The following is a 56,862-nucleotide window of genomic DNA, read 5'->3' as shown; positions in this document are numbered from 1 at the left end:
GATGACCGCGTTGGCGGCGGAGAGGATCGTCTGCGTGGAGCGGTAGTTCTGCTCCAGCAGGATCGTCGTCGCGTCCTTGTAGTCCTCTTCGAACTGGAGGATGTTGCGGATGGTCGCGCCGCGGAAGGCGTAGATCGACTGGTCGGCGTCACCCACCACGCAGAGCTCGGCCGGCGGCAGGTCCGGGTAGCCGGTGCCGACGAGCTCGCGCACCAGCGTGTACTGGGCGTGGTTGGTGTCCTGGTACTCGTCGACCAGGACGTGCCGGAAGCGCCGCCGGTAGTGCTCGGCGACGTCCGGGAACGCCTGGAGCAGGTGGACCGTGGTCATGATGATGTCGTCGAAGTCGAGGGCGTTGGCCTCGCGCAGCCGGCCCTGGTACATCGCGTACGCCTGGGCGAGGGTCTTCTCGAAACCGTCGGCCGCCTGGCCGGCGAAGGCGTCCTCGTCGATGAGCTCGTTCTTGAGGTTCGAGATCTTGGCGTTGAAGGACTTGGGCGGGAACTTCTTCGGGTCCAGGTCCAGGTCGCGGCAGACGAGCGCCATCAGGCGCTTCGAGTCGGCCGCGTCGTAGATCGAGAACGACGAGGTGAAGCCGAGGCGCTTGGACTCGCGGCGCAGGATGCGCACGCACGCGCTGTGGAAGGTGGACACCCACATGGCGTTGGCGCGGGGGCCGACCAGGCCCTCGACGCGCTCCTTCATCTCACCGGCGGCCTTGTTGGTGAAGGTGATCGCCAGGATCTGGCCCGGGTGGACGCCCCGCGCGGCCAGCAGGTGGCCGATGCGGTGGGTCAGCACCCGGGTCTTGCCGGAGCCGGCGCCGGCCACGATGAGCAGCGGGGAGCCCGCGTGCACCACGGCCGCGGCCTGCTGCTCGTTGAGCCCGTCCAGGAGCCTCGCGGGGTCGATGACGGGCTTGGGGGCGCCGTCCCGGTAGTACGCGTCCCGGGTCATGGGCACGTCGAAGCGGCCCCCGAAGAGATCGTCCGCGCCCGGTTCCGGGGCGGCGTGGTCCTCGGGCGGCGGAGGGACCTCGTCGGAGGGGGAGAGGTCCGCCAGGAAGCTGTCGTCAAAGAGGCTGCTCATCGCTTTCCGAGTCTAGGGGTCGGGACGGACACCCGGTCCCGGCCGCGGGAAATCGGCCGCTCCCGCCCTTGTGGCCCCCCTCACCCCGGGCTCGCTCCGGGCTCGCTCCGGGCTCGCTCCCGGGCTCACTCCGAGCTCCCGTGAGGACGAGGTGCAGCAGGCCGGGGAAGCGCAGCTCCAGGTCGTCCCGGCGCAGCGTGAGGGAGAGCTTGCGCCCCTGCGGGCGCTGGCAGATCACACCGCCCTCGCGGAGCGTCTTGAGGTGGTGGGTGACGCTCGACCGGGGCAGGTCGGGCACCACCTCGCCGCAGGACGTCTCCCCACCGGAGGCGAGCCTGCGGACGATCTCCAGCCGGACGGGGTGGCCGAGGGCGGCGAGGACCTCGGCGAGTCCGAGGTCCTCGGCGCGGGGGTGGGTCAGCTCAGCAGCGGCCATGCCCTCACTGTACGCGGATCTCGTACGGACCTTGCCGGACCATTCGAAGATCTCGTACAGTCACCACCACCGCGACCATACGAAATATTCGAACGGTCACGTCCATCCGTCACCGTGCCTGTGAGGACCTCCCATGCCCGACACCGCCGCTGCCCGGCCGTTCGACGACGCCGCGCTCGCCGCCTCCCTCGACGGCGGCTTCACCAGCCACCACGCCGACGTCGACGGCACCCGCCTCCACTACGTCGAGGGCGGCAGCGGCGAGCCGCTCGTCCTGCTCGGCGGCTGGCCGCAGACGTGGTGGCAGTGGCGCAAGGTGCTGCCCGCCCTGGCCGCCCGCTACCGCGTGATCGCCGTCGACCTGCGCGGCATGGGCGGCTCCGGCAAGCCCGCGACCGGATACGACAAGAAGACCCTGGCCCGCGACATCCACGCGCTGCTCGGCCGGCTCGGGGTCGGCCCCGCCCACCTCGCCGGCCACGACATCGGCGCGATGGTGGCCTACGCGTACGCCGCCAACCACCCCGAGGCGACCCGCAAGATCGCCCTTCTGGACGTGTCCCACCCCGACGAGAGCTGGGCCCGGCAGACCCTGCTCCCCCGGCAGGGCGAGCCGCACAAGTGGTGGTTCGCCTTCAACCAGGTCCACGGGCTCCCCGAGCAGCTGCTCGCCGGCCGTTTCCACCTGCTGCTGGACTGGCTGTTCGAGAACGCCACCGCCGACCCGGCCGCGGTCGACGCCCACGCCCGCGAGGTGTACGCCCGCGCCTACGACGCACCGGAGGCCGTACGCGCCGCCAACGACTGGTACCGGACCTTCACCCGGGACATCGCCGACCTGGCCACGTACGCCCCGGTGGCCGCGCCGATCCTGGCCCTCGGCGGCGAGTACAGCAACTACGAGAGCCTGGTGACCGCCGTCCCGGCCCTGGGCACCGACACCCGCGTGGTCCGCGTCGACGGCAGCGGGCACTACCTGCCGGAGGAGCGGCCCGAGGTGGTCGTCGAGGAGCTGACCCGCTTCCTGGGCTGACCTGGAGCCCCCGTACGCTCGCTGCCATGGACGTACTCATCAGTGTCTTCGTGGGCCTGCACATCATCGGTATCGCCGCCCTGCTGGGCGGGTTCCTGACCCAGATGAAGGCGATGAGCGCCGGCACCGCCCGCTTCGTCCCCGCGATGCTGCACGGCGCGCTGACGATGCTCGTCACCGGCGTCCTGCTGGTCGGCTTCCGCGAGATGGACGGCGGCCACGTCAACAACATCAAGATCGGCGTGAAGCTCGCCGTGCTCTTCGTGATCCTCGCGCTCGTCTACGTGAAGCGGGACGAGGAGCACGTGGACAAGGCACTGTTCGGCGCGGTCGGCGGACTGACCGTGGTCAATATCTTCATCGCCGTCCTCTGGCACTGATCCGAACCCGCCACATCCGGTCGGGTCGGGGCACTTGCGATCATCTCGTCATCCCGCCGTTACCTTCCGGTCTAGCGTCCTCCTCCAAGCACCGAGCTCCCGAGCGAGGAAGGACGTGAGGCCCGCGTGGCCAGTCACCGAAAGCCCAGGCAGCGCCCGCTCTCCCGCGGCACCGTACGGACCGCCGCCACGCTCGCCCTCGCGGGCGCTGCCACCGCCACCGCCTTCGAAGGCACCTCGCAGGCCGACCCCCAGCAGACACCCTCGCAGGTGAAGGCCGAGGTGGACCGGCTCTACGAGGAGGCCGAGGAGGCGACCGAGCGGTACAACGGGGCGAAGGAGAAGGCCGAGGAGGCCCAGCGCTCGCTCGACGGGCTGCGCGACGAGACCGCCCGCAAGACCGACCAGCTCAACACCGCCCGCCGGGCGCTCGGCTCGCTGGCCGCAGGCCAGTACCGCAGTGGCGGCCTGGGACCCGCCATGCAGCTGGCACTGGCCGCGGACCCGCAGGACTACCTGGACCGGGCCTCGTTCCTCACCCGGACCGGCGACCGCAGCGCCGCCGGGATCTCCTCGGTACGGCGCCGGCTGGAGGAGGTCGGGCAGCTCAAGGACCAGGCGGCCGGCCGGCTCGCCGACCTGCGGGCCCGCGAGGGCGAACTCGCCGCGGCCAAGGCCACCGTCGAGGGAAAGCTCACCGCCGCCAAGCAGCTGCTGGCCAAGCTCACCGCCGAGGAGCGCGCCTCGTACGAGGCGCAGTCCGCCCCGGGCGCGGCCGTCCCGGGCGCGGCCCCGGCCGGTCCGGCCGCCACGGCTCCGGCGCCTGCGGACGGCTCGCGCGCGGCCCGCGCGGTGGCCTTCGCGTACGGGGCGATCGGCAAACCGTACGTCTGGGGCGCGACGGGACCGGGCTCGTTCGACTGCTCCGGCCTCACCCAGGCGGCCTGGCGCTCGGCCGGGGTGTCCCTCCCCCGCACCACCTACACCCAGATCAACGCGGGACAGCGCGTCTCCCGCGACCAGCTGGCCCCCGGCGACCTGGTGTTCTTCTACTCCGGGGTGACCCACGTCGGCCTGTACATCGGCAACGGCCAGATGATCCACGCCCCGCGGCCCGGTTCGACGGTCCGGGTGGCCCCGGTCGACTCCATGCCCTGGGCCGGCGCCTCCCGCCCGGCGTGACGGTACGGGTGGGGTGAGCGGCCCTACGGCGTCTTGATCTGCGTGCTCAGCCAGCCGAAGGTCTGCGGGATCTGCTTCGACCACGAGTCGAGGTTGTGCCCGCCGGTGACCTTCTCCGCGTGCACCGTGGTCGGGTTCTGTGCAATGGCCTTGAGATCCGTGCCGGACAGGTAGCCGTCCTGCTCGGCGCCCGACATCCACAGCGCCACCGCCGGCGGCGCGGGCGCGGCCTTGAGCAGGGCCTTCAGGTTGTGGGTGCGCCGCATCTCCGGGTCCTGGGCGACCAGCGAGGTGGGCTCCTGGCCGGGGTCGTTGTAGCCGGACAGGGAGACGGCCGCGCTGTAGCGGTCGGGGTGCAGGATCGCCAGCTTCGCCGCGCAGTACGCGCCCGCCGAGTACCCGGCGACGCCCCAGGTACGGGCCTCGTCCGACGCCCGGAAGTTGTCGGTGACCATCTTGCGGACGTCGACGCTGAACCAGCTGTCGGCGTTGACCTTCCCGGCGATGTTCGCGCAGCCGGTGTCGCCGTTGCCCAGCAGCATCGCGCGCGGCGAGACCAGGATGAACGGCTGCACCTTGCCGCTCTTCATCAGCGGCTCCAGCACCTCGGCCGCCTTGAGCCCCTGGAACCAGGACTTGCCCGTCCCGGGTATGCCCGGGATCAGCTCGACCACCGGGAACTTCTTGTCCTTGTACGCCGGCTCGTCGTACTGGGGCGGGAGCCACACCATGACGTCGCCCTTGACCCCGGAGATCTTGCCGTTGAGCTCGGTCTTCTTGACGCGGCCGCCGAGGCCCTCGACCGGCTGGAAGTCCTGGTGGACCTTCGGCTCCGCCTTGACCTCCGTGGCCTTCCTGCCGCCGAGCCCGTCCGGGCCGAGGTCGGGGGCGGCGGTCACGTACTTGCCCGTGCCGAGCAGATCACCCCAGGAGTTGTAGAAGGTCTCCTGCCGGTTCACCCCGATGAACACCAGGGCCACGGCGGTGACCTGGGCGAACAGCACCATCAGGGCCCGGGTCGAGACCCGTACGACGACGGGGCCGCGCACCTTGCTCCACACGGCCAGCGGAAGGACGACGGCGATCGCCGTAAGGACGATCGCCGTCGCGAAGAGGGGGATCCCGGTCAAGCTCATCACGCCACCCAAGAGGGCCGCGCCGTACGCAAGGGTTCCCGCCGGTGGCTGCGGCGTAAATCACAGGCCAAAAGGATCGCCGTCCGAAGACTCCCGGAACCGGAGACCGCGGAACCGGAGACCCACGGAACCTGAGACCGCGGAACTGGAGACCCACGGAACCGGAGACCGCCGGATCCGGAGGCCGCCGGATCCGGAGGCCGCCGACCGGGGTCCCGGGCAGGGGCCCGGCTCAGACGAGGCGGCGCGCCGTCGCCCAGCGGGTCAGCTCGTGCCGGTTGGAGAGCTGGAGCTTCCTGAGGACCGCCGAGACGTGCGACTCGACGGTCTTCACCGAGATGAAGAGCTGCTTGGCGATCTCCTTGTACGCGTACCCCCGCGCGATCAGCCGCAGCACCTCGCGCTCGCGCTGTGTCAGGCGGTCCAGGTCCTCGTCGACCGGCGGCGCGTCCGTCGAGGCGAAGGCGTCCAGGACGAACCCCGCCAGACGCGGCGAGAACACCGCGTCGCCCTCCTGCACCCGGAAGATCGAGTCCACCAGGTCGGTCCCGGTGATGGTCTTGGTGACGTACCCGCGCGCGCCGCCCCGGATGACCCCGATGACGTCCTCCGCCGCGTCCGACACCGACAGGGCCAGGAACCGCACCTGGTCCTCGGACGCCGCCATCAGCGGGGCGCAGCGCCGCAGCACCTCGACCCCGCCGCCGCCGGGCAGGTGCACGTCGAGCAGGACCACCTCGGGCCGGGTCGCGGTGATGACGGTGACGGCCTGGTCGACGTCGGCCGCCTCGCCGACGACCTCGACCCCGGTCCGGGCGGTCTCGCCGATCTCGGCCTGCACGCCCGTACGGAACATCCGGTGGTCGTCGACGAGGACCACCCGGACGTGCCTGGCCATTCCCCCGACGCCGGTCTCTTCGGTCATGCTGCGTTCGCCGCCCTCTCCATCTCCAGCTCGACTTCCGTGCCGCCGTCGGGCGCGGACCGCAGTCGTGCGGTCCCGCCGTTGCGCTGCATCCGGCCGATGATCGATTCTCGTACGCCCATGCGGTCGTCCGGTACCGCGTCGACGTCGAAGCCCGGTCCCCGGTCCCGTACGGACACGAACACCTGCCGCCCCTCCACCTCGGCGTACACCTGCACCGGTCCGCCCTCGCCACCGTACTTGGCGGCGTTGACCATCGCCTCGCGCGCGGCCTGCATCTGTGCGGCCAGCCTCTCGTCGAGCGGGCAGTCGCCGACGACGACGACCTCGATCGGTACGCCGTGGTGGTCCTCGACCTCGGCCGCCGTCTTCTTGACGGCCTCCGCGAGGGTGGCGGGCTCCTCGGCCTCGTCCTTGCCGGTGCCCTCCGGCTTGTACAGCCAGTTCCGCAGCTCGCGCTCCTGCGCGCGGGCGAGGCGGCGCACCTCGCCGACGTCCTCCGCGTTGCGCTGGATCAGGGTGAGGGTGTGCAGCACCGAGTCGTGCACGTGGGCGGCGACCTCGGCGCGTTCCTGGGCGCGGATGCGCATCAGGCGTTCCTCGGAGAGGTCCTGGGTCATGCGGATCAGCCAGGGTCCGGCCAGCAGGGCGATGCCGACGAGCACGGCGAGGGCCGCGGTCAGGACGTTGCCGAGCTGCGCCGCGGAGCCGCGGACGACGATGAAGACGGTCAGGCCCACGCCGACCAGGGCGACGCCGGCGAACCCGCGGGCCATCTGGAGCAGCCGGGCGTTGCGGCCGCCTGCGGCGCCCCAGTGGGCGCGGCGGGCGTTGTCGGCCTGCCGCCAGACGAGGACCACACCGGCGCCGACCAGCAGCGTCGGCCACACGTACCGGCCGGAGGTGCCGCCGAGCTGGACCTTGGAGATGAAGATCCCGGCGCCGATGCACAGGGCGATGAGCGCGGTGATCTGCCCCTTGTCGGGTTTGCGCAGGCGGCGCGTGCCGTCGGGGAGGGTCTCGAAGAAGGAGCGGTGGCCGGTGCGGCCGCCGACTCCCAGCGGCACGAAGACCCAGAACGCGGCGTAGAGCAGGACGCCCAGTCCGTCGCCCCACATGAACAGGCCGAGGAAGGCGAGCCGGACCCAGACGACGGGCAGCCCGAGGTGCCCGGCGAGACCGCGCGCGACACCGCCGAGCATCCGGCCGTCGGCGCTGCGGTAGAGCCTGCGCGGGGCCGGTTCGTCGGCGTCTGCCGTGTGCGGGGTACGGGGGGCGGCGGAAACGGGCATGTCACTGATGGTCACACGGGCGCGGCGGGTGCGGCATCAGGGCATCCCCCCAGTTCCGTCGGGGGGATATCAGGGTTGTGCCAGGGTCGGGCCCGGTGCCGCACGGGGCGGCGGGTTGTCACCATGGACGCATGACCAAGCACGACTCCCCGCCGTCTCCGGCCGGTTCCGGTGCCGGCGCGGCACCGCCGCCGGGCGACCGCACCGCGGACCGGCCCGCAGACCGGCCCGCCGACCGCGCCGACCGGCCGCCGCTGCGCCGCAGCAGGCGCGACAAGGTCCTCGCGGGCGTGTGCGGGGGTCTCGGCCGGTACTTCGACCTGGACCCGGTGATCTTCCGGATCGTGCTCGGCGTCCTCGCGATCACCGGCGGTGTCGGGCTGATCTTCTACGGCTTCGCCTGGCTGCTGCTGCCGGTGGAGGGCGAGGACGACAGCGAGGCGAAGAAGCTGCTGACCGGCCGGGTCGAGGGCGCCACCCTGGCCGCGGTGTTCGCGGCCCTGGTGGGCTGCGCGCTGTTCCTGTCGATGCTGGACAACGGCGGGCTGGCCGTGTTCTCCGTCCTGGTCATCCTGGCCCTCGGCGCGGCCTCGCACTGGTCGCAGCGCCGCCGCAGCACCGCCGCCCCCGAGGCCGAGCCGCAGGCGGCGCACCGCCCCGGGCCGCCGGAGACCCAGGCCCCGCCCGCGCCGGGCAGCCCGTCGTGGTGGCGGGACCCGCTGGTGAAGGACGGCACCACCGGCCCCGTCGGGGCCACCGGATACCTCTGGGGGCCGGATGACTCCGCGGACGCCCACGCCGCCCGGAACATCGCGGGGGGTCGCGGCGCGGCGGTGCCGGAGCGGGCGGGGGCCGCGCCGGTCCCCCGCGGTGGCATCGGCGGCCGGGTGTTCGTCCTGGCCCTGCTGGCCGGGGGGATCGCCACCGCCTCGGTCTGGCAGGGCAGCACCCTCTCGTACGCCCTGCAGATCGGGCTGGCCTCGGCGCTGGCCGTCTTCGGTCTGGGCCTCGCCGTCAGCTCCGTCAAGGGGCGGACGGGGTTCGGGACCGTCCTGCTCGCGATGATCACCGCCGGGCTGCTGGCCGGCGCCTCCGCCCTGCCCCGCGAGATCGGCACCGACTGGAAGGCCGTGGAGTGGCGGCCGGCCGCCGTGGCCGACGTGAAGCCCGTGTACACGGCGGGCACCGGGCTGGCGACGCTCGACCTGAGCCGGCTGGACGTGCCCAAGGGCAGCACCCTCTCGGTCCGGGCCGGCGTGAAGGCGGGCCGGCTGAAGGTGATCGTGCCCCGCGAGGTCACGGCGCAGGCGGACGTGTCGGTGAAGCTGGGTGACATCAGGCTGCCCGGGGACACCAGTCAGGACGTACGGATCAAGAGCGGCGGCGAAACCCAGCAGGCGACGCTGAAGCCGTCCGCCGGCACCGAGGCCGGGGGGACGATCGAGCTGCACCTGAACGCGGGTGTGGGACAGGTGGAGGTGGCCCGTGCGGCGTCATGAGTTCCAGCCCGGACGGCTGCTGGCCGGCCTGGTCCTGGTGGCCGCGGGCGTGCTGTACCTGCTCGACGCGACCGGGAAGGCCGACCTGCCGTGGTTCCTGGTCATCCCGATGACCATGGGCGGGCTCTGCCTGGCCGCGCTGGTGGGGGTGGTGACCTACGCCGTCCGCCGGGACCGGCGCGACCGGATCAGCGAGTCCAGCGACAGGTAGGGCGCACCGGCCAGGATCATCGGGATCCAGGCCATCAGGTAGATCAGGTCGTTGCCGTAGTAGTACGGGGACACCTGCCAGGACACCGTGAGCCACAGGCTGAGCGAGATCAGCGCTCCGCCGGTGGCCGCGATCCGGGTCAGCAGCCCGGCCAGGACGCCCAGGCCCACGAGGAGTTCCCCGAGGGCGAGCACCACGGCGAAGCCGACGGGCGACAGCAGGGCCCAGTCCACCAGGGCGGGGATCGCGGAGGTGTCGCGCACGCCGTGCATCAGTTCACCGATGGAGCCGGGGCCGGAGGCGGACAGGAACGCGGAGTCGGTCAGTTTGTCCAGGCCCGCGTAGACGAAGGTCACGCCGAGGAAGATCCGCAGCGGCAGCAGTGCGTACCGGGCGGCCTGGTCCCGCAGTCCGGGCGGGGCGGCTGAAGGGACATCAGTTCGGGTCACGCCCCCATGTGTACCCCGTTCACTCGGCCACGTCGATGGTGCAGCGGTTGGATTCCACTCCTGCGGCGGTGACCACCTGGACCTCGATGCGCCCGGGTTCCACTTCCGCCGGGACCGGCACCGTCAGGACCGAGTCCGAGGGGTTGGTGAACCCGCCCGCGACGGGCACCAGCGGCACGTGGACGTGCACCGCCCCGACGCGTACGACCAGCCGGGCGAGCATCTCCGGCGTCTGCGCCCCCGGCGGCACGAAGCCCACGCCGCGGATCTCGATGTCGTCGCCGGGCCGGATCGCCGCGTCGAGGTCGCCGGGCTCCCGTCTGCGGACCACGGACAGCACCAGCGGGCGGGTCACCTCCGCGTACTTCGCCGCCAGGTACACCGCCGCCGACAGGGCCACCAGCATGGCCAGCGCCCACGGCAGCCGCGGCAGCCGGTCCGGGAAGCGGGCCATCGACACCGCCGCGAAGGCCAGCACCACCGTGGAGACCAGGACGTACTGGGCGTCCGGGAAGCTCCCGCGGCCCGCGTCGTCCGTCAGCAGGTCCACCCCGCGCGGCCGGTCCGCCGGCAGTTTCTGCAGCCGCTGGCCCATGATCCGTACGGTGACCACGCGGCGCACCAGCACCGCCACGGCCGAGGTCAGGGCGGCCACCGCCAGCAGCGGCAGCGCCCGTCCCAGCGCCAGCCCCGCGTACAGGGCCTGGCGCTCCGGGCCGGGCCGGGAGGCCGCCAGCCGCAGCGCCGGCAGCAGCGCGGCGAACGCCGTCAGCACCACCCACGCGCACGGCACCGCCTTCGAGGTGGACAGCCGGTTGTCCTCCCCGACCAGCGGGGCGAGCAGCCCGCCGCGCACCGACTGGGCACGGGCGGCGACCGTGAGCAGCCCGGCCAGGACCACCGCGGCGAGCAGCCCGGCGGTGCGCGCCGTGGACCAGCCGGTGCCGAGCGCGGTACCGACCTGGACCAGCAGCAGCACCCCGGCGGCGATCCACACGGCGAGCACGGCCCGTCGCGAGAACAGGTACAGCCAGGAGTTGCCGGCCTCCCGGCTCCGGTCGGCGACCGTGCGCGCGGACAGGGTCAGTTCGTCGGAGACCCACTGCCGGGACGCTCCGGCGGAGCGGGCCACCGCGGCCGGCAGCCCCTGGCCGGCGGCGAACTCGTCGCGCTTCTCGGTGAACGCGGCGACCGCGCGGCGGTGCCCCTCCTGGGCGCCGTGCGGGCAGTCGTCGCAGGTGCAGGCGCCGCCGTGGGTGCTTCGGGACATCTGTTGGACAGCCACGTGCGTGCCGCCTCTCTGAACTACGGTGCAATGCCAGCGAATTGTGCACCACTGCGGCAGTGCTCCGGATTGCGCCCGATGTCAGAGCAGGTGATTAACCGTTCATGATGTTGACGTCACCCGCCCGGCCCAGTCCCGTCAGGGGGCAACGGTCTGCCACAGGGGCTGGTAGCTGACCCAGGCGGCGAGGTCGGTGCCGAAACGCTCCCGCGCGGCGAGCGCGCTGCGGTGCTCGATCGGCACCGGCTTCCCGGCGGCCCGGGCGATCAGCTGCACCTGCGCGGCGCGTTCCGCCGCGATGAACCACCAGGCCGCCGCGTCCACGGAGTCCCCGACCGTCAGCAGCCCGCGGTTGCGCAGGACGAGCGCCTTGTACGGGCCGAGGGCGCGGGCGATCCGGCCGGCGTCCGCCGCCCCGGCGAAGCCGTCCAGGAGCGCGTGGTCCTCGTAGAAGGCGCAGGCCTCCTCGGTGAGCGGGGCGAGCAGTTCGCCGAGCGCGGCCAGCGCCCTGCCGTACGGGGCGTGCGTGTGCACCACCGCCACCGCGTCGGGGCGGGCGCGGTGCACGGCCGCGTGCACGGCGAAGGCCAGCTCGTTGACCCGGCGCGCGCCCCGGCGCACACGCCCGTCCCCGTCGACGAGCAGCAGGTCGTCGGCGCCGAGTGCGGACAGGGCCAGCCCGAACGGATTCACCCAGTGGCAGTCGGCGAACTCCGGGTCCCGCACCGTGATGTGCCCGGCGACCCCGTCCTCGTACCCGAGGCGGCCGAACAGCCGCAGCGCCCCGGCGAGCCGCGCCTTGCGGTACGCGCGCTCCTCCGCCGGGCCGGTGTGGACGGGCGGCAGCGCGAACCGCAGCCGGTCCACCGGTACGGGCGCGGGTGCGGGCGTGCGCGCGGGCCCTGGTGCGGGCACGGGCGCGGGTCCGGGCGTGCGCGCGGGCACCGGTGCGGGTCCGGGCGCGGGCTGATCCGGCATGACCGCCTCCTTCGGGTCGCGGCGCAAGGTACCGGCGGGGGCGCGAAGTGGCCATACACGCGGCGAAGCCGCCGCTCCCCTGCGGGAACGGCGGCTTCGTCACGGGCGGCGGGTGGGGACTACTCCCACTCGATGGTGCCCGGGGGCTTGCTCGTGCAGTCGAGGACGACGCGGTTCACGTCGGGGACCTCGTTGGTGATGCGGGTGGAGATCCGCGCGAGCACCTCGTACGGCATGCGCGTCCAGTCCGCGGTCATGGCGTCCTCGGAGGAGACGGGGCGCAGCACGATCGGGTGGCCGTAGGTGCGGCCGTCGCCCTGGACGCCGACGCTGCGGACGTCCGCGAGCAGGACGACCGGGCACTGCCAGATCTCGCGGTCGAGGCCGGCCGCGGTCAGCTCGTGGCGGGCGATGGCGTCGGCCTCGCGGAGCAGGTCCAGGCGCTCCTTGGTGACCTCGCCGACGATGCGGATGCCGAGGCCCGGGCCGGGGAAGGGCTGGCGCTGGACGATCTCGTCGGGCAGGCCGAGCTCCTGGCCGACCATCCGGACCTCGTCCTTGAACAGCTGGCGCAGCGGCTCGACGAGCTCGAACTCGATGTCGTCGGGGAGGCCGCCCACGTTGTGGTGGGACTTGATGTTGGCGGTGCCGGTGCCGCCGCCGGACTCGACGACGTCCGGGTACAGGGTGCCCTGCACGAGGAAGGCGACCGCGGGGCCGTCCTCCTGGAGGATCTCCAGCTGGGCCTGCTCGAAGACGCGGATGAACTCGCGGCCGATGATCTTCCGCTTGGTCTCCGGGTCGGAGACGCCGGCGAGCGCGTTCAGGAAGCGCTCCTGGGCGTCGACGACCTTCAGCTGCACGCCGGTGGCGGCGACGAAGTCCTTCTCGACCTGCTCGGTCTCGCCCTTGCGCATCAGGCCGTGGTCGACGTACACGCAGGTGAGCTGGGAGCCGATGGCCTTCTGGACGAGGGCCGCGGCGACCGCGGAGTCCACGCCGCCGGAGAGGCCGCAGATGGCGCGCTTGTCGCCGACCTGCGCGCGGATGGCCGCGACCTGCTCCTCGACGATGTTGCCGGTGGTCCAGGTGGGCTCCAGGCCGGCGCCGCGGTAGAGGAAGTGCTCCAGCACCTGCTGGCCGTGCGTGGAGTGCATGACCTCGGGGTGGTACTGCACGCCGTACAGCTTCTTCTCGTCGTTCTCGAAGGCCGCGACCGGGACGACGTTCGTCGACGCGGTGACGGTGAAGCCCTCGGGCGCGGCGGAGCAGGCGTCACCGTGGGACATCCACACCGACTGGTTCGCGGGGGTGCCCTCGAAGAGCGTGGAGCCGGCCTTGGAGACGGCGAGCGGCGTACGGCCGTACTCGCGGGCGCCGGTGTTGTCGACGGTGCCGCCGAGGGTGACCGCCATCAGCTGGAAGCCGTAGCACATGCCGAAGACGGGGATCCCGGCCTCGAAGAGGCCGCGGGCGTCGTCCAGGCGCGGGGCGCCCTCTTCGTAGACGGACGACGGGCCGCCGGAGAGGATGATCGCCTTGGGGTCCTTGGCGAGCATCTCGGCCACGGGCATCGTGCTGGGCACGATCTCGCTGTAGACCCGTGCCTCGCGGACGCGGCGGGCGATGAGCTGGGCGTACTGGGCGCCGAAGTCGACGACGAGAACCGTGTCCGGGGCGCTGTCGTGGGCGGCGGAGGGTACTTCTGGCACGGGACGGCCTTCCGGCGGAAGAGGTGGCTGTTTTGTCGATTCTACCGGTGGCGCCGGGCCCCGGTTTGTCGCACCATCCGAGGCCCGCGTCACCCTCACGCCCCGCGACCCGTCGGTCACCACGCCTCGGCTCGCGCGCGGCCCGGCTCGCGCGCGGCCCGGCTCGCGCGCACGGCCCGGCCGTCTCACGATCCGGGCCGGGTTGGCCCGGGAGGCGGCGTGCGGCCATAATCCACACCATGCGCAAGCAGCTGAGCTTCCTCTTTACCTATGGCACCGGCCGGTCCGGTCGCCATGGGTCCTCGTGATGCTCGCCTGAGCCGCTGACTTCCCAGAGCGCCCCGGTCCGACAGGACCGGGGCGCTCTGGCGTTTCCGCTCCTGCCGGCACGACCCACAGGAGTAAGAACATGACCGTGACCACCACCCCCGCGCAGCTGATCGCCGAGTCCCGTGAGCGCATCGACGCCATCGACGACCGGATCATCGGCCTGATCCAGGAGCGGATGGCCGTCTCCACCGTCATCCAGGAGGCCCGGATCGCCTCGGGCGGCCGCCGCGTGCACCTCTCGCGCGAGATGGAGGTGCTCGCGCACTGGAGCGACGCACTGGGGAAGCCCGGGACCACCCTCGCCATGACCGTGCTGGAGCTGTGCCGCGGCCGCGTCTGACGCCCGTTCGTCACTCGTCCGGGCCCGTGACCGGCCCCGGCGGTCTTCGTTGGTGTGGATGGCCGCGTCAGCCAGGCGCGGGACCGCAGCACCACGCGTGGCTCCGCGGGAGCGATGAGACGCACGGCCCTCCGGAACGTGCGTCGTGGGACCTCGCTCCTTCGCGTGACCGGACGGCAGGGGACAGCAGCCCGGTCACCCAGAAAGGACGGCCGGCCAGGGGGACGCCCCCGGCCGGCCGTTCTTCGCTCCGTACGGCTACGCGTGCCTGCCAGAGCGGCGGCGCGCCCCGGCGTACAGCGCACCGCCGACGGCCACGGCGCCCAGCGCGCCCAGCGCGATCGGGCCGACCGAGCTGCCGGTCGAAGCGAGGTTGCCGCTCGCGCCGCCGGCGGCGGAGACGGACGGGGACGCGCTCGCCGAGACCGACGCCGAGACCGAGGCGGACGGGGACGGCGAGGTGGAGGCCGAGGCGGACGGGCTCGCGCTCGCGCCGGCCTTGACGTCGACCGTGAACGCGGCCGTGTTGTTGCCCGCGACCGGGTCGATGGCGTGGAGCCTGGTGCCGGCCGCGGCCGGCTCACCGACGGTGACGGAGCCCTTGGCGCCCGCGACCGCCTTCTCGATCTTCAGGCCGAACGTGTGGGTGTACGGGGCACTCACGTCCGCGAGGGTCCCGCCGTCGCAGAAGTAGCGCGGCGCGCCCAGCTGCTCCCTGCGGTCGCTGCCGTCCGCGTTGACCGCGCGGCAGCCGCGCGGCACGTCGGTGACCCGGACACCGGCCGGCATCACGATGTCGGTGCGGGCCGCGCTCTGGCCCGACCGCACGTAGTCGATCACGGCCGGGCCCTTGTTGCGGAAGCCGAGCTCGGCCGTGACCGTGTCGCCCTCCTTGCCGGCGGGCGAGGCGGTGACCGCCTCGAAGTCGGCCGTGGCGGCCTTGGCGGTGACGTCGAACGCGCGCTGGTTGTCGTCCGGGTTCAGGTCGGTGTTCCCGGTCCGGGCCGCGCCGGGGACCAGGTGGGAGTCCGTGACCGGTACGGCTGCCGGCGCCTTGACCAGCATCAGCCTCTTGCCGGTGGCCGTCTTGGCGGCGGGGGCGCCCTGGGCCGGCGCCGGGTCGGGGACGACCCCGTAGCGCAGCGAGTCCCGGTAGGCCCGCTCGGTCGTCCTGAGGTGCAGCGGGGAGTCGGGCGACAGCTGGTACGACTCGCCCGGCAGGAACTCGCCCTCGACGAGGCACACCGTGGTGGCGCCCGCGCCGCCGCGGTCCTGGCGGGTGCAGTTGTCGTACGTCTCCACCGGCTCCAGGCCGGCCGTGGCGTCCAGCTCCAGCGCCACCGACCTGGCGGGCAGGGTGCCCCGGTTCGCGAAGGCGAGCGGAAGGTCCTGCTGCTCTCCGGCGGTCACCTCCGCCTTGGGCCTGACCTCGCCCACGTGCAGGTCGGGGCCCCCGACGGTGACCTTGGTGGTGACGGGCGTGACGCTCGCCCCGGCCACCGCGCCCTTGACCGTGATCTCACCGCTCGTGCCGTTCTTGCCGCCCTGGGCGGCGGAGACGAGCAGGTCGAGGCCGTTGCCGCCGGGCACGGCGGACAGGCCCTGCTGCTTGCAGACGATCGCGGTGGCGCTGGTCGTGCAGTTCGGCCGCGGCTTGGCCGGGTCGAGCCGCACCGACGCCAGTCCGGCCACCTTGGTCAGGTCGACGGTGACGGTGAACTCGCCGGGGAAGCCGGTGCCGGTGCCGGCACCGGTGCCGGTGCGGTCGAGGTCGTAGCGGAGGCTCCGCTCCTTCGAGGTGCCCGATTCCGGGTAGGGCTGGAGCACCTGGGCGGAGGGCCCGCTGAGGGGAATTGCGGGTTCCGCGGCGAGCGCGGGGGCGGCTGCGCCGAGGCTCAGCGTCGCCAACCCCGCAGCCGCCATAAGGGAGATGCGCTTGTCCATGAAGATCGAGACCACTGAAGCAGGGTCACAGTTGCCCCCTTGAAGGGGTGACGGGCGTCACATGCAACCATCCGGACTGATCGCCTGTCACTTAGGTACACGACGGCGGGTTCTGCGCTCGGAGGGGGAGCGCAGAACCCGCCGCCGGTCCACGTCCGACGCGGTCACGGCTTCCTCGGAACCTCCGGCACCGGCAGCAGCAGCGGCAGCCGCAGTGCGCCGAACGCCTCCTCCGGGACCGCCGGACGAGCCGGTTCCACCGCTGCCAGGCGTACGTAGGCCGCGCCCTGCTCCGGCCGCGGGTCCCGCTCGCCCTTGTTCGGCCAGTACGACATCGCCCGCTCGGCCTGCGCCGTGATCGTCAGCGACGGGTTCACCCCGAGGTTCGCGGAGACCGCCGAGCCGTCGACCACCGAGATGCCCGGGTGCCCGTACAGCCGGTGGTACGGGTCCACCACGCCCTGCTCCGCCGAGGCGCCGATCGGGCAGCCGCCGAGGAAGTGCGCGGTCAGCGGGGTGCCCATCAGCTCGCCGATGTTGCTGCCGGCGAACCCGTTGATCTCCTCCGCCAGCAGGGTCGCCGCCTCGGTGGCCTCCTTGATCTGCACCGGGTTCGGGGCGCCGTGCCCCTGGCGGGCGGTGAGCAGGCCCTTGCCGAGGCCGCCGGGCTTGCGGTACGTCGTCAGCGAGTTGTCCAGCGACTGCATGACGAGCCCGATGATCGTCCGCTCCGACCAGCGCCGGTTGGAGAGCGAGCGGGCCAGCTGCACCGGGTGCTTCGCCGTCCGGGCGAACCAGGCCCGTACCCGGTTCTTCGCGTACGGGACCTGCAGGACGGTCATGAACCCCATGGCGTTGGAGCCCTTGCCGTACCGGACGGGCTCGATGTGGGTGTCGGCGTCGGGGTGCACGGACGAGGTGATCGCGACGCCCCGGGTGAAGTCCGCCCGCCGCTCCGTGCCGGGGCCCGCGCCGCGGCGCCGGCGGTAACGGCGGTCGTCGGTCTGCGCCCCGACCAGGCCCTCCGAGTTGGTCCGGGTCAGCTCGCCGAGCCGGTCCGAGATCCGCGGGAGCAGCCCGTTGTCCTTCATCGTGTGCAGCAGCGTCTGGGTGCCGTACGTGCCCGCCGCGACGACCACGTACCGGGCGCGCAGCTCCTTGGCGATGCCCCGGCGACGGGCGTCGGTGGGGACGGTGCGGATCCGGTACCCGCCCTCGGGATGCTCGGCGAGCGCGGTGACGGTGGTCATCGGGTGGATGACGGCGCCGGCGCGTTCGGCGAGGTGGAGGTAGTTCTCGTTCAGGGTGTTCTTCGCGCCGTGCCGGCAGCCGGTCATGCACTCGCCGCACTCGGTGCAGGCCTTGCGGGCGGGGCCGGCGCCGCCGAAGTACGGGTCGGGGACCTCCTGGCCGGGGCGGGCCTCGCAGCCTCCCCCGGCGTCCGCGCCGTCGCCGAAGAAGACGCCGACCGGGGCCATGTGGAAGGAGTCCCCGACGCCCATCCTCTCGGCGGCGGCCTTCAGGTGGACGTCGGAGGGGGTCATCGTCGGGTTGAGGCGGACTCCGAGCATCCGCTTGGCCTGGTCGTAGTACGGGGCGAGTTCGTCACGCCAGTCGGTGATGGACGCCCACTGCCGGTCCTCGAAGAAGGCGGTGGGCGGCACGTACAGGGTGTTGGCGTAGTTGAGCGAGCCTCCGCCCACCCCGGCGCCCGCGAGCACCATCACGTTGCCGAGCAGGTGGATCCGCTGGATCCCGTACAGGCCGAGGGCCGGGGCCCACAGGTAGTTCCGCAGGTCCCAGCTGTTCCTGGGCAGGCCCTCGCGGGTGAACCGGCGCCCCGCCTCCAGGACGCCGACCCGGTACCCCTTCTCGGTCAGCCGCAGCGCCGAGACCGACCCTCCGAAACCCGATCCGATGACGATGACGTCGTAGTCGTACGGCTCAGACACGGTGCTGCCCCTTGGACGAGTCGGAGGATCAACGGAGTCGCAGCGCCTTCATGACCTTGAGGCTGCGCGTCATGAACGCCGCGTACTTCTCGTCGTCCATGCCCAGCGAGGGCGCCATCGGGAGCAGCCGCTGGTGGGCGACCGTCTGGGCCTCGGTGTACTTGAGGATGCCCTCGGAGCCGTGCCGGCGGCCGAGCCCGGAGTCCTTCATGCCGCCCATGGGCGCCTGCGCGCTGCCGTAGGCGGGGGCGTAGCCCTCGTTGATGTTGACGGTGCCGGTGCGCAGGCGGGCTGCGACGGCGTGGCCGCGGCGGGCGTCCTTGGTCCAGACGCTGGAGTTGAGTCCGTAGGCGGTGGAGTTGGCCGCGGCGACGGCCTCGTCCTCGTCGGTGAACCGGTAGACCGACACGACCGGGCCGAAGGTCTCCTCGCCGCAGACCGCCATCGGCGCCTCGACGCCCTCGAGGATGGTGGGCTCGTAGAACAGCGGCCCGATGTCGGGGCGGGCGGTGCCGCCCGCGACGAGGGTGGCTCCCTTGGCGACGGCCTCGTCGACGTGCCGCTGCACGGTCTCCAGCTGGCGCTCGCCGACCAGCGATCCCATGTCGGCGCCGTAGGCGAGGGAGGCGCCGAGCCGCATGGCCTTCGTACGGGCGGCGAAGCGCTCGACGAACGCGTCGGCGATCGAGGCGTGCACGTACAGCCGCTCGATGGAGATGCACAGCTGGCCCGCGGAGGAGAAGCAGGCGCGGACGGCCCCCGCGGCGGCCTTCTCGATGTCGGCGTCGGCGAGGACGAGCATGGCGTTCTTGCCGCCGAGTTCGAGGGAGACCCCGACCAGGCGGTCGGCGGCGCCCCGGGCCACCTCGCGGCCGGTGCGCGTGGAGCCGGTGAAGGAGACGTAGTCGGCGTGGCGGACCACCTCGGGGCCGACGACGGGTCCCTCACCGAGGACGATCTGGAAGACCTCGGCGGGCAGTCCGGCCTCGATCAGCAGGTCGCGGGCCCACAGGGCGGTGAGCGCGGTCTCGGTGTCGGGCTTCATCACGACGGCGTTGCCGGAGACGAAGGCGGGCAGCGCGTCGCCGACGGAGAGTTCGAGGGGGTAGTTCCAGGGGGCGATCTGGCCGACGACCCCGCGGGGCTGGCGCAGCTCGGTGACCTTGGTGAGGGTGGGCATGGCGCCCGTGTGGCCCTTGGGGCGCAGGTACGCGGGGGCCTTGCGGCCGTAGTGGCGGGAGGCGACGGCGACGGCCTGGACCTCCTCGTGGGCGTGCAGGCGGGCCTTGCCGGTCTCCAGCTGGATGAGGTCGAGCACCTCGGCCTGCCGGGCCAGCACCAGGTCGTGGAAGCGGAGCAGTACGGCGGCCCGCTTGCGTACGGGGACGGCGGCCCAGGCGCCCTGGGCGGCGCGGGCCCGCCCGAAGGCCTCGGCGACGTCCTCGGGGGTGGCCTCCGGGAGGTCCGCCAGCTTGGCCCCGGTGAAGGGGGTGTGGTTGGCGGTGCGGCCGGAGCCGATCACTCCGCGGGTGAGCCGGGCGACCAGGTCGGGGGTCACCACGTCGGCGGCGGTGCGGGCACCGGCCGGGGCGGGGGCGACCGGGTTGGTGGGCTGCGGGGCGCTGCGGAGGGGGGCCGGGGCCTGCGTGTCCGTCATGGCGGTGAGCGTATTCCGCCCGCGGGGCTTTGGGTACCCGTCGGTAACCGGATTTTGCCTTTTCCGCCAGCGATCGCTGGCGCGATGGCCGGTACGCCCTGCCGGGCCGGGTCAGCCCTTCTTGGCGGGCGGGTCCCAGCCGCTCAGCACGTTGTCGAACTGGGCGCGGGTGGTCTGCCAGTCGGCTGCCGGGCCCGACATGTACACCGCGTACTCGGTGCCGTCCGGGGCGATGTACATCTGCTCGATCGCCCGGCGCGGCCCGGCGTGCGTCCCCTTCTCCGTCCAGGTGAAGTCCCACAGGGCGGCGCGGGTGCTGTCCCGGAAGGTGTTCTGGTTCAGCTTCTGCCGCTTGTAGTCCGTCCGCTGCTTGAGCTGCTTCTCCAGGTCGAGCAGGTGCATGTACGGGTTGGCGAAGTCAGGCGTGGAGTCGGAGGCGATCCGGATGAAGTGCTTCCCGTTGTCCGGGGTGTAGTCGATCTGGTCGCCGTCCATCTGGCGCTTCCAGCCGTCCGGGACGAACAGCGTGAAGCCCGCCGGGTCGGTGACCTCGGTGTAGCCGGCCGGAGGGGCAGCGTCCGCTTCGCCGTCCTGCTGGTCGGGCGCGCTCGCGTTCTTGTCGGAGCCGTCGCCGTTGCCCGCGCCCCCGTCCGTGTCCCCGGTGAACTTCAGCACGCCGAAGACGGCGCCGCCGCCGATCAGCGCCGCCACGAGGGCCACGGCCGCCGCCCGCTTGATCCGGCCGCCGCTCACCGCCGGACCCGCCGGTGCGGCGGGCGGTCCGGGCTGCTCGGGCAGGGCCGTCGTGCGCACCTGATCGGGCGCCGACGGCGTCTTCGCGGCGGACTCGGCCTGCGTCCGGGCGTCGGCGCCCGCGGTGTCGGGTTCCTGGGCGTCGGCCAGTTCCTGCGGGGTCACCGCGCGCGTGGGCACGTACGCCTGCGCCGCCTTCGGCTCCCGCCCCTCCATCGCCTCGATCAGCATCCGCTCGGTCTCCTGCGCCGAGGGCCGCTCGTCCGGGTCCTTGCGCAGCAGGGCGGTGATGACCGGCCCCAGGGCGCCGGACTGCCGCAGCGCCGGCGGCTCGTCGTTGACGACGGCCTGGAGGCTGGAGATGGGCGAGGTGCGGCGGAACGGCGAACGCGCCTCGACGGCCGTGTACAGGGTCGCGCCCAGCGACCACAGGTCGGAGGCCGTGCCGGGGGTCCCGCCGGTGACCCGCTCCGGGGCCAGGTAGTCGATGGAGCCGACGATCTCGCCGGTCCGCGTGATGGAGGAGTCGCCCTCGATCGCGGCGATCCCGAAGTCCGTGAGCAGGACCCGGCCGTCCTTGGCGAGCAGCACGTTGCCCGGCTTGACGTCCCGGTGCAGGACTCCGACCGCGTGCGCGGCGCGCAGCGCGCCCAGGACGTGCAGGCCGATCCGGGCCGCCTCGGCGGGTTCGATCCGGCCGGCCGCCTTCGCCGCGTCGGCGAGGGAGGGACCGTCGATGTACTCCATGACGATCCACGGCCGGTCGTCGTGTTCCAGCACGTCGTGGACGACCACGACCGCCGGGTGCTGGATCCGGGCCGCGGCCCTGGCCTCCTTCTGGGTCCGGGCGTGCAGCACCTCCCGGTCGGCCTGGGCGACGTACAGACCCGCCGTCAGTTCCTTGACGGCGACGGTCCTGTGCAGCAGCTCGTCATGCGCGCGCCACACCTTGCCCATGCCGCCGCTGCCGATGGGCTCCACGAGCCGGTACCGGCCAGCGAGCACCGCGCCCGCACCTGTCTGCTGTTCCACGAAACCCCGCCACTCTGTGCACTTCGGGCCAGATTACGGAGCCCCCGGGGCTCCTGGAACCGTGAAGGCTCGGTTCCGGCAGCACTGTGACGCAATCGCCGTACTGATTGACCGTCACCCGCCCGCCCGGTAACTCCCCGTGGCCTTTTCGAAGACTTCGGTGACCTTGCCCTCGCCGTCCTGCGGCCCCGAGACCATGACGACGTGGTAACTGCCGCCCAGCGCCACGACGAAGTTCCGGGCGACGACGCTGCGGCCGTTGCCGTCGATCCACGTGTACCGGCCGGTGACACGGAGCTGTTGGCCGACCTTCGTCGTCTTGACGTCGCCGCCGCTGGCCCAGGTGGAGGAGCGGTACGGGGCCAGCTCGGGCTCCTTGTCCTTCTGGTACGTCGCCGGGTCCGGGCTGCCGTCCACCTTGTCCCGGCCGGGGACCACGGTCAGGACGTACTCCCCGTCGGTGTAGCGGACCTGACCGGCCTCGTTCATGCCGCGCCGCTCCCATCCGTCGGGGACGGCGATCTCGAAGTGCTCGGGGTCCTGCTGGGTGGTGTAACCGGCGGGTGCGGGGGCGGGCGGGGGCGCGGACCGGGGCGTCTGGCCCGGCTTGTCCGCAGCCGGGGCCGAGGCGGACGCCGACGGGGACGTGGCCGGGGAAGCCGCCGGGGACTGCCGCCCGACGGGGGCCTTGCCGGCGGCGTCCTCGTCCTGCTCCCCGGCGCGGGGCAGGAAGAGCAGCGCGTACGCCACCGCGCCGGCGAGCAGCGCGAGAACACCGACGAGCAGGGTCCGCCCGAGGGACCGCGGCGTGCGGGACGCGGCGGGATTGCGGTGCCGGCCGTGCAGATCGCCCCGCCGGCGTACGACGGGCAGCCGCGCGGGGTCCGGCTCCGGCATCGGGAGCGCCGCGAGACCGCCGTCCGGCTCGGGGGCGGACCGTACGAGGGAGCGCAGCCAGCCGCGGAGCTCCTCGAAGTCTGGCCGCTCGGTGGGGTCCTGGCGCAGCAGCGACTCCACGACCGGGCGCAGCGGGCCGCACTCCTCGGCGAAGGCCGGGGCCTCGGCGCAGACCATGTCGACGAGTTCGGTGACGCTGTCCTCGGGGTAGGGCGCATGGCCCTGGACGGCCCGGTACAACAGCGCGCCGAGCCCCCAGAGGTCGGTGGCCGGCCCGACGGGCGCGGCCAACTGCCAGGGGCCCGCGACGGATCCGGCCTGCTCGGGCGCCCACCGCTCGGTGACGGCGCCGACGACGGCCATCCGCGTCTGCCGGGCCCGCTCCGCGTCCAGCCCGCTCCGTATCCCCCCGCCGCCCCACCCGGCACCGGCGGACGCGGCGCGGTCCGCCGCGCCCTGACCGGGCCACCCTTCCCGGGGCGCCCCGGCCGGGCCGGGCACCGGCGACGGGACCGGATCCGGCTCCCCGGCTCCCTGCGGCCGGGGGTGCAGGGGCCGGCCCGGACGCGGGTACGGGGCCGTGTCCGGGCCCTCGCCGCTGCTCGGCGCGCCGGCCGGCTCGAGCCGGGACCGGCCGTCCGGGTCGGCGGGGGGCAGGTACGAGGCCATGGTCGGGGGCGGGGCCGGGACCGGGGTCGCGGCCGGGCCGCCGGCGCCGTGCGGCGGGGTCTGTCCGGGGCCCGCGAACCCGGTCTGCGGCCCGCCCGGGCGGAGGCCGCCGGACGGGTCCGGGGACTCGGCCTCGGCCTCGGCATCGGCCTGGTGGTAGCCCTCGGGCAGGGCGAGGTGCGCGGGCAGTGCGGGCCGGACCGGAGCCGGGTCGGGCCTCGGCGCGGGCTCCGGCTCCGCCGTCACCGGCTGTCCGGCCCTCGGCAGCGCGGGCTGCCGGCGCGGCGTGGCCCCGTGCCAGGGCGCCTTCGTCCCGCCCTCCGGGCCCCCGTACGGGTACGAGTACCCCTGCGGCAGGTTCGACCCCTGCGGCCTCGGCTCCGGCCCGGGCTCGGAGCCGCCGTTGCGCTGTTCCGTGACCCGCGCGGCGGCCGCCTGCGCCCCCGCCCGGTAGGCGGCGATCGCCCCGGCGCGGGCGGCGGCCTTCAGCTCGGGGCGCTCGCCCGCCGTCTCGGGGGTGATGTGGTCGGAGTACCGCGGGCCGGTGTCGTACCCGGGCGCCACGAGCGGCGCGTACCCGCCCGCGTCCGGACCGCCGTCGGTCCGCGGACCGCCGTCCGACCCGGCCGGCTCGACTCCCTGCGGCCCCCGTAAGGCAAGTCCCGTTCCGCCCGCGTCCGGAGCCGGCCCGGCGCCGTACGGCGTACCGGGGAGCGGACCGCCGTCCGCGTGCCCGGCCCCGCCTCGGTCCGGTCCGACGGACGGCGCACCGCCGGCCGGACCACCGCCCGGGGCGTGGCCGCCCGGCGCCGGGGTGGACTCCGGGGGGACCGGGTCGTAGCCGCAGAGGGCGTCTTCCGCGGCGCCCGCCGCCAGCCCCGTCAGGACGACCCGTCCGTCATCGCATATCAACACGGTCCGGGCCGTGATGTTCCGGTGGGTCCAGCCGTGCGCGTGCAGCACCCGCAGCGCGGTCAGCACGTCGGCGGCGACCTCCGCCGCCCGGTACGGGCTCAGCGGTTCCTCGGCGATCAGTGCCGCCAGCGGACGCGCCGGCACCAACTCGCTCACTATCCACAGCGAACCGCCCTCGGCGAACACGTCGAAGACCTGGTCCAGTCGCGGATGGTCCGGCACGGACGCGGCCGCCTGCGCGGCGGAGATGGCCCGGCGCACGGCCGGAAGGTCCCCCGCCGAGCGGCGCCCCGCCGGCCGGACCGCCTGCCCGAGCGGCTCGTCGAGCAGCTCGGCGTCCACGATCTCCGGCAACGGCACCTGGCGCACCAGGACTTCCTGCCCGCTGCGCGTGTCGAAGGCGCGGGTCTCGACCAGCTCGTACTCGTCCGACGGCGGCAGCGGCAGACGGTAGCGGTCGGCCAGGATCCGGCCCGCGTAGTCCTCCACTTCGCCTCCCCCGAGTGCCGGGGCACACGTCCCCCATGGCCCCACTGCCACGATACGTCGCGCGGGGCGCCCGCGTCCCGGGCCTGGGAAGGCTCGTCACCCCGGCGGGGTCGTCGGCCCGGCGGGTCGTCAGGCCAGCGGCTGGAAGGTCTGGAACGCCGTGTTGCGCAGGGTCGTGCACTCCGGACCGTCCCACTGGTCCGCCGCGCAGCTGATCATGATGGCGTAGCCGTTCTTCGCGTCCACCTTGAAGCCGCGGTTCAGCACCCGGACCCTGATGCCGCTCTGCACCCGCTCGAACTCCCAGTCGGCGACCGTCGGGTAGTTGTTGTACTCCGTGGCGTCGATCCGGATCGTCTTGTAGTTCGTGCTGGAGCTCGCCACTCCGGCGACCGCCGCCGCCCAGGCGGCGCGGGCGTCGCTGCCGGGGCTGTTGGTGTGGTCGACCTGTATGCGCGGGAAGCCGCCGTCGCGGCTGTATATCGCGCCGGAGTTCTCACCGGCTATGCCGGTCACGTGGAAGCCCGAGGGCATCACCATGGAGAAGTGGAACCCCGGGTCCGTCACCTTCGCGTAGCCCTCGGGGATTCCGGCCCCGGGCCCGCCCGTGGAAGAGCCCTGGCCCTGGCTGCCCTGCCCCTGGGTCTGACCCTGTGTCTGCTGCCCGCCCGGGGACTGCCCCTGGCTGGGCTGGGTACCGCCGTTCGCACTGCCCGTGCCCGAACCGGTGCCCGTACCCGCACCCTTGCCCGCGGTGGCGTTGGTCTCGCCCGTCTTCGCGGACGCGCCGGGGTCGGGACTGCCGGAAACCTTCGTACCCGGACCGCCCTTGCCCTGGTCCTTCTTGGCGTCGGCGTCGTCACCGCTGAACGCGTAGGCGATGAGCGAACCGATGACGGCGAGCACGACGACCACGCCGGCTATCGCGAGGGCGATGGTCCGGCGGGACATGACGTCGGTGAGCGGCGCCGCGACCGGCGAGGTCCTGCCCTGGGCGGCGGGGGCCGGGGCCTCGGCCGCCGAGGCCGCCGGAGCCGCCGCTGCGGCCGCCGCGGCCTTGCGGGCCGCCTTCAGCGCGGCGCGGGCCCGGTCGCGCTGCTCGCGCTCCTGCCGCTCGCGCTCCCTCTTCTCCGCCTTCTCCGCCTTCTCGGCCGCCTTCGCGGCGGCGGCCTCGGCCGCCGCCTGCTGGGCGTCGGCCAGCGAGATCTGCCGGGTCTCCTCGACGGACGGCGCCAGGACCGGTGCGGTCACCGGCTCCGGCGCGTTGACGACGGCGGTGAGCATCGCCCGGGCCCGCTCCTCGTCGAGGCGGCGGGCCGGGTCCTTGACCAGCAGGCCGTAGATGACGTCGGTCAGCGGACCCGCGTTCTTCGGCGGGTCCACCGGCTCGGTCATGACGGCGGTGAGGGTGGCGAGCGCGGATCCCTTGTCGTACGGGGGCACGCCCTCGACGGCGGCGTACAGCAGTCCGCCGAGGGACCACATGTCGGCGGGCGGACCGGGCTTCTGGCCGCGGGCGCGCTCGGGCGAGATGTACGAGGGGGCGCCGACGAGCATGCCGGTGGAGGTGACGGAGGGGTCGCCCTCGACCTGGGCGATGCCGAAGTCGGTGAGGACGACGCGACCGGTGCGGGCGATGAGCACGTTGGACGGCTTCACGTCCCGGTGCAGGATGCCCTGACCGTGCGCGGCGCGGAGCACGTCGAGGACGGCGAGGCCGACCTCGGCGGCGCGGTGGGGCGTCAGCGGGCCCTGTTCACGGATGAACTCGGCGAGGGAGGGGCCCTCGATGAGCTCCATGACGATCCACGGGCGGCCGTCCTCGTCCACGACGTCGAAGACGGTGACGGCGCCGCTGCTGCGGATCCGGGCGATCGCCTTGGCCTCGCGGAGGGTACGGGTGATGAGGCGGCGCTTCTCGTCCTCGTCAACGCCGGTGCTGAAGCGGAGTTCCTTGACGGCGACCGTCCGGCCCAGGGTCTCGTCCTCGGCGCGCCAGACGGTGCCCATGCCGCCCTTGCCGAGGACTTCGCGCAGCCGGTAGCGGCGCGCGAGCAGCCGCCCCTCGTCCTGCCCTTCCTCGGCGGCCTTGGCCGCCGCGGCCTTGACGGCGGCCGCAACGGCATCGGCCTTCTCGACGACGGGATTCACCGCAGGCTTGACCGCCTCGCCCGGATTCGCGGCCCCGGCGGCAGCGGCCGCAGGCTTGCCCGGGTCGGGCTTCGCGGCCCCGGGGGCAGCCGGAGACTTCGTCAGGCCGGCCTTCGGCGCGGGTGATTCGGCGGCCTTCGCCCCTTCGGCGGCACCGCCGGCACCACCCGGCGTCGCGCCCCCGGCGGCAGCCGGGGACTTCGTCAGGTCGGCCTTCGGCGCCGGCGAGCCGGCCGGCTGTGCGTCCGCGGCGGCCGCCGGCCCGGCGGGCGAGTCCGGCTTCGCCGCAGGCGGTACGGCAGGCTTCGCCGCAGGCGACTCCGGCTTCGCCGACACGGGCTTCGCCCGGTCCTGCTCCGCCGCAGGCGACTCGGTGTGCTCCGGCTTCGACATGCGTCCCCTCTGCGATCGCTGCTCCGGCAGCCCCCGGGATCCCCGGTGGCCCGCTCCGGGAGAACCCGTGCGGTAACCCGCCCCGGCAGAACCCTCATTGTTCCTCACTCCGCAACGGACGGGCGCCCCGGGTCCGCGGTTCCCCCCTCCGGATCCCGGAGTTACAGCGGAACGATGTCCGGAGCCCCCAGTCGCGCCGCATCCGCGGTCTGGTCGTCCGGCTGGCGCTGCGATTCCCGTTCCGCCTGGACCCGCTTCTCGTAGTGTTCCACTTCCTTCTCGATCTGCTGTCCGTCCCACCCCAGGACCGGCGCCATCAGCTCCGCGCACTCCCGCGCCGACCGCGTGCCCCTGTCGAACGTCTCGATCGAGATGCGCGTACGCCGCGTCAGTACGTCGTCCAGGTGCCGCGCCCCCTCGTGCGAGGCGGCGTACACCACTTCGGCCCGCAGGTAGTCCTCCGCCCCGGCCAGCGGCTGCGCCAGCCCGGGGTCCGCCGCGACCAGGTCGAGCAGTTCGTCGGTCATCGAGCCGTACCGGTTCAACAGGTGTTCGATCCACACCACATGGAGGCCCGCCCGGGCGGCGATCCGGGCCCTCCCGTTCCACAGCGCCCGGTACCCCTCGGCCCCGACCAACGGCACGTCCTCCGTCACGCACTCCGCGACCCGCTGGTCCAGCCCGTGCACCGCCTCGTCGACCGCATCCTTGGCCATGACCCGGTACGTCGTGTACTTGCCGCCCGCGACCACGACCAGCCCCGGCACGGGATGCGCCACCGTGTGCTCGCGCGACAGCTTGCTCGTCGCGTCCGACTCACCGGCCAGCAGCGGCCGCAGGCCCGCGTACACGCCCTGCACGTCGTCCCGCGTCAGGGGTACCGTCAGCACCGAGTTCACGTGCTCCAGCAGGTAGTCGATGTCGGCGCTCGACGCCGCCGGGTGCGCCTTGTCCAGATCCCAGTCGGTGTCGGTCGTTCCGACGATCCAGTGCCGGCCCCAGGGGATCACGAACAGCACCGACTTCTCGGTCCGCAGGATCAGCCCGGTCGAGGAGTGGATGCGGTCCTTCGGGACGACCAGGTGGATGCCCTTGGACGCCCGGACGTGGAACTGCCCGCGCTCCCCGATCAGTGCCTGCGTGTCGTCCGTCCACACCCCCGTCGCGTTCACGACCTGGCGCGCGCGGATCTCGTACTCGCCGCCGCCCTCCACGTCCTGCACGCGCGCCCCGACGACCCGCTCGCCCTCCCGCAGGAAGCCGACGACCCTCGCCCGGTTGGCGCAGTGCGCCCCGTACGCCGCGGCCGTCCGGACCAGCGTGGCCACGTACCGCGCATCGTCCATCTGGGCGTCGTAGTACTGGAGCGCCCCCACCAGGGCGTCCTTGCGCAGCGCCGGCGCGACCCGCAGGGCGCGCCGGCGCGAGAGGTGCCGGTGCACGGGCAGCCCCCGCCCGTGCCCGCTGGACACCGACATCGCGTCGTACAGCGCCACGCCCGATCCGGCGTAGATCCGCTCCCAGCCCTTGTGCTGGAGGGGGTACAGGAACGGCACGGGCTTCACCAGGTGCGGGGCCAGCCGCTCCAGCAGCAGGCCGCGTTCCTTCAGGGCCTCCCGGACCAGGGCGAAGTCGAGCATCTCCAGGTACCGCAGGCCGCCGTGGATGAGTTTGCTCGACCGGCTGGAAGTGCCGGAGGCCCAGTCCCGCGCCTCCACCAGCCCCGTCGCCAGGCCTCTGGTGGCGGCGTCGAGCGCGGTGCCCGCACCGACCACGCCCGCACCCACCACCAGGACGTCCAGTTCCCGTTCGGCCATCCGGGCGAGTGCCTCTTCGCGCTGGACCGGCCCCAGTGTCGCTGTCCTCACGGCTGCCTCCCGTTGGTGCGGGTCGTCCCCGCCCGGTGCGCCCGGTGCGCTCGGTGCGGGTGATCCCGCTCACATCCCCCGCTCACGATTCTGACCCGCCGCACCCACATCAGCCACCGCCTGTGGACAACACAACGGCGACCACCACCCCGTAATACGACACATCGGTCATATATACGCCTAGTCTGACATCGCGCCAGCTCCACGCGGGCCCCGCACGGTCCACAGGACTTGCGCACCCAGCCTCCTCATGCATGTCAGGGAAGGGACGGCACCCCATGCCCGCAGACCTCGCCGTCATCGGACTCGGCCACCTCGGCCTCCCGCTGGCCCAGGCGGCCGTCGCCGCCGGAATCGAGACGGTCGGCTACGACAGCGGTCCGGCCACCGACTCCACCCTCACCGCCGCAGAGGTCCGCCGCATGTCGGCCGCCGGCTTCCGGGTCACCACCGACCCCGCCGAACTCGGCCGGGTGCGCACCGCCGTCATCTGCGCCCCCACCCAGCTCGGCGCCGACCGGGCGCTCGACCTGTCCGCCGTCGGCGAGGCGGGCCGCACCCTTGCCGCCCGGCTGCGCCCGCACACCACCGTCATCCTCGAATCCGCCGCCCATCCGGGGGTCACCGAGGACTACCTGCGCCCGATCCTGGAGGCCGGCTCCGGACTGCGCGCGGGCCGGGACTTCCACCTGGCCTACTCCCCCAGCCGCCTCGACCCCGGCAACCGGACGCACGGCATCGCCAACACCCCCAAGGTGATCGGCGGCCTCACCCCCGCCTGCACCGAGTCCGCGCACGCCTTCTACGCCCGCCTCACCGAGAAGGTGGTCCGCGCCCGCGGCCTGCGCGAGGCCGAGACCGTCCAGCTCCTGGAGACGAACTACCGGCACGTCAACATCGCCCTCATGAACGAGATGGCGGTGCTCTGCCACGACCTCGGCGTCGACCTGTGGGACGTCATCCGCTGCGCCGAGACCAAGCCGTACGGTTTCCAGGCCTTCCGGCCAGGCCCGGGCGTCGGCGGCCGCAGCGTCCCCCTCGACCCCAACTACCTCCCCCACACCACTCGCACCCCGGGTCACCCCCTGCGCATGGTCGGCCTCGCGCAGGAGATCAACAGCCGGATGCCCCAGTACGTCATCCAGCGTTCCGCCACGCTGCTGAACGAGCACGGCAAATCGGCCCGCGGGGCCCGGGTGCTGCTGCTCGGCGTCACGTACAAGCCCGACCTGGGCGACCAGGAGGGGGCACCGGCCCGCGAGATCGCCAGCCGCCTCCTGGACCTGGGGGCGCTGGTCAGCTACCACGACCCGTACATCGCCGGATGGCGCGTCAGGGACCGTCCCGTCCCCCGTGCCGAATCGTTGTACGAGGCCGCGGCGAACGCCGATCTGACGATCCTGCTCCAGCAGCACCGCACCTACGACCTCCAGGGCCTGGCGGTGAAGGCGCAGTTGCTGCTGGACACCCGCGGCGCCAGCCCCCCGGGCACGGCCCACCGCCTCTGACCCGCCCCGCCGCCGGCTCCGACCCCGCCGGTCACGGCACCGTCCCGCACGCGCTCGCCCGCCGGAAAACCCCTCTTCGCACGCCAGTGCGCCCTGTTAGCCTGCGGCGTCACTTATCTCGCACTTATGCCCCCGGGGCGGACGTGCGTCACGTCCCTGGGGGGATTCCCGATGAGCCAGAACTTCCAGCCACCTGCACCCTCGTCCTACACGCCGGCCCCCGCCGCGGCCCCCGCCCGCGGCGGCAACGTCGCCCTGGGCGTCCTGGCCGCCGTCGTGGCCGGCCTCGCGGCCGCCGGCGTCTACGGCGCGATCGTCAAAGCCACCCACCACGAGATCGGCTACGCGGCGGTCGGCGTCGGCGCCCTGGTCGGTTTCGCCGCGGGCAAGGCCGGCGGGCGCAACGCCGCCCTGCCGGTCGTCGCCACCCTGCTGTCCGTGGCCGCCGTCCTCGGGGGCCAGCTGTTCGGCATCGCCCTGGACGGCGCCGAACAGCTCTCCACGGGCGTCGTCGAGGTACTGATCGACCACACCTCCGAAGTGGTCGACAGCTGGAAGACCGGCCTGGACCCGCTGGTGTTTCTCTTCCTCGCCATCGGCGGATACGCGGCGTTCCAGGTCAGCCGCAAGACCGCGGCCTGAACGACGAGGACCTGACAACGCCGGAGGGCCGGCACCCCGCGTGGGGTGCCGGCCCTCCGGCGTGCGTATGGCGGTGGGGTCAGCGGCGGTGCTGGGAGTCCGCGACCGTGACCTCGACGCGCTGGAACTCCTTGAGCTCGCTGTAGCCCGTGGTGGCCATCGAGCGGCGCAGCGCGCCGAAGAGGTTCATCGAGCCGTCCGAGATGTGCGACGGGCCGGTGAGGATCTCCTCGGTGGTGCCGACCGTGCCCAGGTCGACCTTCTTGCCGCGCGGCACGTCCTCGTGGACGGCCTCCATGCCCCAGTGGTGGCCCTTGCCGGGCGCGTCGGTGGCGCGGGCCAGCGGGGAGCCCATCATCACGGCGTCCGCACCGCAGGCGACGGCCTTGGGGATGTCGCCGGACCAGCCCACGCCGCCGTCGGCGATGACGTGCACGTAGCGGCCGCCCGACTCGTCCATGTAGTCGCGGCGGGCCGCGGCCACGTCCGCGACGGCGGTGGCCATCGGGACCTGGATGCCGAGCACGTTGCGCGTGGTGTGCGCGGCGCCGCCGCCGAAGCCGACCAGGACGCCCGCGGCGCCGGTGCGCATCAGGTGCAGGGCCGCGGTGTACGTGGCGCAGCCGCCGACGATGACCGGGACGTCGAGTTCGTAGATGAACTGCTTGAGGTTCAGCGGCTCGGCCGCGCCGGACACGTGCTCCGCCGAGACGGTCGTGCCGCGGATGACGAAGATGTCCACGCCCGCGTCGACGACGGCCTTGGAGAACTCGGCGGTGCGCTGCGGGGAGAGCGCGGCGGCGGTGACGACACCGGAGTCGCGGACCTCCTTGATGCGCTGCCGGATCAGGTCCGCCTGGATCGGGGCGGAGTAGATCTCCTGGAGACGACGGGTGGCGGACTCCTCGTCCAGCTCCGTGATCTCGTCGAGCAGCGGCTGCGGGTCCTCGTAGCGGGTCCACAGGCCTTCGAGGTTCAGCACGCCGAGGCCGCCGAGCTCGCCGATGCGGATGGCGGTCTGCGGGGAGACGACCGAGTCCATGGGGGCGGCGAGGAACGGGAGCTCGAAGCGGTAGGCGTCGATCTGCCAGGCGATCGAGACCTCCTTCGGGTCCCGCGTACGCCGGCTCGGGACGATGGCGATGTCGTCGAACGCGTACGCCCTGCGGCCGCGCTTGCCGCGCCCGATCTCGATCTCAGTCACGTGTGGTGGCCTTTCCTCTGGGTCTGCCCGTCCAGTATCCCCGAACCCCGGCCCCGCGCGTTGCGGTGACCGCCGTACGGACGCCGCGAGGGGCGGACCCGTGTCCTGGGTCCGCCCCTCCCGGCTCGGTGCTCAGTGCTCGGTTCAGCCCTTGCGGGAGTAGTTCGGCGCCTCGACCGTCATCTGGATGTCGTGCGGGTGGCTCTCCTTGAGGCCCGCCGAGGTGATGCGGACGAAGCGGCCGCGGTCCTGGAGCTCCGGCACGGTGCGGCCGCCGACGTAGAACATCGACTGGCGCAGGCCGCCGACGAGCTGGTGCACGACCGCGGAGAGCGGGCCGCGGTACGGGACCTGGCCCTCGATGCCCTCGGGGATGAGCTTGTCGTCGCCGCCGACGCCCTCCTGGAAGTAGCGGTCCTTGGAGAAGGAACGCTGGTCACCGCGGGACTGCATGGCGCCGAGGGAGCCCATGCCGCGGTACGACTTGAACTGCTTGCCGTTGATGAAGAGCAGCTCGCCGGGGGACTCCTCGCAGCCCGCGAGCAGCGAGCCGAGCATCACCGTGTCGGCGCCCGCGACGAGCGCCTTGGCGATGTCGCCGGAGTACTGCAGGCCGCCGTCGCCGATCACGGGGACACCGGCCGCCTTCGCCGCGAGGGAGGCCTCGTAGATGGCGGTGACCTGCGGGACGCCGATGCCGGCGACGACGCGGGTGGTGCAGATGGAGCCGGGGCCGACGCCCACCTTGATGCCGTCGCAGCCGGCGTCGATCAGCGCCTGGGCGCCGTCGCGGGTGGCGACGTTGCCGCCGATGACGTCGACGGAGGAGTTCGACTTGATCTTGGCGACCATGTCGCCGACCAGGCGGGAGTGGCCGTGGGCGGTGTCGACGACGATGAAGTCGGCGCCCGCCTCGATCAGGGCCTGGGCACGGTCGTATGCGTCACCGGCGACGCCGACCGCGGCGCCGACCAGGAGTCGGCCGTCCTTGTCCTTGGCGGCGTTCGGGTACTTCTCGGCCTTGACGAAGTCCTTGACCGTGATGAGGCCCTTGAGGATGCCCGCGTCGTCGACCAGCGGAAGCTTCTCGATCTTGTGGCGGCGCAGCAGCTCCATGGCGTCCACGCCGGAGATGCCGACCTTGCCCGTGACCAGCGGCATCGGGGTCATGACCTCGCGCACCTGGCGGCTGCGGTCGGACTCGAAGGCCATGTCGCGGTTGGTGACGATGCCGAGCAGCTTGCCGGCGGAGTCGGTGACCGGGACGCCCGAGATGCGGAACTTCGCGCACAGCTCGTCGGCCTCGCGCAGCGTCGCGTCGGGGTGCACCGTGATCGGGTCGGTGACCATGCCGGACTCGGAGCGCTTGACCAGGTCGACCTGGTTGGCCTGGTCGGCGATCGACAGGTTGCGGTGCAGGACGCCGACGCCGCCCTGACGGGCCATCGCGATGGCCATGCGGGCCTCGGTGACCTTGTCCATGGCCGCCGACAGCAGGGGGACGTTCACCCGCACGTTGCGGGAGATGAGGGAGGAGGTGTCGATCTCGTCCGGGGCCATGTCGGACGCGCCCGGCAGCAGCAGGACGTCGTCATACGTGAGGCCGAGTGTGGCGAATTTGTCGGGCACTCCGTCGGCGTTCACAGTCATGACACCTTCCCAATGGTCTTGCTCAGCGCGGATCTCCATGCTAACGGGATCGCGACGCGTCTCATTCCACGAGCCGGGTCAAGCCCAAGTTTCGTGGCTTCCTCCTATTGATCGTCAGCCGAATTCCGGCCACCGATCAGCGGGGCTACTGCTCGGCGAGCGCGCGCAGCCGGCTGAGCGCCCGGTGCTGGGCCACCCGCACCGCACCTGGGGACATCCCGAGCATCTGCCCGGTCTCCTCGGCGGTCAGCCCGACCGCCACCCGCAGCACGAGGAGCTCGCGCTGGTTCTCCGGAAGGTTGGCCAGCAGCTTCTTGGCCCAGGCGGCATCGCTGCTCAGCAGCGCCCGCTCCTCGGGGCCCAGCGAGTCGTCCGGCCGTTCGGGCATCTCGTCGGAGGGCACGGCCGTACTCCCCGGGTGCCGCATGGCGGCCCGCTGGAGGTCGGCCACCTTGTGCGCGGCGATGGCGAAGACGAAGGCCTCGAAGGGCCGGCCGGTGTCGCGGTACCGGGGCAGTGCCATCAGGACGGCGACGCAGACCTCCTGTGCGAGGTCCTCGACGAAATGGCGGGCGTCCCCCGGAAGCCGGGAGAGCCGGGTGCGGCAGTAGCGGATCGCCAGGGGGTGCACGAAGGCGAGCAGGTCGTGCGTCGCCTGCTCGTCACCCTCGACCGCGCGGCGTACGAGCGCGCTGACGGCCCCGGCGCTGCCGCCCTTGGCGGCGCCGGTGGAGCCTGTGGCCGCGGGTGCCCCCGGGGCCTCGTCGTCGCGCATCAATCCATGGTGCCTTGACGCCGGAGCATTCGCGGCACCACGGCCCGTGTTGTGCGTCGAAGCGTTATGAGCGGGTGCGCCTGAACTCGTCACTGCACCCTCCCCTCCCGCTCGACCGAATACTCCCCGAGGCCCCATCCCAGAAAATGCGCCACACCTCAAGCATGCGGCATCGCGCGCGAAGCGACACGTCCCCCGATTGTGCCCCGGCCATCCCCGGGTACGCACCGGGTACGGCGGGACGGGAACGGACGGGCCGGATCGGGACGGCCGGGCCGGTTCAGGACGGCCGGGTGGGCCGGGACCGGGCCACGGGCGGCGGGCCGCGGCCTGCCGCCCCGCCCGCCGGTGGCGGACGGGACCGCTCTCAGCGTCCGGTCTGCGGGCTCACGGTCAGCGGACCAGGCCCCAGCGGAACCCGAGCGCCACGGCGTGCGCCCGGTCCGAGGCGCCCAGCTTCTTGAACAGCCGGCGGGCGTGTGTCTTGACGGTGTCCTCGGAGAGGAAGAGCTCGCGCCCGATCTCCGCGTTGGACCGGCCGTGGCTCATGCCCTCCAGGACCTGGATCTCGCGCGCGGTGAGCGTGGGCGCGGCGCCCATCTCCGCCGAGCGGAGCCGGCGCGGGGCCAGTCGCCAGGTCGGGTCGGCGAGCGCCTGGGTGACCGTGGCCCGCAGTTCGGCGCGCGAGGCGTCCTTGTGCAGGTAGCCCCGGGCGCCGGCGGCGACCGCGAGGGCCACCCCGTCCAGGTCCTCGGCGACCGTCAGCATGATGATGCGGGCGCCCGGATCGGCCGAGAGCAGCCGGCGCACCGTCTCCACACCGCCGAGCCCCGGCATCCGTACATCCATCAGAATCAGATCGGAGCGGTCGGCACCCCAGCGGCGGAGGACTTCCTCGCCGTTGGCAGCCGTCGTCACACGCTCGACGCCGGGCACGGTGGCAACCGCGCGACGGAGCGCCTCTCGGGCAAGCGGGGAATCGTCGCAGACGAGGACGGAAGTCATGACCGCCCTCCGCAGCTGCTGATGCGCGTCACCTTGAGCCTCCAGGCTGGTACGTATCGTCACCTGTGCGGTCGATGCCCTCGGACACCCGTCCGGGAACTTCTTGGTTCAACCGCCTTCGCACTCTCAACGATGGTCACTCGAAAGAGTTACGGGTCGGACGGACACCTTCGGCACTCTACGTGAGGATGCGATCACGACGCGGGTGCCACTCTCGGCGTGTCCTCCATCTGGAGCTATGCCCTATTTGGCGGCTTTTCTTCCGTTTGGCACGTGTCTGAGGCTAGATTCCCAATGAGTCATATTTACATCTACTACGACAGTAGGTGTGGAGACTTGGACCGTATCCGTCTCAGTACCGGCACCAAGAGGACTACCCATGGCAGATTTCTCCCGCCTCCCCGGACCGAACGCCGACCTCTGGGACTGGCAGCTGCTGGCCGCCTGCCGGGGGGTCGACAGCTCCCTCTTCTTCCACCCGGAAGGCGAGCGGGGCGCGGCCAGGAGTGCGCGCGAGGCCTCGGCTAAAGAGGTCTGCATGAGATGCCCGGTGCGCTCGGAATGCGCCGCGCACGCACTGGCCGTCCGCGAGCCCTACGGAGTGTGGGGCGGCCTCACCGAGGACGAGCGCGAAGAGCTGATGGGACGCGCACGCCATCGCCTGATCCCCGCGTCGAGCACGATCGGACCCCTGCCGCCGCACTGATCCGCGGGTTCGCCGACACCACGAAGGAACGTTTCACCAGGCCTCCGGGCCCGGATGCCGGACCGGAACGCCACGCGATCGGCCGAACCGCCGTGCCCCGTACGGTGACGGTCAGCGCGTGGCGGCCCGTTCCAGCTCGGCCAGGGTCGCCGACACGGCCGGCACCCGGGCCAGGTCGGGCAGGGTCAGGGCCACGACCTCCCGCTCGACGGCCGGCTCGACGGCCACCGTGCTGACGCCCTTGGCCCGTACGGACTCCACGGCGAGCTCCGGCAGCACCGCGACGCCCAGGCCGGCGCCGACCAGGCCGACCACGGCCGGGTAGTCGTCGGTCGCGAAGTCGATACGGGGGGTGAAGCCCGCCGCCTCGCAGACCTCCACCAGGTGGCGGCGGCAGCGCGGACAGCCCGCGATCCAGGGCTCGTCGGCCAGTTCCGCCATACCCACCCGGTCCGCCCCGGCCAGCCGGTGCCCCTCCGGGACCAGTCCGACGAGCCGGTCCGTCAGCAGCGGCCGGACGACGAGGTCCTCCCACTCGGCGGCCGAGCCGGCCGCCCCGCCGTACCGGAACGCCAGCGCCAGGTCGCAGTCGCCCTCGCGCAGCATCTCCACCGACCGCGGCGGCTCCGCCTCGACCAGCGAGATACGGGTGCCGGGATGTCCGGCGCGCATCGCGGCCAGCGCGGTCGGCACCAGCGTGGAGCTGCCGCTGGGGAAGGACACCAGCCTGACCCGGCCCGCGCGCAGCCCGGCGATGGCCGCGACCTCCTCCTCGGCGGCGGTCAGCCCGGCGAGGATCCCGGCGGCGTGCCGGACCAGCGCCGTACCGGCCTGGGTCAGCCGCATCTCGCGGCCGGCCCGGACGAGCAGCGGAGTACCGGCCGACTGCTCCAGCGCCTTCATCTGCTGGGAGACGGCGGGCTGGGTGCAGCCGAGCTCGCGGGCGGCGGCGGAGAAGGACCCGGTGCCGGCCACGGCGCGCAGCACCCGGAGATGACGTGCCTCGATCATCCTTCGAGCATAAGCCCCGCTTTGAGCTCCGCGCGAATACTCCCGTGACCCTTTGAGGGAGCTGGGCTAGCGTGTTCCGCATGCCTCCCACCGCCCCCGCCGGCGCTCCCGCGGGCGCCACCGCCGCCACCGCCGCCGACGTCACCGCCGCCGACGTCACCGCCCGCGTCACGTCCCGGCGCGTCCTCTCCGTGAACATCGGCCGCGCGAAGGCCGTCGACTACACCGACGCGGAGGGCGGGGTGACCGGCATCGGCAAGCGCCCGGTCCCCGGCCCGGTGCGCGTGTCCGCCCCCGGACCCAAGGGTGTCGGCGCGAGCGGGCTCGCCGGCGACGCCGTCTGCGACCTGCGCCACCACGGCGGGGACCACCAGGCCGTCTACGCCTACGCACGCGAGGACCTCGACTGGTGGGAGGCCGAGCTGGGCCGCGAACTGCCCGCCGGGCTCTTCGGCGAGAACCTCACCACCACCGGCCTCGACCTGACCGGCGCCCTGCTCGGCGAACGCTGGCGGATCGGCTCGGGCCCGGTCCTCGAGGTGGCCTCGGCCCGCATCCCCTGCCGCACCTTCCAGGGCGCCCTCGGCGAGAAGGCCTGGGTCAAGCGGTACACGCGGGCCGCGCGGCCGGGTGCGTACCTGCGCGTGATCCAGGAGGGCGCGGTCTCCCCCGGCGACCGCGTCGAGATCGTGCACCGCCCGGACCACGACGTGACGGTGGAACTCTGGTTCCGGGCGTTCACCACCGACCGCTCACTCCTCCCGCGGACACTGGCGGCGGGCGCGGCGATGGAACCGCAGGGGCACGAGACGGTCCGCGCGTACCTGGAGAAGTACGGGAAGTGAAGCAGGCGCGTGGGGAAGTGCCGGAGCCGGCCCGGGAGTAGACGCCGGGTCGGCCGGAACCCCCCGGGTGTAGCCGGAAGTAGCGGTTCCGCAGCGGCGGGCGACGGTCCGCGGCGCGAACCGTCACGAAGGGGTACCGCCCGGCGGGCTCCCCTTGAGCTGTCGCGAAGGGCGGCTAGGTTGCGCCTATGACGACTGCGTTGATTACGGGATCCACGGCGGGCATCGGCGCCGCCTTCGCCCGGCGGCTCGCCGCCCAGGGCCACAACCTCGTGCTGGTGGCCCGCGACACGAAGCGGCTCGGCGAGCAGGCGACCGAGCTGCACGACCGCCACGGCATCGAGGCCGAGGTGCTGACCGCCGACCTGTCCACCGACGAGGGCATCGCGGCGGTCGAGCAGCGCCTCGGCGACCGGACGCACCCGGTGGACCTGCTGGTCAACAACGCGGGATTCGGCAACAAGGGCAGGTACCTCGAAGTCTCCATGGCCGACGAGCTGACCATGCTGAAGGTGCACGTCGAGGCCGTCCTGCGGCTGACCTCGGCGGCCACCGCGTCGATGCGCTCGCGCGGCCGCGGCGGCGTCATCAACGTGGCCTCGGTGGCGGCGTTCGTGCCGCGCGGCACGTACGGGGCGAGCAAGGCCTGGGTCGTGCAGTTCACCCAGGGCGCGGCGAAGGACCTGGGCGGCTCGGGCGTACGGCTGATGGCGCTGTGCCCCGGCTTCGTGCGGACCGAGTTCCACCAGCGCGCCGGCATGGGCACGGACAACATCCCCAACTGGATGTGGCTGGACGCGGACAAGCTGGTGGCGGCGGCCCTGGCCGACCTGGCGCGCGGCAGGACGGTCTCGATCCCGGACCCCCGGTACAAGGCGCTGATGGGCGTGGTGAAGCTGACGCCGCGCGGGCTGCTGGGCGGGGTGTCCTCGCGCACGGGCCGCAAGTACGGGCCCCAGTGAACCGGTCGGCCGGCTGAATCGGCCGACGGGGTGAAATCTCCCTAAACTGGACGTGTCCCATCCAGCCCGGGAGTGCGCCATGACATTCGTACAAATAGTCGATTACGAGACCAGCAAGCCCGATGCCGTCAACGAGGTCATCGACCGGTACCTGGCGAAGACGAAGGGCCGGCGCACCGTGTCCCACACCGTGGTGGGCAGGGACCGCGAGGCCGACACGCACTTCGTCGACGTCGTCGAATTCCCCTCGTACGAAGCGGCCATGAAGAACTCTCACCTCCCCGAGACGGACAGGATGTTCCAGGAGATGATGGCCCTCTGCGACGGGATGCCACGGTTCACCAACCTGGACGTCGTACGCGACGAGCACCTCAACGCGCTGCTCGCCGACCGCATGTTCGAAGAGGTCGCGATGAAGGGCGACATGTCCGTCGTGGACGAGATCTTCGCGGCGGACTACCGGGACCACGACATCAGCCGCCCCGAGGTCAAGGTCGGCCGCGACGGCATCCGCGAGGACGTCCGGATGTGGCGCAACGCCTTCGACATCACCTTCACGCGGGACGCCCAGATGGCGCAGGACGACTACGTCACCACGATGTGGACCTTCAACGGCAGGCACAAGGGCGAGTTCATGGGGGTCGCGCCGACCGGCAAGGACTGCACGATGACCGGCACGACGGTCTTCCGCTGCGAGGACGGAATGATCAAGGAAGGCTGGTGGCACTACGACGCCATGCGCCTGATGAGGGAGATCGGCGCCATGTGACGGCACCCCGCCCACGGGGAAGGCCCCGTTCCGCCGATGCGGAACGGGGCCTTCTCTGCGTGGGGCGCGATCAGTGGCTGTGGCCGTGACCGTGGCCGTGACCGTGGGCGTCGGCCTCTTCCTCGGCCGGCTTCTCGACGACCAGGGTCTCGGTCGTGAGCAGCAGCGAGGCGATGGAAGCGGCGTTCTCCAGCGCGGAACGGGTGACCTTGACCGGGTCGATGACGCCGGCCTTGACCAGGTCGCCGTACTCGCCGGTGGCGGCGTTGAAGCCGTTGCCCTTGTCCAGCTCCGCCACCTTCGAGGTGATGACGTAGCCCTCGAGGCCGGCGTTCTCGGCGATCCAGCGCAGCGGCTCGACGGCGGCGCGGCGGACGACCGCGACACCCGTGCCCTCGTCGCCGGACAGGCCCAGGTTGCCCTCGAGCACCTTCACGGCGTGGACGAGCGCGGAGCCACCGCCGGAGACGATGCCCTCCTCGACCGCGGCGCGGGTCGCCGAGATGGCGTCCTCGAGGCGGTGCTTCTTCTCCTTGAGCTCCACCTCGGTGGCGGCGCCGACCTTGATGACGCAGACGCCGCCGGCGAGCTTCGCCAGGCGCTCCTGCAGCTTCTCGCGGTCCCAGTCCGAGTCCGTGGACTCGATCTCGGCCTTGATCTGGTTGACGCGGCCGAGGACCTCGTCGGAGCTGCCGGCACCGTCGACGATCGTGGTGTCGTCCTTGGAGATGGTCACGCGGCGCGCGGAACCGAGTACGTCCAGACCGGCCTGGTCGAGCTTGAGGCCGACCTCCTCGGCGATGACGGTGGCACCGGTGAGGGTGGCCATGTCCTGGAGCATCGCCTTGCGGCGGTCACCGAAGCCGGGGGCCTTGACGGCCACCGCGTTGAAGGTGCCGCGGATCTTGTTGACGACGAGGGTGGAGAGCGCCTCGCCCTCGACGTCCTCGGCGATGATCAGCAGCGGGCGGGAGCCGCCGGCCTGGATGACCTTCTCCAGCAGGGGCAGCAGGTCCTGGATGGAGGAGATCTTGCCCTGGTTGATCAGGATGTACGGGTCGTCGAGGACGGCCTCCATACGCTCCTGGTCGGTGACCATGTACGGCGAGAGGTAGCCCTTGTCGAAGGCCATGCCCTCGGTGAACTCCAGCTCCAGGCCGAAGGTGTTGGACTCCTCGACGGTGATGACACCGTCCTTGCCGACCTTGTCCATCGCCTCGGCGATGAGCTCGCCGACCTGCTGGTCCTGCGCGGAGAGCGCGGCCACGGCGGCGATGTCGGACTTGTCCTCGATCGGGCGGGCGGTCGCGAGGAGCTCCTCGGACACGGCCTTGACCGCGGCGTCGATGCCCTTCTTCAGGGCGGCCGGGGAAGCACCCGCGGCGACGTTGCGCAGACCCTCGCGGACCAGCGCCTGAGCCAGCACGGTGGCGGTGGTGGTGCCGTCACCCGCGATGTCGTTGGTCTTGGTCGCCACCTCCTTCACGAGCTGCGCGCCCAGGTTCTCGTACGGGTCGTCCAGCTCGACCTCGCGGGCGATGGTGACACCGTCGTTGGTGATGGTGGGGGCGCCGAACTTCTTGTCGATGACGACGTTGCGGCCCTTGGGGCCGATCGTCACCTTGACCGTGTCGGCAAGCTTGTTGACGCCGCGCTCGAGGGCGCGACGGGCGTCCTCGTCGAACTTCAGGATCTTCGCCATGGGAGCGGTTCAGCCCTCTCGAAAACTCGGGTTAACGAACTGCGCCCCTTGCCGCCCGGCAATCAGCGGGGTGACCAGGGGCGCAGCTCAAAGCAATGCTTCGGTGAATTACTTCTCGATGATCGCGAGAACGTCGCGAGCCGAGAGGACGAGGTACTCCTCGCCGCTGTACTTCACTTCGGTGCCGCCGTACTTGCTGTACAGCACGATGTCGCCGACGCTGACGTCCAGCGGAAGACGCTGGCCGTCCTCGAAGCGGCCCGGGCCCACGGCGAGGACGACGCCCTCCTGGGGCTTCTCCTTCGCGGTGTCCGGGATGACCAGGCCGGAAGCCGTGGTCTGCTCGGCGTCGAGCGGCTGGACCACGATGCGGTCCTCGAGCGGCTTGATGGCAACCTTGGAGCTGGTGGTCGTCACGATCCGACCTCCCCCTTCGGAGATCTCACGGGGCTAACTGTCTGAGGTGGCGACCAGGTGGATCCGTCGTCGCGGGTGCCGGACCTGCCCGTCGCTGTGTTGGCACTCACCGGTGGCGAGTGCCAGGTGCGAGACTATTCCGGCGATTAGCACTCGGTCAAGCGGAGTGCCAACACGCTCCGCTCGGGTTGCCGTGTTCCGGGCCCCGGCAGCGTCCCCCACCACTCCGCCCGGGCCGGGATCAGGGGTGTGTGACAGTTGGTGGGGTGCGCATTCTCGTGGTCGAAGACGAAGAGGGCCTCGCCGATTCCCTGCGGCGCGGCCTCTGCGCCGACGGCCACTGGGTCGACGTCGCCCACGACGGCCACCGCGGCCTGGAGCTCGTCCGCACCGGTTCGTACGACGCCGTCCTCCTCGACCTGATGCTGCCCGGCCTCAGCGGCTACGAGATCTGCGCCCGCATGCGCGCCGACGGCGACCCGACGCCCGTGCTCATGCTGACCGCCAAGGACGGCGAGTACGACGAGGCCGAGGGCCTCGACTCCGGCGCCGACGACTACCTCACCAAGCCGTTCTCGTTCGTCGTCCTGGCCGCCCGCCTGCGCGCCCTCGCCCGCCGCGCGGCCGCCACCGCCAAGGACCCCGGGGCACTCCAGGCCGGCGACCTCCTCCTGGACCCCGCCGCCCGCCGCTGCCGTCGCGGCACCCACGACATCGAGCTCACCGCCCGCGAGCTGGGGGTACTCGCCTGCCTGATGGAGCAGCCCGGCCGGGCCGTCGCCAAGCAGGACATCCTGGACCAGGTCTGGGACACCCCGCACGCCATCGACCCGAACATCGTCGAGGTGTACGTCTCCTCGCTGCGCAAGAAGATCGACGCCCCCTTCGGCCGCCGCTCGATCCTCACCGTCCACGGCATCGGCTACCGGATGGCCCAGGACGGTGGCTAGCCCGCTCCGGCGCCGTGCGGCCGTCGCCGCCGCGCTCGCGATGGCCGCCGTCCTGGCCGGCGGCGGCCTGTGGCTTTACACCCTGCTGCGGGCCAACCTCCTCGACAACACCACCAACCGCACCGAGCTCGCCGCCCGCAAGGTCGCCGCCCAGCTCGACAACCGCGCCCTGCCGCCCGGCGGCCGGCTGCCCGCGCCGGAGAGCGGGGTGGACCTGGTCCTCGTACGGGACGCGCAGGGCCGGACCGTCGCCTCCACCGGCGACCTCGGGGACGCCCCCGACCTCGGCGGTCTGCGGCCGCCCGCGCCCGGCGACGCCGGGGAGGACTCCCGTTCGGCGGTCCTCCCTCCCGCGCACCCCGGCGCGGAACGGCGCGCGGTGGTGGTGGTCGGGGCGCCGGGAGCGCACGAGGTGTACGCCGTCACCGTGCTCGGCGACGTCGACGACGCGACCCGGGCCATCGCGCTCGGCCTGCTGGCCGGGGCGCCCCCGCTGATCGGCTTCGCGGCGGCCCTGGCCTGGTGGGTGACGGGGCACGCGCTGCGCCCGGTCACCGCGATCCGGACCGGGCTGGCGGCGGTCACCGCCAGCGAGCTGGACCGGCGGGTCCCGGATCCGGGCGGGGCGGACGAGATCGCCCGGCTGGCCCGGACCGTCAACGCCACCCTCGACCGGCTGGAGCGGTCCGACGCCCGGCAGCGGCAGTTCACCGCCGACGCCTCGCACGAGCTGCGCAATCCGCTCGCCGCGGTCCGGTCCCGGCTGGAGGTGGCGCTGGCCGCGGACCGCCCCGACCGGGAGTCCGTCGCCGCCGCGCTGGCCGACACCGAGCGGCTCCAGCGCATCGCCGCGGACCTGCTGCTGCTGGCCCGCCTCGACGGCGGCCCGGCGCCGCGGGCCGAGCCGGTGGACCTGGCCCTGCTGGCGGCCGAGGACCTGGCCCGGCGCCCGGACCCACGGGTCCCGCTGCGGCTGGACGCGCCGGCGCCCGTACCGGCGGCCGGGGACCCGGCGCGGCTGGAGCGGGCGCTGGCCAACCTGGTGGACAACGCGCTGCGGCACGCCCGTACGGGGGTCGTCGTACGGGCGGCCGCCGAGCCGTCCGCGGAGCGCGGCCCCTGCGTGGTCCTGGAGGTCGAGGACGACGGCCCCGGCATCCCGGAGCCGGACCGGGACCGGGTCTTCGAGCGGTTCGTACGGCTCGACGCGGACCGGGGCCGCACCGGTGGCGGCACCGGCCTCGGCCTGGCCATCGTCCGCGAGATCGCCCGCGCCCACGGCGGCGACGCCCACGCCCTGCCGCCCCGCGCGGGCGCCGGCTCCGGCATCCGCCTGGTTCTGCGCCTGCCGGCGCCCGGGCCGGGCCCGGGGCGGCAGCCGGCGGCGCTGCGGTCCGGGGGTCCTGAACGCCCCTTCCGGGAGTCCTGAACGCGCCTTCAGAACTCTCAGGACTCCTTCAGCGGCCCTCCCCCACCATCGACTGGCATGAGTGCCCACCGGAGGAAGACCAGCCACCCCGCCCGCCGCCCCCGCCGGCGTCGGCGGGGCCGCATCGCCCGCACCCTGCTCGTCACCGGCTGCGCGGTGGCCGTCACGGCCGCCGCGGGCGTCTGGTGCGCGTACCGGGACCTCGCCGGCAGCATCGGCAGCTCCAAGGCCCTCGACGGCGCCGAGAAGTCGCGCCACGGGGACACCAACATCCTGCTGATGGGCCTGGACAGCCGCCGCGACCAGAACGGCGAGAAGCTGCCCGAGGCGGTCCTCGACGCACTGCACGCGGGCAGCTCCGACATCGGCGGCTACAACGCCAACACGCTGATCCTGCTCCACGTTCCCGGCGACGGCAGCCGGGCGAAGGCCTTCTCGATCCCGCGCGACGACTTCGTCGAGCTGGCGGGCGGCCTGGGGAAGGACAAGATCAAGAAGGCGTACGGGCTGGCGAAGGCGGCCGAGGAGGAAAGGCTGACGGCCCGCGGCGTCGACGACCGGCGGGAACTGGAGCGCGCGGGACGGGAGGCCGGCCGCAAGGCGCAGATCGAGACGGTACGGAACTTCCTGGGCGTCCCGATCGACCATTTCGCCGAACTCAACCTGGCCGGTTTCCACCATCTGGCGGACGCGCTGGGCGGTGTACCGGTGTGCCTGAGGAGGCCGGTGCGGGACACGTTCTCGGGCGCCGACTTCCCGGCGGGCCGGCAGACCCTGAACGGCCGGCAGTCCCTGGCCTTCGTACGGCAGCGGCACGGTCTGGACAGGGGCGATCTGGACCGGACGAAGCGGCAGCAGGCCTTCCTGGCGGGGGCCACGCAGAAGCTGGATTCGGCCGGGACCTTCACCGATCCGGTCAAGCTGATGAAGCTGGTCGACACCGCGAAACAGGACCTGGTGACGGACCGGGGCTGGGACCTGCTGTCGTTCGTGAAGCAGGCGAAGAACCTGTCGGGCGGCAAGGTGGCCTTCACGACACTGCCCGTGGAGCGGTTCGGAAGGAACCATGGAGAGGACATAAACGTCGTAGACGATATGAAGATAAAGCGCCTCATTGCCGAGCAGATCGGACCGCAGGCCTCCGCCTCCGCGACCGCGACCGCTCCGGGTGCGAGCGACGCACCGGGGACGCCACCGGGAGGCGCCGACCCCGCAGCGGGCGCGGACGGCGGCCCCGCCATCGACGGTGGCGGCATCCCGTGCGTGGACTGAGGCCGCTGACCACGGCGGGCGCGCGCCGCCGCACCGAGGCGCTGCTCCTCGTCTTCGTCGTCGCCCTCACCGTCTTCGGGCACGCGAGTGCCGGTCTGGCGATGAACGGCGAGCTGCCCGCCAACCTCACCGGTTTCACGATCAGCATGTCGCTGCTGGCGCTGGTCGGGCACCTGGGCGTGCGCCGGTTCGCGGCGTACGCGGATCCGCTGATCCTGCCGCTCGCGATGCTGCTGTCGGGGCTGGGGCTGGTGCTGCTGCACCGGCTCGACCAGTCGTACATCGCGCGCTACGGCGGCGACGCGAACGCGCCCGGGCAGCTGATGTGGACGGTCATCGGCGTGGCCGCCTGCCTCGCGGTCGTGGCGCTGCTGCGCGACCACCGGCTGCTCCAGCGGTTCATCTACATCACGATGGCCGTGGCGCTGGTCCTGCTGATCGCGCCGGCGTTCTTCGGCGCGGACACGTACGGCGCGAAGCGGTGGATCATCCTCTTCGGGTTCTCGCTCCAGCCGGGCGAGTTCGTCAAGATCATGATTTCGGTCTTCTTCGCGGGGTACCTGGTCATCCACAGGGACTCGCTGGCCCTGACGGGCCGCAGGTTCCTCGGCGTGCGGCTGCCCCCGATGCGGCAGCTCGGGCCGATCATCACGGTGTGGATCGTGTCGCTGCTGGTGCTGGTCTTCGAACGCGACCTCGGGACGTCGCTGATCTTCTTCGGCGTGTTCGTGGTGATGCTGTACGTCGCCACCGAGCGCACCAGCTGGATCGTGACGGGCCTGCTCATGGCGGGCGTCGGCGCCTTCGTGGTGGGCTCGACGGAGCCGCACGTGAAGGGGCGCGTGGCCGCCTGGCTGGAGCCGCTGTCGTACTACTGGAAGGAACGGCCGCCGGGGGTCGTCTCGGACCAGTCCGCGCAGGCGCTGTTCAGCTTCGGCACGGGCGGCATGTCGGGCACCGGGCTGGGGATGGGCCATCCGGAGCTGATCGGCTTCGCGGGGCGCAGCGACTTCATCCTGACCACGGTGGGTGAGGAGCTCGGCCTGGCCGGGGTCATGGCGGTGCTGGTCCTGTACGCGCTGCTGGTCCAGCGGGGGCTGCGGATGGCGCTGGGCGCGCGCGACCCGTTCGGGAAGCTGCTGGCGGTGGGGCTGTCGGCGGCGCTGGCGCTGCAGGTCTTCGTGGTGGCGGGCGGGGTGACGGGCCTGATCCCGCTGACCGGCAAGGCGCTGCCGTTCCTGGCGAAGGGCGGCTCGTCCCTGCTGGCCAACTGGATCATGATCGCCCTGCTCCTGCGCATCAGCGACAGCGCGGAGCGCCAGCGGGAGGCGGACGCCCGCGGACCGGTGGAAACGACGATCACGCCGGTGGTGACGGCCGCTGAGGCGCGGAGCGCATAGGTCCCGAACCGGCTCCGGTCCCCTGGCCGGCTGCCGGCGCGCGCTCTAGAGGTAGTCCTCCAGACGGCCTATCTGGTAGCCCTGCTCCTGGATGCGCTGGAGCATGCGGGTCGTCATCTGGATCTCCGTGGCGCCCTTGAGCTCGGACGGGCCGCGGAAGTGGGCCAGGATGATGTCGCCCGGCTTGAGGGCTGAGCCCTCGGCGTACTGGAAGTTGTTGATCTGCATCGACACGCGCCACAGGATGACCTGCGAGATGCCGCACTCGGAGGCGGCCTTGAGGGTGTCGTCGTTGTAGTTGCCGTACGGCGGGCGGAAGCGGGTCGGCTTGGCGCCGAAACGCTTCTCCAGGTGTTCCTGCTGCCCGCATATCTCCTTCTTCTGCGCCGCGAAGGGCAGGGTCCGGAGGTTCGGGTGCGTCAGCGTGTGGTTGTTGATCGTGCTGCCGGAGCCGTTGTCGCGGAGCTTCTCGAAGTGCCCGTAGTCCGACGAGGCGATGTTGTCCGTCAGGAACATGCTGATCGGCAGCTTGAGGTCGGCCGCCATCTTCAGGAACTCGGGGTCCTTCTCCGCGCCGTCGTCGAAGGTCAGGAAGACGACCTTGTCGTCGGCCGGGACGGGTATTCGGTCCACCACCTGCGCCTTGCCCGGGGCCGCCGGGGCGAGGGAGGGCTTCTGGGCCGGCTTCGGGGCGAAGCGGAGCGGGGCCGACAGGCCCCACTTCTTGTACGCGTCGTCCCCCGGCGCGGCAGCGGCCGACGACTGGGACGGGCTCGCCGTCGGCGACTGCTGCGCCTGCGTCGTCTTGCGGCCCAGTCGTTCGATCGGGTCCACGCTGTTCCCGCATCCGGCCAGGGACAGCGCGAGCGCGCCGGCCGCCAGCGATCCGGCTGTCAACCGGCGCGCGTACCTCACAAGTAGTCCTCCAGGCGGGCCACGGCGTACCCCTTGTCCGTGACGGTCTTCATGACATGACGGATCATGTCAGGCATCGTCCCCTTCCAGTCCTCCCGCCCTCGGAAATGAGTCAGGATGATGTCTCCAGGGTGGAGGTCACGGTCCCATTCCCGCCAGTCCATGCGGTTCACGAAGGCCTCCGCGTTCCACAGCGGGACGGCCTTGATGCCGCAGGACTTCGCCGCGCGGAGCGTGTCCTGGTTGTAGTTGCCGTACGGCGGCCGGAACAGCGTCGGCCGCTTGCCGAACTGCTTCTGCATGGTGTCCTGCTGGCCGCAGATCTCCTCGTGCTGCTCCTCGTAGGAGAGGGCCGGCAGGTAGCGGTGGTTGAGCGTGTGGTTGTTCAGGGTGACGCCGGCGGCCTGCATCTCCTTGAAGTAGGGGTAGTTGTCGCGGACGAGGTAGTCGCTGAGGAACGCCGTGTACGGGATCTTCAGCTCCTTCATCATCTTCAGGAACTCGGGGTCCTTCTCCGCACCGTCGTCGATCGTCAGGAAGACGACCTTGTCCTCGGTGGGGACGGTGGTGAAGACGGGCGGGAGGTCCTCCTGGCCCTCGACCTCGAAGCCGTCGCGGGTGCTGATCTCGGGCTTGGTCTTCGGTGCGGGCGGCGCGGTCAGCGGAGGCCTGGCCAGCTTCCACCTCTTGGCCGCGGCGACCAGGGCCTGCTGGGCGGTCTTCTGCTGCTCGGCCGGGTTCGCGACCGCACCCGCGGCGCCCGCGGGGGTGTCCGCGCCCTTGCCGCCCTTGCGGGCGGGAGCGGTGTCGGCGGCGGAGCCGCATGCCGTTGCGAGGGCGGCGACCAGCAGCGCGGCCAGTGCCACCCCGACGCGGCCGCGCGGACCCGCCGCGGACCGGTGACCATGAAGCTTCTTATGTTCCTTTTGTCCGACTAGCTGCATAGCAGCGCATCCTGGCACCCGCCACGCCCGCTCCCCGGACGACACCGCGCGCCGCGCTGCCACGTTCCTCCGGCCGGCCCACACGCACGGCCGTCGGCCGACGGAGCCGACAATGGAGGCGTGACCCCCGAAGACTTCGCCGCGCTCCTCACCCCCGAGGGCCGCGCCCTCCTCGACTCGCTCCGCGACCACGACCCGGCCCGGGAGATCGCCGTCGCCACCCGGCTCCGCCGCGATCACCCCGCCCCGCTGGTCTCCGCCGCGCTCGGGCAGGCCCGGCTGCGGCAGCGCGCGGTGGCGAAGTTCGGTGCCGAGGACGCGTTCCGGATGTACTTCACGCCCGGCGGCGGCGAGATGGCCACCCGCGCCCCGGTGGCCTCGTACCGCGCCGGGCGGCTCGCGGCGCTCGGTGTGCGCAGCGTCGCCGACCTGTGCTGCGGCATCGGCGGGGACGCGCTGGCCCTGGCCCGGCTCGGCATCCGCGTCCTGGCCGTCGACAACGATCCGCTGACCGTCGCCGTCGCCCGCGCCAACGCCGCGGCGCTGGGGCTGGAGGGGCTGATCGAGGTCCGCGAGGCGGATGTGACCGACGTGGACACCTCCGGGTACGACGCCGTCTTCCTCGACCCCGCCCGCCGGGGCGGGCGCGGCCGGATCTTCGACCCGGAGAGCTACTCGCCGCCGCTGTCCTGGGCCGTCGGGGCCGCCCGTACGGCCCGGTACGCCGCCATCAAGATCGCCCCCGGGATCCCGCACGAGGCCGTGCCACCGGAGGCGGAGGCCGAGTGGATCTCTGACCAGGGCGACGTGAAGGAGGCCGTGCTGTGGTTCGGGACCGCGCCCGGCACCGTCCGCGCCACGCTGCTGCCCGGCCCTCGGAGCCTGCACACCGCCGATCCGCTGCCCGATCCCGCGGCCGGTGCGGTCGGCCGCTACCTCTACGAGCCGGACGGGGCCGTGATCCGCGCCCACCTCGTCGCCGAGGTCGCCGAGCAACTGTCCGGCCGGCTCATCGACCCGACCATCGCGTACGTCACCTCCGACGAGCTGCGCGCGACGCCGTACGCCACCGCGTACGAGATCACCGATGTGCTGCCGTTCGGCCTGAAGAAGCTCAAGGCGCTGCTGCGCGAGCGCGAGGTGGGCATCCTGACCGTCAAGAAGCGCGGTTCGGCCGTCGAGCCCGAGGAGCTGCGCAAGAAGGTCAAGCCGCAGGGGCCGCATGCGGCGACCGTCTTCCTGACCCGGGTCGCGGGCGCCCCGTCGATGCTGATCGGCTCGCCCGTCAGCGCGCCGTAGGGCCGCCGCGGAAGGCGCGCACCGCCCACCGGTAGTGCGCGCCGGCCTTGCCGAGGCCCAGCAGGCCGGTGATCCACAGGATCATGCCGAGCCCCATGTAGTACGTGACCTCGCCGTACGTGGTCGCACCCGGGCGGGCCGACGCCGCGGACCCGAAGGTCACGTACAGCCCGAACGCGCCCACCGCGAAGGAGGCCAGCAGCCAGGTCAGGCTCCGGCCGGGGGCGCGGACCCGGGCGTCGGCGGCCGGATCGCGGCCGGACTCGGCCCAGGCGCACAGCAGCCCGCGCACCAGCCGGTCGCGCTCGGCGCCCCGGGCGAACCAGAACCCGGCCGGCACGAGCACGCCCGCGCCGAGCAGGGCGAAGATCAGGCCGAAGACGTACGCGAACGGGTCGCCCGGGGTCTCGAAGGACATGAGGGCCATGCCGACGAAGGACCAGCCGAGCGCGAAGACCGCGGCGACGGCCCAGAGCAGCAGCAGCCGCCCCAGGCCCAGGCTGCGTCGGCCCAGGTCGTCCAGGAAGCGTGCGCGGTCGGCCCGTACGGCGCTCTCGTCCAGCCAGGCGCGCATGTCGGCTGGGGGCGGCGGGGGCGGCAGGTCGCGGCGAGGCATGCACATGACGATATCCGCCTGCGGCCACAGGCCCGCTCCGGAGGGGCTGGAGCGGGCCTCGTGCGTCAACTCCCGCTGGTCTCCACGGACTCGAACCGCCAGCGGTGCACCGGACGGGTGATCAGGTCGGCGGCCGGCTCGGGGAGTTCGGGCAGTTCGGCCGCCACGCCCTCGGCCGCCTCCCACCAGGTGACGACCAGCACCCGGTCCTGCGGGGCCCGCAGCAGTTCGCGGCGCACGGGCTCGCGCGCCAGCACCTGCGAACGGGCCCACTCCAGCAGCTCGTTGCCCCGGCCCTCGGCGGCCCGGGCCTCCCACATCAGTGCGACGGTGCTCATCAGTACAGGTTGTCCTTGCTCAGCTCGTGCACGTGGTCGTGGTCGTGACCGTGTGCGTGGCCGTGGGCGTGGGCGTGGGCGGTGCCCGGCACGTGCGGGTCCGTCACCGGCAGCGAGGAGTCCGCCGACAGGTCCCAGTCCGAGGCCGGCCGGTTCCGCCTGACCATCTCGGCGCCCAGCGCCGCGACCATCGCGCCGTTGTCCGTGCACAGCTTCGGCCGCGGCACCCGCAGGACGATCCCCGCGTCGTCGCACCGCTCCTGCGCCAGCGAGCGCAGCCGGGAGTTGGCCGCCACGCCGCCGCCGATCATCAGGTGGTCGACGCCCTCGTCCTTGCACGCCCGGATCGCCTTGCGCGTCAGCACGTCGACCACGGCCTCCTGGAAGGACGCCGCGACGTCGCGCACCGGCACCTCCTCGCCCGCGTTCCGCTTCGCCTCGATCCAGCGGGCGACGGCCGTCTTGAGGCCGGAGAAGGAGAAGTCGTACGCCGCGTCCCGCGGGCCGGTCAGTCCGCGCGGGAAGTTGATCGCCCTGGGGTCGCCCTCCTTCGCGAGCCGGTCGATGACCGGGCCGCCGGGGAAGCCCAGCTGGAGCACGCGCGCGATCTTGTCGAAGGCCTCGCCCGCCGCGTCGTCGATGGTCGCGCCGAGCGGCCGTACGTCGGAGGTGATGTCCGGGGCGAGCAGCAGCGAGGAGTGACCGCCGGACACCAGCAGCGCCATGGTCGGTTCCGGCAGCGGGCCGTGTTCCAGCTGGTCCACGCAGATGTGGGAGGCCAGGTGGTTGACCCCGTACAGCGGCTTGCCGAGGGCGTACGCGTACGCCTTGGCCGCCGAGACGCCCACCAGCAGGGCCCCCGCGAGGCCGGGGCCCGCCGTGACGGCGATGCCGTCGAGGTCGCGGGCGCTGACGCCGGCCTCCTTCAGGGCGCGGTCGATGGTCGGGACCATCGCCTCCAGGTGCGCGCGGGAGGCGACCTCGGGCACGACGCCGCCGAAGCGGGCGTGCTCGTCGACGCTGGAGGCGATCGCGTCCGCCAGCAGGGTCGTGCCGCGGACCACGCCGACGCCGGTCTCGTCGCAGGAGGTCTCGATGCCGAGGACGAGGGGTTCGTCAGCCATGGGTCTCACCTTGTACGGGTCCGTCTGCGGTGACGGAGCTAGCGGGATCGGAAAGGCGCATCACGAGCGCGTCGACGTTGCCGGGCTGGTAGTAGCCCCGCCGGAAGCCGATCGGCTCGAAGCCGAAGCGCTCGTAGAGCTTCTGGGCGCGGGTGTTGTCCACCCGGACCTCCAGGAGCACCTCGGCGCACTCGAAGGCGGTGGCGGCGCGCAGCAGGTCGGTCAGGAGCCGGGCACCGAGCCCGGTCCCCCACTGGTCGCGCGCGGACGCGATGGTCTGTACGTCGGCCAGGTCGCCGGCGGCGGCCAGCCCGGCGTAGCCGACGATGCGGCCGCTCCCGGGCTCCTCGGCGACGACGTAGCGGCGGGTGGCGTGCGGGCCGCGGGCGTGGGCGAGCTCGGACCAGAACATGCCCGCGGACCAGGCGTCCTCGGGGAACAGCTCGTGCTCCAGTTCCAGCACGGGCTCGATGTCCCACCAGCGCATCTCGCGGAGCACTGCGGTCGCTGAGGTCACTGCGGGGTGACCACCTTGTAGTTCTTGGGCACCTGCGCGTCGGGCCGGCGCAGGTAGAGCGGCGTCGGGGGCAGGAACTCCTGTCCGGCCGCGAGCCGTTCCACGGCCAGGGAGGCGAGGGCGGCGGCGCTCTGGTGCTCCGGGGCCCGCGCGTCGGTGAAGACGTCCGGGTACAGGAGCGCGCCCTGGCCCACGGCGGGCAGGCCGGCGACCTGCTCGGCGATGTCGGCCGGGCGGTCCACGGCGGGCTCGCCGACGCGTGTGCGCGGGTCCTCGTACCGGGCCCAGTAGACCTCCTTGCGCCGTGCGTCGGTGGCGACGGTGAAGGGGCCCTCGATCCCGGCGGCCTCCGCGGCGTACGCGAGGCCGTCGAGGGTGCACAGGCCGTGCACGGGGATGCCGAGCACCGTGGCGAAGGTGGAGGCGGTGACGAGGCCGACGCGCAGCCCGGTGTAGGGGCCGGGGCCGACGCCGACGACGATGCCGGTGAGGGCGTCGAGCTTCAGCCCGGCCTCGGCCAGGACCTTGTCGACGGAGGGCAGCAGCAACTCCCCGTGGCGGCGGGCGTCGACCTGGTTCGACTCGGCGAGGACGGACTCGCCGTCGTGCAGGGCGACGGTGACGGCGGGGGTGGCGGTATCTACAGCGAGCAAGAGCACGCGAACAGCCTACGACTCCGGTGGCCCGGGCCCTCGCGGCCGGTCGCGGGGCGGCCCGGCTGCTACCTTCGACCCAGGTATGGGCCGGGGTCCGGGCCGGGGCAGGCTGCCCGGGCGGCGCTCCGGCACCGGGGAAGCACGGGAGAGGTGGAGCAAGGTGGCACGCAGCAGCTCGGGAATCGTGGCCGGGCTCACCGTGGCGGCGCTCGCCGTCGTCGGCTTCCTCGGGTACCAGGCCTCCGCGTCCGCGCCCGCGCACCCCGCCAAGGCGGCCCCGCCGCCGGCGGCGGCCCCCTCCCCCGTCCCGTCCGCGCACGCGGGCGACGAGGCGAAGCCCGTGGCGGTGCCGAACGCGTCGGGCACCGGCTCGCGGGTCGTGTACTCGGTGAGCCTGAAGCGGGTGTGGCTGGTCGGCGAGGGCGGGCAGGAGCCGAAGTCCTTCGCGGTCAAGCCCAGCACGGCGCACCCGAAGCCGGGCACGTACCTGGTGAACTCGCGCTCGGGCGCGGTCACCGGCTCGGACGGGGTGCCGATCGAGCACGTCGTGCGCTTCGCCACCGCGGACGGTGTCGTGGTCGGGTTCAGCGCCCGGGTGGACGGCCAGATGCCGGAGCCCGACGCGAACAAGAAGACCGGCGGCATCCGCATGACGCGGGCCGACGGCGATGCGATGTGGGCCTTCGCGACGATCAACTCCAAGGTCGTCGTCGTCCCCTGACCTCGTGGCGCGCCGCCGGTCGGCGCCTCCCGCGGATTCACCCGTACGGACTACGGCACGTCCGGGCCCTCAGGCCGCCTCGCACTCCGGGGCGGCCTGTTCGCGTACGTCGGGCCCCGGGGCCCGGGAGGCGTCCGGGGCGTGTTCGCGCACCGGCGGCGTCGAGACGGCCGTGGCGGCTGCGCCCGCGGCGAGCAGCGCCCCCACGGACACCACGGACGGGCGGGGGTCACGCTGCACTCCTGCTGCGGACATGGCTGCCTCCTGGCTCGGGCCGGCCCGTACTTAGGTAGGCCTAACCAGCCCTCGGTACCATGTGACCACGTGCGACTCCATCGGCGCAATATCTTGCCGACGAGTTGTCGGTACGTCTTCCCGTGGCTAGCCGCGGACGCGCCGCTCCCCCGCGGCTAGGCCCTGTCGCGTACTGGACGTACTTGGCTTTCGCCCGGTGCGGCGAGAGCGCGTGCCAGGCGTCGCGGGGCAGACGGCAGTTTGACGACAGGGCCTAGCGCGCCGGGGACGCGGACAGCGCGGCCAGGGCGTCCGGCGCCGACCAGCGCGCCCCGATCCCGCGCACGGAGACCTCCCGTACGTCGTCCAGGACCTCTTCGTGGCCGACCGCCCGCGCGATCACCACGTGCAGCCGGTCGTCGGAGAGCTCCTCGACCTTGCCGTCGCCCCATTCCACGACGACCACGGACTCGGGCAGCGAGACGTCGAGGTCCAGGTCCTCCATCTCGTCCAGCCCGCCGCCGAGCCGGTACGCGTCGACGTGGACCAGTGCCGGCCCGCCGCGCAGCGAGGGGTGGACCCGGGCGATCACGAAGGTCGGCGAGGTCACGGCGCCCCGTACGCCCAGCCCCTCGCCCAGGCCCCGGGTCAGCGTGGTCTTGCCCGCGCCGAGCTCGCCCGTCAGCAGGACGAGGTCGCCGGGGCGGAGCAGGCCGGCGAGGGTGCGGCCCAGCTCCTGCATGGCCTCGGGCGAGTCGACGGTGATGCGCGCCTCGGCGTCGGCCGGCTCAGTTGCCTGCCGCGGTGCCTGACGGTGTGGTGCTCGCGGCGCTTCCAGCGGTACTTCTTCCATGCCCGCCAACGTTAGTCGCTGCGGGCACCGCCCCGGTGCGCGCCAGCAGCTCGGTCAGCAGGGCGGTCACCGTGTCGGGGTACTCCAGCATCATCAGGTGCCCGGCGGATTCCAGGACCACGAGCTCGGCGGCCGGCAGCGCGTCCTTGATGGCCTGGCTGTGCGCGGCCGGCGTGACCATGTCGCGGTCGCCGCCGATGACGGTGACGGGGATGTCGGCGAACCGCTGGAGGGCGGCGCTCTTGTCGTGGATCTGGAAGGCCGGGTAGAACTCGGCGACCACGTCGATCGGGGTGGCCTCGATGAGCCGTTCGGCGAAGCGGGCGACGCCCGGGTCGACCTCGCGGGGGGCACCGAACGAGTACATCTTGATCATGCCGGCGAAGAGGTCGGCGGTGGCCCGGCGGCCCTTCTCCACGAGTTCCACCTGTGAGCCGAGCGCCTTGAGCACGGGCGGCAGGATCCGGCGGACGGCCCCCATGCCGACGGAGGGCAGCCCGTACGTGACCTGGTCGAGGTGGCCGCTGGAGGTGCCGACCAGGGCGACGCCGACCACCCGGTCGCCGATCAGCTCGGGGAACTGCTCGGCCAGCGCCATGATCGTCATGCCGCCCATGGAGTGGCCCACCAGGACCAGCGGACCCTCGGGTGCGGCGGCGTCGATGACGGTCTTCAGGTCGCGGCCGAGCTGGTCGATGGTCACGCGCTCGCCGTCGGCCTGGGCGAATCCGCGTGCGCTGCGGCCGTGGCTGCGCTGGTCCCAGTACACGGAGCGGACCAGTCCGCGCAGGGCGGCGCGCTGGAAGTGCCAGGAGTCCTGGGCGAGGCAGTAGCCGTGGCAGAACACGACGGTCGGTGCGGCCGGGTCCTTGCGGCGCAGCCGGGCCCGCTTCTTCGGGCCCTCGGGCGGCTCGTCGACCTCGTAGTAGAGCTCGGTGCCGTCCTCGGCGTAGCAGGCGCCCGCGGTCCCGCGCAGCGAGCCGTAGTCCCCGGTGGCGTCGAGCGCGAGGCGCGCCTTGCGGCGCACGCCGCGCCCGACGGTGATCCGTTCGACCGCGACGCCGGCGGCCGCGCCTGCGGCTATCACGCCGATCGCGGCGCCGGCCCAGCCGGCTTTGCGCCAGTTCTCGCTCACGCCGTCCTCACTCAGCCCTCAGCCGTTGCGGTAGACCCGAGGAACGCGCACCCCGATACGGGTGACGATCTCATAGGCGATGGTGTGTGCCGCTTGAGCCCAGTCCTCGGCGGTGGGCTCGCCGTGTTCGCCGGGGCCGAAGAGGACGGCCTCGTCGCCGGCCCGCACCAGGTCGTCGCCGAGGTCGACGACGAACTGGTCCATGGCGACGCGGCCGGCGACCCGGCGGACCTTGCCGCCGATGCTGACGGGGCCGCGGCCGGAGG

The 56,862-nt window shown here is 72.8% G+C and carries 51 protein-coding genes and 1 pseudogene (2 of these 52 only partly in view); 18 read left to right on the top strand and 34 right to left on the bottom strand.

Annotated elements, in window-relative coordinates:
• On the bottom strand, positions 1-1,089 hold the 5' end (the start) of the coding sequence (gene pcrA / locus ACIPK4_RS16860) for a DNA helicase PcrA (protein ID WP_402313327.1). It extends 1,419 nt beyond the left edge of the window; the window shows 1,089 of its 2,508 coding nt (coding positions 1-1,089); it begins with the start codon at positions 1,087-1,089; its stop codon lies beyond the left edge, outside the window.
• Positions 1,073-1,525, bottom strand: coding sequence for an ArsR/SmtB family transcription factor (locus ACIPK4_RS16855; protein ID WP_402313325.1), 453 nt, complete (start codon positions 1,523-1,525; stop codon positions 1,073-1,075). The genes pcrA and ACIPK4_RS16855 overlap by 17 nt, the downstream gene beginning before the upstream one ends.
• A 133-nt stretch (positions 1,526-1,658) precedes the next feature.
• On the opposite strand from ACIPK4_RS16855, the gene ACIPK4_RS16850 reads away from it, so the two are divergent.
• The 3 genes from ACIPK4_RS16850 to ACIPK4_RS16840 all read left to right on the top strand — a co-directional run bounded on the left by ACIPK4_RS16850 (position 1,659) and on the right by ACIPK4_RS16840 (position 4,120).
• Positions 1,659-2,558 carry an alpha/beta fold hydrolase gene (locus ACIPK4_RS16850; RefSeq protein WP_402313323.1) on the top strand — a complete coding sequence of 300 codons (900 nt, stop codon included), beginning with the start codon at positions 1,659-1,661 and terminating at the stop codon, positions 2,556-2,558.
• Between the two features lie 26 nt (positions 2,559-2,584).
• Positions 2,585-2,938, top strand: coding sequence for a hypothetical protein (locus ACIPK4_RS16845; RefSeq protein WP_402313321.1), 354 nt, complete (start codon positions 2,585-2,587; stop codon positions 2,936-2,938).
• 126 nt (positions 2,939-3,064) lie between these two features.
• Positions 3,065-4,120, top strand: coding sequence for an NlpC/P60 family protein (locus ACIPK4_RS16840; protein ID WP_402313319.1), 1,056 nt, complete (start codon positions 3,065-3,067; stop codon positions 4,118-4,120).
• Positions 4,121-4,143: 23 nt separating this feature from the next.
• Here ACIPK4_RS16840 and ACIPK4_RS16835 read toward each other — a convergent pair whose 3' ends face one another.
• The 3 genes from ACIPK4_RS16835 to ACIPK4_RS16825 form a co-directional block, all read right to left on the bottom strand.
• Positions 4,144-5,256, bottom strand: coding sequence for an alpha/beta hydrolase (locus ACIPK4_RS16835; protein WP_402313318.1), 1,113 nt, complete (start codon positions 5,254-5,256; stop codon positions 4,144-4,146).
• Positions 5,257-5,488: 232 nt separating this feature from the next.
• Positions 5,489-6,181, bottom strand: a complete 693-nt coding sequence (locus tag ACIPK4_RS16830) for a LuxR C-terminal-related transcriptional regulator (protein WP_402313316.1) — start codon at positions 6,179-6,181, stop codon at positions 5,489-5,491.
• Complete coding sequence (locus tag ACIPK4_RS16825) at positions 6,178-7,473, bottom strand: PspC domain-containing protein (RefSeq protein ID WP_402313314.1); 1,296 nt, start codon at positions 7,471-7,473, stop codon at positions 6,178-6,180. Before ACIPK4_RS16825 ends, ACIPK4_RS16830 begins: the two co-directional genes overlap by 4 nt.
• Positions 7,474-7,604: 131 nt before the next feature.
• On the opposite strand from ACIPK4_RS16825, the gene ACIPK4_RS16820 reads away from it, so the two are divergent.
• Positions 7,605-8,972, top strand: a complete 1,368-nt coding sequence (locus ACIPK4_RS16820; RefSeq protein ID WP_402313312.1) for a PspC domain-containing protein — start codon at positions 7,605-7,607, stop codon at positions 8,970-8,972.
• Positions 8,959-9,183, top strand: a complete 225-nt coding sequence (locus ACIPK4_RS16815) for a hypothetical protein (protein ID WP_402313310.1) — start codon at positions 8,959-8,961, stop codon at positions 9,181-9,183. Before ACIPK4_RS16820 ends, ACIPK4_RS16815 begins: the two co-directional genes overlap by 14 nt.
• Here ACIPK4_RS16815 and ACIPK4_RS16810 read toward each other — a convergent pair.
• From ACIPK4_RS16810 to guaA, 4 genes are all read right to left on the bottom strand, one after another.
• Positions 9,129-9,632: a DoxX family membrane protein gene (locus ACIPK4_RS16810; RefSeq protein ID WP_402313309.1), complete on the bottom strand. Its 504-nt coding sequence runs from the start codon at positions 9,630-9,632 to the stop codon at positions 9,129-9,131. The genes ACIPK4_RS16815 and ACIPK4_RS16810 overlap by 55 nt on opposite strands.
• A gap of 19 nt (positions 9,633-9,651) precedes the next feature.
• Positions 9,652-10,902 (bottom strand): hypothetical protein, encoded by a 1,251-nt coding sequence (locus tag ACIPK4_RS16805; protein ID WP_402313307.1) that lies wholly within the window; start codon positions 10,900-10,902, stop codon positions 9,652-9,654.
• Between the two features lie 153 nt (positions 10,903-11,055).
• Complete coding sequence (locus ACIPK4_RS16800) at positions 11,056-11,895, bottom strand: class II aldolase/adducin family protein (protein ID WP_402313305.1); 840 nt, start codon at positions 11,893-11,895, stop codon at positions 11,056-11,058.
• A 119-nt stretch (positions 11,896-12,014) separates the two neighbouring features.
• Positions 12,015-13,607 (bottom strand): glutamine-hydrolyzing GMP synthase, encoded by a 1,593-nt coding sequence (guaA, locus tag ACIPK4_RS16795; protein ID WP_402313303.1) that lies wholly within the window; start codon positions 13,605-13,607, stop codon positions 12,015-12,017.
• Positions 13,608-13,980: 373 nt separating this feature from the next.
• On the opposite strand from guaA, the pseudogene ACIPK4_RS16790 reads away from it, so the two are divergent.
• Positions 13,981-14,277: pseudogene (locus ACIPK4_RS16790) on the top strand (chorismate mutase); the annotation flags it as partial.
• 258 nt (positions 14,278-14,535) lie between these two features.
• Here ACIPK4_RS16790 and ACIPK4_RS16785 read toward each other — a convergent pair.
• The 7 genes from ACIPK4_RS16785 to ACIPK4_RS16755 all read right to left on the bottom strand — a co-directional run bounded on the left by ACIPK4_RS16785 (position 14,536) and on the right by ACIPK4_RS16755 (position 28,997).
• A complete protein-coding gene (locus ACIPK4_RS16785) occupies positions 14,536-16,236 on the bottom strand; it encodes a peptidase (RefSeq protein ID WP_402313301.1) in 1,701 nt (566 codons plus the stop codon).
• A gap of 149 nt (positions 16,237-16,385) precedes the next feature.
• Positions 16,386-18,173 (bottom strand): GMC oxidoreductase, encoded by a 1,788-nt coding sequence (locus ACIPK4_RS16780; RefSeq protein WP_376203209.1) that lies wholly within the window; start codon positions 18,171-18,173, stop codon positions 16,386-16,388.
• A gap of 28 nt (positions 18,174-18,201) precedes the next feature.
• Positions 18,202-19,830, bottom strand: a complete 1,629-nt coding sequence (locus ACIPK4_RS16775) for a succinic semialdehyde dehydrogenase (RefSeq protein WP_402313299.1) — start codon at positions 19,828-19,830, stop codon at positions 18,202-18,204.
• Between the two features lie 111 nt (positions 19,831-19,941).
• A complete protein-coding gene (locus ACIPK4_RS16770) occupies positions 19,942-21,615 on the bottom strand; it encodes a serine/threonine-protein kinase (RefSeq protein ID WP_402313297.1) in 1,674 nt (557 codons plus the stop codon).
• Positions 21,616-21,729: 114 nt separating this feature from the next.
• Positions 21,730-24,585, bottom strand: a complete 2,856-nt coding sequence (locus ACIPK4_RS16765; protein WP_402313295.1) for a protein kinase — start codon at positions 24,583-24,585, stop codon at positions 21,730-21,732.
• A 129-nt stretch (positions 24,586-24,714) separates the two neighbouring features.
• Positions 24,715-27,129, bottom strand: coding sequence for a serine/threonine-protein kinase (locus ACIPK4_RS16760; RefSeq protein ID WP_402313293.1), 2,415 nt, complete (start codon positions 27,127-27,129; stop codon positions 24,715-24,717).
• Positions 27,130-27,290: 161 nt separating this feature from the next.
• A complete protein-coding gene (locus tag ACIPK4_RS16755; RefSeq protein ID WP_402313291.1) occupies positions 27,291-28,997 on the bottom strand; it encodes a glycerol-3-phosphate dehydrogenase/oxidase in 1,707 nt (568 codons plus the stop codon).
• A gap of 278 nt (positions 28,998-29,275) precedes the next feature.
• Here ACIPK4_RS16755 and ACIPK4_RS16750 point away from each other — a divergent pair, with 278 nt between their 5' ends.
• Both ACIPK4_RS16750 and ACIPK4_RS16745 read left to right on the top strand, forming a co-directional pair.
• On the top strand, positions 29,276-30,505 hold the full coding sequence (locus ACIPK4_RS16750; protein WP_402313289.1) for a nucleotide sugar dehydrogenase: 1,230 nt from the start codon (positions 29,276-29,278) through the stop codon (positions 30,503-30,505).
• Positions 30,506-30,676: 171 nt separating this feature from the next.
• Positions 30,677-31,147 (top strand): hypothetical protein, encoded by a 471-nt coding sequence (locus tag ACIPK4_RS16745; protein WP_402313287.1) that lies wholly within the window; start codon positions 30,677-30,679, stop codon positions 31,145-31,147.
• 79 nt (positions 31,148-31,226) lie between these two features.
• Here the strand turns inward: ACIPK4_RS16745 and ACIPK4_RS16740 are convergent, their stop codons facing one another.
• The 4 genes from ACIPK4_RS16740 to ACIPK4_RS16725 form a co-directional block, all read right to left on the bottom strand.
• Complete coding sequence (locus ACIPK4_RS16740) at positions 31,227-32,351, bottom strand: GuaB3 family IMP dehydrogenase-related protein (protein ID WP_054222498.1); 1,125 nt, start codon at positions 32,349-32,351, stop codon at positions 31,227-31,229.
• A 144-nt stretch (positions 32,352-32,495) separates the two neighbouring features.
• Positions 32,496-34,001: an IMP dehydrogenase gene (gene guaB, locus ACIPK4_RS16735; protein WP_054222499.1), complete on the bottom strand. Its 1,506-nt coding sequence runs from the start codon at positions 33,999-34,001 to the stop codon at positions 32,496-32,498.
• A 145-nt stretch (positions 34,002-34,146) separates the two neighbouring features.
• Positions 34,147-34,776: a sigma-70 family RNA polymerase sigma factor gene (locus ACIPK4_RS16730; protein ID WP_054222500.1), complete on the bottom strand. Its 630-nt coding sequence runs from the start codon at positions 34,774-34,776 to the stop codon at positions 34,147-34,149.
• A gap of 393 nt (positions 34,777-35,169) precedes the next feature.
• Positions 35,170-35,781, bottom strand: a complete 612-nt coding sequence (locus ACIPK4_RS16725) for a response regulator transcription factor (protein WP_003948568.1) — start codon at positions 35,779-35,781, stop codon at positions 35,170-35,172.
• 379 nt (positions 35,782-36,160) lie between these two features.
• On the opposite strand from ACIPK4_RS16725, the gene ACIPK4_RS16720 reads away from it, so the two are divergent.
• Complete coding sequence (locus tag ACIPK4_RS16720) at positions 36,161-36,487, top strand: WhiB family transcriptional regulator (protein ID WP_030864318.1); 327 nt, start codon at positions 36,161-36,163, stop codon at positions 36,485-36,487.
• A gap of 111 nt (positions 36,488-36,598) precedes the next feature.
• On the opposite strand, the gene ACIPK4_RS16715 is transcribed toward ACIPK4_RS16720, so the two are convergent.
• The gene (locus ACIPK4_RS16715; protein ID WP_054222501.1) at positions 36,599-37,498 is read right to left on the bottom strand and encodes a LysR family transcriptional regulator; all 900 of its coding nucleotides are present in this window, start codon (positions 37,496-37,498) and stop codon (positions 36,599-36,601) included.
• Positions 37,499-37,578: 80 nt separating this feature from the next.
• Between ACIPK4_RS16715 and ACIPK4_RS16710 the strand changes: the two genes are divergently transcribed.
• From ACIPK4_RS16710 to ACIPK4_RS16700, 3 genes are all read left to right on the top strand, one after another.
• On the top strand, positions 37,579-38,343 hold the full coding sequence (locus ACIPK4_RS16710) for an MOSC domain-containing protein (RefSeq protein WP_402313284.1): 765 nt from the start codon (positions 37,579-37,581) through the stop codon (positions 38,341-38,343).
• Between the two features lie 188 nt (positions 38,344-38,531).
• Positions 38,532-39,305 (top strand): SDR family NAD(P)-dependent oxidoreductase, encoded by a 774-nt coding sequence (locus ACIPK4_RS16705; protein ID WP_402313282.1) that lies wholly within the window; start codon positions 38,532-38,534, stop codon positions 39,303-39,305.
• Positions 39,306-39,384: 79 nt separating this feature from the next.
• Positions 39,385-40,074 carry an ester cyclase gene (locus ACIPK4_RS16700; RefSeq protein ID WP_402313280.1) on the top strand — a complete coding sequence of 230 codons (690 nt, stop codon included), beginning with the start codon at positions 39,385-39,387 and terminating at the stop codon, positions 40,072-40,074.
• A 70-nt stretch (positions 40,075-40,144) separates the two neighbouring features.
• Here ACIPK4_RS16700 and groL read toward each other — a convergent pair whose 3' ends face one another.
• Both groL and groES read right to left on the bottom strand, forming a co-directional pair.
• Positions 40,145-41,776, bottom strand: a complete 1,632-nt coding sequence (gene groL, locus ACIPK4_RS16695) for a chaperonin GroEL (protein WP_376198821.1) — start codon at positions 41,774-41,776, stop codon at positions 40,145-40,147.
• A gap of 108 nt (positions 41,777-41,884) precedes the next feature.
• Entirely contained in the window at positions 41,885-42,193 is a 309-nt protein-coding gene (gene groES, locus ACIPK4_RS16690) for a co-chaperone GroES (protein WP_030154760.1), read from the bottom strand.
• Positions 42,194-42,459: 266 nt separating this feature from the next.
• Between groES and ACIPK4_RS16685 the strand changes: the two genes are divergently transcribed.
• The 4 genes from ACIPK4_RS16685 to ACIPK4_RS16670 are packed head-to-tail and all read left to right on the top strand — an operon-like array spanning position 42,460 to position 47,244.
• A complete protein-coding gene (locus tag ACIPK4_RS16685) occupies positions 42,460-43,143 on the top strand; it encodes a response regulator transcription factor (protein ID WP_376198819.1) in 684 nt (227 codons plus the stop codon).
• Positions 43,136-44,572, top strand: a complete 1,437-nt coding sequence (locus ACIPK4_RS16680; protein WP_402313278.1) for a sensor histidine kinase — start codon at positions 43,136-43,138, stop codon at positions 44,570-44,572. Before ACIPK4_RS16685 ends, ACIPK4_RS16680 begins: the two co-directional genes overlap by 8 nt.
• Positions 44,573-44,629: 57 nt before the next feature.
• Positions 44,630-45,844: an LCP family protein gene (locus tag ACIPK4_RS16675; protein WP_402313276.1), complete on the top strand. Its 1,215-nt coding sequence runs from the start codon at positions 44,630-44,632 to the stop codon at positions 45,842-45,844.
• Positions 45,832-47,244, top strand: coding sequence for an FtsW/RodA/SpoVE family cell cycle protein (locus ACIPK4_RS16670; protein ID WP_402313275.1), 1,413 nt, complete (start codon positions 45,832-45,834; stop codon positions 47,242-47,244). The genes ACIPK4_RS16675 and ACIPK4_RS16670 overlap by 13 nt, the downstream gene beginning before the upstream one ends.
• Before the next feature lie 45 nt (positions 47,245-47,289).
• On the opposite strand, the gene ACIPK4_RS16665 is transcribed toward ACIPK4_RS16670, so the two are convergent.
• Positions 47,290-48,141 (bottom strand): polysaccharide deacetylase family protein, encoded by an 852-nt coding sequence (locus tag ACIPK4_RS16665; RefSeq protein ID WP_402313274.1) that lies wholly within the window; start codon positions 48,139-48,141, stop codon positions 47,290-47,292.
• A gap of 14 nt (positions 48,142-48,155) precedes the next feature.
• The gene (locus ACIPK4_RS16660; protein WP_402313272.1) at positions 48,156-49,103 is read right to left on the bottom strand and encodes a polysaccharide deacetylase family protein; all 948 of its coding nucleotides are present in this window, start codon (positions 49,101-49,103) and stop codon (positions 48,156-48,158) included.
• Between the two features lie 120 nt (positions 49,104-49,223).
• On the opposite strand from ACIPK4_RS16660, the gene ACIPK4_RS16655 reads away from it, so the two are divergent.
• Positions 49,224-50,402 (top strand): THUMP-like domain-containing protein, encoded by a 1,179-nt coding sequence (locus ACIPK4_RS16655; RefSeq protein WP_054222510.1) that lies wholly within the window; start codon positions 49,224-49,226, stop codon positions 50,400-50,402.
• On the opposite strand, the gene ACIPK4_RS16650 is transcribed toward ACIPK4_RS16655, so the two are convergent.
• The 5 genes from ACIPK4_RS16650 to tsaB all read right to left on the bottom strand — a co-directional run bounded on the left by ACIPK4_RS16650 (position 50,389) and on the right by tsaB (position 53,656).
• Positions 50,389-51,018, bottom strand: a complete 630-nt coding sequence (locus ACIPK4_RS16650; RefSeq protein ID WP_402313270.1) for a hypothetical protein — start codon at positions 51,016-51,018, stop codon at positions 50,389-50,391. The two genes, ACIPK4_RS16655 and ACIPK4_RS16650, sit on opposite strands and share 14 nt — an antisense overlap.
• A gap of 65 nt (positions 51,019-51,083) precedes the next feature.
• The gene (locus ACIPK4_RS16645) at positions 51,084-51,356 is read right to left on the bottom strand and encodes a hypothetical protein (protein WP_054222511.1); all 273 of its coding nucleotides are present in this window, start codon (positions 51,354-51,356) and stop codon (positions 51,084-51,086) included.
• Positions 51,356-52,480, bottom strand: coding sequence for a tRNA (adenosine(37)-N6)-threonylcarbamoyltransferase complex transferase subunit TsaD (gene tsaD / locus ACIPK4_RS16640; protein ID WP_402313267.1), 1,125 nt, complete (start codon positions 52,478-52,480; stop codon positions 51,356-51,358). Before tsaD ends, ACIPK4_RS16645 begins: the two co-directional genes overlap by 1 nt.
• Positions 52,473-52,997 carry a ribosomal protein S18-alanine N-acetyltransferase gene (gene rimI, locus ACIPK4_RS16635; RefSeq protein WP_054222513.1) on the bottom strand — a complete coding sequence of 175 codons (525 nt, stop codon included), beginning with the start codon at positions 52,995-52,997 and terminating at the stop codon, positions 52,473-52,475. The genes tsaD and rimI overlap by 8 nt, the downstream gene beginning before the upstream one ends.
• Positions 52,994-53,656, bottom strand: coding sequence for a tRNA (adenosine(37)-N6)-threonylcarbamoyltransferase complex dimerization subunit type 1 TsaB (tsaB, locus tag ACIPK4_RS16630; RefSeq protein ID WP_402313265.1), 663 nt, complete (start codon positions 53,654-53,656; stop codon positions 52,994-52,996). Before tsaB ends, rimI begins: the two co-directional genes overlap by 4 nt.
• Before the next feature lie 157 nt (positions 53,657-53,813).
• Here tsaB and ACIPK4_RS16625 point away from each other — a divergent pair, with 157 nt between their 5' ends.
• Positions 53,814-54,374, top strand: coding sequence for a hypothetical protein (locus tag ACIPK4_RS16625; RefSeq protein WP_054222515.1), 561 nt, complete (start codon positions 53,814-53,816; stop codon positions 54,372-54,374).
• Positions 54,375-54,443: 69 nt separating this feature from the next.
• On the opposite strand, the gene ACIPK4_RS16620 is transcribed toward ACIPK4_RS16625, so the two are convergent.
• The 4 genes from ACIPK4_RS16620 to alr all read right to left on the bottom strand — a co-directional run.
• The gene (locus tag ACIPK4_RS16620; RefSeq protein ID WP_376198793.1) at positions 54,444-54,629 is read right to left on the bottom strand and encodes a hypothetical protein; all 186 of its coding nucleotides are present in this window, start codon (positions 54,627-54,629) and stop codon (positions 54,444-54,446) included.
• A gap of 253 nt (positions 54,630-54,882) precedes the next feature.
• Positions 54,883-55,461 (bottom strand): tRNA (adenosine(37)-N6)-threonylcarbamoyltransferase complex ATPase subunit type 1 TsaE, encoded by a 579-nt coding sequence (gene tsaE, locus ACIPK4_RS16615; RefSeq protein ID WP_376198790.1) that lies wholly within the window; start codon positions 55,459-55,461, stop codon positions 54,883-54,885.
• A complete protein-coding gene (locus tag ACIPK4_RS16610) occupies positions 55,397-56,596 on the bottom strand; it encodes an alpha/beta fold hydrolase (protein WP_402313263.1) in 1,200 nt (399 codons plus the stop codon). Before ACIPK4_RS16610 ends, tsaE begins: the two co-directional genes overlap by 65 nt.
• Positions 56,597-56,614: 18 nt before the next feature.
• A protein-coding gene (gene alr, locus ACIPK4_RS16605; protein ID WP_402313262.1) for an alanine racemase crosses the window boundary here: on the bottom strand, positions 56,615-56,862 show its 3' portion. 889 nt of this gene lie beyond the right edge of the window; 248 of the gene's 1,137 nt are visible here — the last part of the coding sequence; its start codon lies beyond the right edge, outside the window; the stop codon is at positions 56,615-56,617.

The sequence above is a fragment of the Streptomyces sp. NPDC086989 genome (genome assembly GCF_044745505.1).
GTDB lineage: Bacteria > Actinomycetota > Actinomycetes > Streptomycetales > Streptomycetaceae > Streptomyces.
Note: the sequence above shows the minus strand (reverse complement) of the source record. Positions and strands in the feature narration are given on the sequence as shown.

Coding starts and splice junctions, on each gene's coding strand:
- ACIPK4_RS16855 (WP_402313325.1), bottom strand. CDS start 1,525: ATGGCCGCTGCTGAGCTGACCCACCCCCGCGCCGAGGACCTCGGACTC.
- ACIPK4_RS16805 (WP_402313307.1), bottom strand. CDS start 10,902: ATGTCCCGAAGCACCCACGGCGGCGCCTGCACCTGCGACGACTGCCCG.
- ACIPK4_RS16660 (WP_402313272.1), bottom strand. CDS start 49,103: ATGCAGCTAGTCGGACAAAAGGAACATAAGAAGCTTCATGGTCACCGG.
- ACIPK4_RS16720 (WP_030864318.1), top strand. CDS start 36,161: ATGGCAGATTTCTCCCGCCTCCCCGGACCGAACGCCGACCTCTGGGAC.
- ACIPK4_RS16645 (WP_054222511.1), bottom strand. CDS start 51,356: ATGAGCACCGTCGCACTGATGTGGGAGGCCCGGGCCGCCGAGGGCCGG.
- ACIPK4_RS16825 (WP_402313314.1), bottom strand. CDS start 7,473: ATGCCCGTTTCCGCCGCCCCCCGTACCCCGCACACGGCAGACGCCGAC.
- ACIPK4_RS16710 (WP_402313284.1), top strand. CDS start 37,579: ATGCCTCCCACCGCCCCCGCCGGCGCTCCCGCGGGCGCCACCGCCGCC.
- tsaD (WP_402313267.1), bottom strand. CDS start 52,480: ATGGCTGACGAACCCCTCGTCCTCGGCATCGAGACCTCCTGCGACGAG.
- ACIPK4_RS16830 (WP_402313316.1), bottom strand. CDS start 6,181: ATGACCGAAGAGACCGGCGTCGGGGGAATGGCCAGGCACGTCCGGGTG.
- ACIPK4_RS16715 (WP_054222501.1), bottom strand. CDS start 37,498: ATGATCGAGGCACGTCATCTCCGGGTGCTGCGCGCCGTGGCCGGCACC.
- guaB (WP_054222499.1), bottom strand. CDS start 34,001: ATGACTGTGAACGCCGACGGAGTGCCCGACAAATTCGCCACACTCGGC.
- ACIPK4_RS16675 (WP_402313276.1), top strand. CDS start 44,630: ATGAGTGCCCACCGGAGGAAGACCAGCCACCCCGCCCGCCGCCCCCGC.
- ACIPK4_RS16650 (WP_402313270.1), bottom strand. CDS start 51,018: ATGCCTCGCCGCGACCTGCCGCCCCCGCCGCCCCCAGCCGACATGCGC.
- ACIPK4_RS16850 (WP_402313323.1), top strand. CDS start 1,659: ATGCCCGACACCGCCGCTGCCCGGCCGTTCGACGACGCCGCGCTCGCC.
- ACIPK4_RS16730 (WP_054222500.1), bottom strand. CDS start 34,776: ATGCGCGACGACGAGGCCCCGGGGGCACCCGCGGCCACAGGCTCCACC.
- ACIPK4_RS16745 (WP_402313287.1), top strand. CDS start 30,677: ATGAGCCAGAACTTCCAGCCACCTGCACCCTCGTCCTACACGCCGGCC.
- ACIPK4_RS16750 (WP_402313289.1), top strand. CDS start 29,276: ATGCCCGCAGACCTCGCCGTCATCGGACTCGGCCACCTCGGCCTCCCG.
- ACIPK4_RS16705 (WP_402313282.1), top strand. CDS start 38,532: ATGACGACTGCGTTGATTACGGGATCCACGGCGGGCATCGGCGCCGCC.
- groL (WP_376198821.1), bottom strand. CDS start 41,776: ATGGCGAAGATCCTGAAGTTCGACGAGGACGCCCGTCGCGCCCTCGAG.
- ACIPK4_RS16700 (WP_402313280.1), top strand. CDS start 39,385: ATGACATTCGTACAAATAGTCGATTACGAGACCAGCAAGCCCGATGCC.
- ACIPK4_RS16760 (WP_402313293.1), bottom strand. CDS start 27,129: ATGTCGAAGCCGGAGCACACCGAGTCGCCTGCGGCGGAGCAGGACCGG.
- ACIPK4_RS16800 (WP_402313305.1), bottom strand. CDS start 11,895: ATGCCGGATCAGCCCGCGCCCGGACCCGCACCGGTGCCCGCGCGCACG.
- ACIPK4_RS16835 (WP_402313318.1), bottom strand. CDS start 5,256: ATGAGCTTGACCGGGATCCCCCTCTTCGCGACGGCGATCGTCCTTACG.
- tsaE (WP_376198790.1), bottom strand. CDS start 55,461: ATGGAAGAAGTACCGCTGGAAGCGCCGCGAGCACCACACCGTCAGGCA.
- ACIPK4_RS16845 (WP_402313321.1), top strand. CDS start 2,585: ATGGACGTACTCATCAGTGTCTTCGTGGGCCTGCACATCATCGGTATC.
- ACIPK4_RS16775 (WP_402313299.1), bottom strand. CDS start 19,830: ATGACGGACACGCAGGCCCCGGCCCCCCTCCGCAGCGCCCCGCAGCCC.
- ACIPK4_RS16725 (WP_003948568.1), bottom strand. CDS start 35,781: ATGACTTCCGTCCTCGTCTGCGACGATTCCCCGCTTGCCCGAGAGGCG.
- ACIPK4_RS16820 (WP_402313312.1), top strand. CDS start 7,605: ATGACCAAGCACGACTCCCCGCCGTCTCCGGCCGGTTCCGGTGCCGGC.
- ACIPK4_RS16620 (WP_376198793.1), bottom strand. CDS start 54,629: ATGTCCGCAGCAGGAGTGCAGCGTGACCCCCGCCCGTCCGTGGTGTCC.